Consider the following 56,513-nt stretch of genomic DNA (forward strand, 5'->3'; position numbering starts at 1 on the left):
AAAAATGAGAATGCGTCACGATAAGCTCCCTTCCGGGGAGCTTGAATCACATCGTGAGCCGCTGGGGAAGCCGGTTTATGGGTCCTGACCCTAGTGCAGCGTGAGAGCCCTCACTAAGGGGCTTCCTTCATCCCGTTGGACTGTCCGAAGTGCCAGGCTGGCCACATAAGTCGTGCATAAATTTCCTTGTTTTTGGTAAAAGGCCATGCGATAGTCTCTCCATACCGTAACTGGAGGTGCGGATGGCCGTTGCCGAGATGGGGGAAGTAAAGGGCGTATTAGCCGATTTCGAGCCCCGTATACGTTCAGTAGTTCACGCTTCGTGGGTCGAGTTCCTGGACCTTCAGAAGGCCCGCCGGTTCATGTATGCCCGCACTCGGGCAAACGCCTACTTCGATATCCTCGCGCAGAATGCGATACAGGAGTTCGAAGGGGATAGGCACATCCGCGTTTTGGCGAAGGGCTCGACCGTGCAGTTCCTGTTCAGGGAGCGGGTCCTGCTGCGATTCAAGAAGGCGAATGCCAATGGCGTCGGATCGAACATTGAAACTCAGGAAGTTCTGAATTTCATCGACCCGCAGCTAAACATACCGGGGCTTTTGCCCGACGTTCACCGCGTTGAGGTCTGCTACCAGCCCGATGCTCTCGGTATGCAGTTGCAAGAAGTTGCTGTTGTTGCGCGCAATCGTACTAAGCGGGTGTGGGCATATCCGCTAGAAGGTGGAGCGATCGCGGAAGTGATTCCGCTTCCCGCGCGTTCACCGGACGAGATGCCGCCTACCGTAATTCCGAAGAAACGGAAAAAAGAAAGCAAAGAGCAAGAGTAGTGGCTATGCGACCAAATGGAGATATGCTGCGCTTGGCGCGGCATTTGCGTGGAATGCAGCAGGTCGAGGCGTCCAAGCGCCTCGGCATAGACCAGTCAATGCTCTCTCGTATCGAGAACGGAATTGTCGATATAAGAGATGACATTGTTAGTCGCGCAGCAAGCTCTTATGAGTTGCCGCCATCTTTCTTTTATCTGACGGAGCCCGTTTATGGGGCGCCGGTCAGTGTTCATCCTATGTGGAGAAAGAAAGCAGACGTCGGCGTACGAGAACTCGATTGCGTCATAGCCGAACTAAATGTCAGGGTAATGCACATCCGTCGCCTTTTAGAAGGTGCCGACGTCGCATACAGTAATGAGTTACCGCGCCTGGACGTCGAGGATTACGGTGATCCGGCGAAAATTGCGTCGATTGTAAGGGGTCATTGGCGCATGCCAAGAGGCCCTATTCGCAATCTTACAGTATATGCCGAGAAAGCGGGTGTTTTGGTGGCGCATTCGGCACTCAATGGAGCGTCGATCAGCGGCGTGACCTTTGCAACACCCGGAGTTCCGCCGCTTATTGTTCTCAACAGTGAACAACCTGCTGATAGGATGCGGTTTACCCTAGCCCATGAGCTGGGGCACTTGATAATGCATAGGTTCCCTAACCCAAATATGGAGGAGGAGGCTAATGCATTTGCGTCGGCTCTTCTGCTTCCGAATGCAGATATTCGTCCATATTTCTTAGGTAGAAAGATTGATCTAGCGCTTCTCGCGTCTCTCAAGCCGGAGTGGCAAGTGTCGATGGGTGCCCTCTTAATGGCGGCGGCTAACCTTGGATGTCTCACTGCGAATCAGAAGCAGTATCTGTGGAGGCAAATGAGTGCGAGAGGTTATAGGTTGCGTGAGCCGCCAGAACTTGATTTTCCTCAAGAAAAGCCAACAGTAATTCCAAGCTTGCTGAAGGTGCACTTGGAGGGTTTGGGTTATTCGACCGGCGAGTTGGCGGGTATACTTCATGTAAATCCATCTGATTTGCAGTCGCTTTACCCTGTTGTTAACAATGTAACCTCTAAGGAGCGTCTCCGGCTAACTATCCTAAAATGAAATTTTTGGTTCTTTGCTAGGTTGCAAGGCGGGCGAGCGGCCAGAGGGCGGACTTTATGGGGGGAAATCTGCGGGGCCGCCGAACTAGCTACGTATCCAGCGCTCCCACCCGCGTTGCCTTCTCTTGCGCCCTACAAGCTAGAGGACAGCCCCCATGCCCCGCACCCCCGCCATCCTAACCGCCGCCGCCCTCTTCGCCGCCCCGGCCTTCGCCGTCGAGGAGAAGGTCACGACCCAGCACCCGCCGCGCACCGTCGGCGGGACGATCACCATCTCCGACACCTGGGTGGAGAAGGAGGTGGGGCCGCAGCGCATGGCCTCGGCCTATGCCGTCATCGAGAACACCGGGGACAGCGCCGACACCCTGCTCGGCGCCACCACCGATGCGGCGGGGGAGGTGGAGATGCACACCTATCTGAACCGCGGCCCGGTGCGGCAGATGCAGCGGATCGCGCGCATCCCCATCGGCCCCGGCGAGACGGCGCGCCTCGCGCCCGGCGACCGGCACCTCATGCTCGTCGACCTGCAGCACCCCCTCGACGAGGAGAACACCATCGACCTCACCCTCCGCTTCGAGGTGGCGGGCGAGGTGACGGTGAACTTCGACGTGCGCGAAACCCACGCCGGCCAGCCGCTGTCCGCCGAGGTGCCGGAGGAAGCGGACAGCCGCGAGCGGACGGACTGACCGCCCGCCCGCGCTACCGGTCCAGGCGCTCGGCAATGGTGTCGGCCAGGTCTTCGGCGTCGAAGTCCTCGCCGTTGGCGAGCACGATGACCGTCAGGCCGGTGTCGAGCGTGCGGCGGTAGGCGGTCGCCGTGCCGTACCACGATCCGCCGTGGGCGGCGACGCGGTGGCCGTTGTCGTCCTCGTACAGCGACCAGCCCCAGCCGTAGCCCGCGCCGTCGCCGTCGTCCAGCGGCGAGCCGTCGTCCAGGCGGCCGTTGCGGAACAGGGCGTCGCGCGTCCGGCCCGTAAACAGGCCGTCGCCGGCCAGCGCGGCCTCGTAGCGGGCGAGGTCGGCGATGCTGGTCCACACCGTGCCGTCGCCCTCGACGGCGGTGTCCCACTCGCTTTTCTCGAAGTCGCCGTCCGTGCCGGCGTAGCCGGTGGCCCGCCGCTTGCGGTCGACCGGCAGGCCGAGCGCGGTGGAGGTCATGCCGAGCGGTCGGAACAGGCGCGCCTGCAGCACCGCGTTCAGGCTGCGCGCGCCGTCGACCGCGGCGACCAGCGAGCCGAGCACCACGTAGCCGGTGTTGGAGTAGTCGAAGGCCTCGCCGGGCGCCAGCAGCAGCGGCGTGTCGGCGAGCCAGGCGAGAACCTCGGCGTTGGTGGTCGTCCCGTCGTAGTCGAGCCCGTCGTCGTCGAGGTAGTCGGCGAAGCCCGCCGTGTGGTGCAGGAGATCGTCGACGGTGATCGGTCGGTGGGCGCCGTCGTGGATCTCCGGCAGGACCGGCAGGTGCCGCGCCACCGGCGTGTCCACCGCCAGGCGTCCCTCGGCCACCTGCAAGGCGGCGGCGAGCGCCGTCATCTGCTTGGACACGGAGGCGAGGTCGAACAGGGTGTCGGGGTCGACCGGCCTCTTGCGCCCGATGTCGGCGAAGCCGTAGCCGGCGGCGTGCAGCGTCTCGCCCTTGCGGGTGACGAGCACGGCGAGGCCCGGCGTGTCGACGCCGACATGCGGCCGCACCAGGGCGTCGACCGTGCCCAGGCGCTCCGCCGCCGCGGGCGCGGCAGCGAGGCAGACGGCGAGCCCGGACAGGAGCCGGGCCGCCAGACGGTTCAGAGAGATCATTGCCGGACAGGTCCGTCGATGGCATGCGGGAGGTCAGTCTACCCGCACGCCGCCGGACGTGTCGATGTTCGTCGAAACGTCTCCGCCGCGCCGTGGATCACTCGCCGGCGGCGCGCAGGGCCTTGGGCTGGTTGCGGATGTGCACGAGGCTCGCGCCGGCGAAGCCGGGCACGGGCAGGATCTGCTCCGTCTCCAGGTCGCCGAGCACGTCGAGCGTGCTCCAGGCCATCTGCAGGTTGAAGCCGATGGCGTCGCCGAAGGGCTCGGCGGCGCGTTCCATCAGGGCGCGCAGCGGCTTGGTGGAGGAGAATCGGTTGACCACCAGGATGCTGCCGCCCGGCTTGCACAGGCGGCGCATTTCCGTCAGCAGGCGCTCGGGCTCGGGCGTCACCGACAGCACGTACATGGACACGACGGTGTCGAAGCTGGCGTCGGGGAAGGGGGTGGCGCGGGCGTCCATTTCCTCCAGCGCCTCGACGTGGCGCAGGCCGTGGCGGGCGACGCGGTCGCGGGCCTTGTCCAGCATCTCGCGGCTCAGGTCGATGCCGACGACGCGCGCCTGCGGGTCGTAGTGGGGCAGTGACAGGCCGGTGCCGACGCCCACCTCCAGCACGCGGCCGGGGGGTTGGCCGTTCATCAGGCGCACCGCTTCCTTGCGGCCACGATCGAGCACGCCGCCGAAGATCATGTCGTAGACCGGGGCATAGCGGCGGTAGCTGGCCTTCACGGCCGCCAGGCCGATTCCCATGCGCTTCGGCCGCCCGGGTCCGGACGCCGCGCGGGCGTCGCCGTCGTGGTCGCGGGTGGCCTGCTTGGTCTGCATCATGCTCTCCTCACGGTTGGTCCAACCCCTCATCTGGGGACGGGCTCGGCCTTTTTCACGCACGCCGGGCCCGGCTTCAACGCCTGTAACGCGGAAACGGCTCGCTCAGGGGCGCAGGCGGTGGCGGTACAGGCGGTCGTAATAGGGCAGGGCGGCCTCGGCGACGCGGGCATACTGCGCCGGCAGTTCCGGTGCCGGCGGCGGCGGCGGGCCGAAGCCGGTGGAGGCCTCGACGGCGGCGTACCAGTGCGGCGCCCAGACGCCGTCGCTGTCGCGCCGGCCGGCGGGCCAGGCCAGCATGGCGTCGCTGAAGGGCACGCCGAGGGCCTCGCACAGGCAACTCAGCAAGGCGCGCGGGTCGCCCAGCACGTCGCGGCCGTCGATCACCGGCGGGGCGGCGCCCAGGCGGTCGGCGACGCGGTCGAACAGCTCTGCCTGGCGCACCACGCCGATGTCGGCCAGCTCGCAGGCGGCGCGCTTCTGGGTGTAGGACGCCACCACCTCGCGCGGGTCGCGGATGAGGAAGGCGTGACGCAGGCCGTCCATCCAGTCCAGGCCGATGTCCGGCAGCATGTGGTGGGTCATGTGCTTCTGGTAGAACACCGTGGCGCCGGCCGGCAGCGGGTCCTGCGACACCTGGCGGGCGACGACGCGCCAGTCGGTCGGCTGGCTCGCCATCACCGCCTGGCGCACCGGGTGGTCGATGCCGGTGGCGGCGAGGTAGGCGGCGTAGAAGGGCTCGTCGGCGACCACCGTGTCGGGCCGGTTCTCCCAGGCGCGCATCATGGCGGTGGAAATGTTGCGCGGGCCGGACCACATGGCGATGCGGACGGCGCCGTCGGCGGCGGCGGCGGTCATGCGGCGGCTCCTTCCGACAGCATGAACTCCTCGTAGAGGCCGGAGAGGCGCCGGGTGAGCGGGCCGGGGCGGCCGTCGCCGATGACGCGGCCGTCGATGCGGGTGACGGGCGTGATGCCGCCCAGCGTGCCGGTGACGAAGGCCTCGTCGGCCGACCACGTCTCGGCCAGGGTGAAGTCCAGTTCGCGCGCCGGGATGCCGGTCTTGGCGGCCAGGGCCAGCACCTTGCGGCGGGTGATGCCCTTGAAGTTGTAGCGGCCGGTGGAGGTCCACAGCTCGCCGCCGCGGACGACGAAGAAGTTGGTGGAGTTGCAGCTGGCGACGAAGCCGTGCGGATCGAGCATCAGCGCCTCGTCGGCGCCGGCCTCGATGGCCTGCAGCAGCGCCTGGATGAGGTTGAGGCGGCTGTGGCTGTTGAGGCGCAGGTCGAACACGTCCGGCCCGCTGCAGCGGAAGGTGGAGGTGAACAGGCCGAGGCCCCGTTCCTTCACCTCGGGCCGCGGTGTCTTGTATTCCGCCAGGATGACGATGGTGGGGCCGGAGACGGTGAAGCGCGGGTCCTGGTTGATGGTGCTCTTGCGGCCGCGGGTGACCATCAGGCGCAGGTGGGCGCCGTCGGTCATGCCGTTGCGGTCGAGCGTCTCACGGATGAGGCCGGCCATGGCGGCACGGTCCATGCCGAGGTCGATGCGGATGGCCGCCGCACCCTCGAACAGGCGGTCGAGGTGGTCGTCGAGTGCGAGGATGCGGCCGCGCACCAGCCGCAACCCTTCCCACACGCCGTCGCCGAGGCCGTAGCCGGCGTCGAAGACGGACACGGTCGCCTCCGCCCGCGGCACGAAGCGCCCGTCGACGTAGACCACGACACTCTCGTTGCGCGGGTCTTCCAGGTAGCCCTGCGCGCTGTCCTTCGACATGGTGTCCCTCTGATAGCCGAGCCGGCAATGAGGGTATGCGGAAGGATGCAGCCTGCGCAAGGGGCGCCGCCGGGTTACTTCTCGGCGGTCAGGGGCACTTCCACCAGGGCCTTGCCGTCCTTGAACCAGCGCAGGGTCGGGCCGCTGCCGGTCACCTCGACGTAGGCGTTGTTCATGGAGCAACCGTTGTCGATGCCCTGGCCGTCGTCGTTGCGGCGGCGGGGCAGGAAGGCGTGCGTGCCCTCCACGGCGCCGGCGTATTCCACCCAGGCGTTGCAGTCCCAGTCGCTGACGCCGCGGAACGAGAGGGTGCCGGCGGTGCGGCCGATGCGCTGCGGCTGCACCTCCAGCACCACCGACACGATGCCCGCCTCGGTGCGGGTGGAGCCGCTGTAGCGCCCGGCGAGGCCGTCCGCCGCCTGGGCGGGCAGGGCGGCGCCGGCGGCGGCGAGGGCACAGGCGAGAAGACGAAGGCGCAAACGCATGGCGGGATAACCCCTGCAAAGGTTGTAGCCGCTTCCTTATGCCTCGCCCGCATCGCGCGTGCAACTGTAAGATGATCGCCCTGGCGTCTCTCCCGTTCTTCCCAGGCTCGCGCGGCGGCGCTATGGTGCGGCCATGTTCGGATTGCTGTCCCTGTTCGGCCGGTCGAAAGACATCCAGCGCCTCGACGACGCCCTGCGCGCCGCCGGGCTGCATCCGGCCGTGGTGCCGGAAGCGGTGAAGCTGACGGTCCTCAAGCTGCTCGGCGACTGCCGTCAGGACCCGTCGGCCCTGGGCGAGGCGGCGGCGCTGCTCGGCTACCTCATGCTCGGCCCCGACGACTATGCCGAGGCCACCGGCGCCCGCGCCGGCGCGGCGGCGGAAGCGCGGGTCGAGGCGGCGGTGGCGGCGGGCGATAGCCTGGATGCGCAACTGGTGCTGCTGACCCTGCAGGCGCGCGTCGCCCAGCCGGCGGTGGTGCAGCGCTTCGGCCTTGAAGCGGAGGATTGACGCCATGGCCGCAGACGACCTGGAAGCCCGCCTCGTCGACCTGGAAATGCGCCTCGCCCACCACGAGCGCATGGCCGAGGACCTGTCGGACGTCATCGCCGACCAGGGCCGCACCATCGACCGCCTGACCCTGCAGATTCGCCGCCTCATCGAGCGCCTGCTGGAGGTGGAGGCGGGCGGCCAGGGCTCGCCGCAAGACGACAAGCCGCCGCCCCACTATTGACGCTTTCTGCCGGTTGAATGACCCGCAGGCACCCCGCAACCGGCCGTCGGTGCCGGGTGTTGTCGCATCAGAGCATGCTCGCATCCGCCAGCAGAGAGGTCTGTCCATGTCCGCCTTCCGTGCCGTCCGCCGTTCCTCCCGCCGTGCCGCCGTCGGGGCCGTCGTCGCCCTGCCGCTGGCGCTCGGCGCCTGCGCCGGGGATTCGACCGGCCTCGGCATCAACCTGGTGTCCGAGCAGCAGGTGGCCGAACTGGGCGCGCAGAGCTGGCAGCAGATGAGGCAGGAGATGCCGGCGTCGCGCAACGCCACCTACCAGCGCGCCGCCCGCCAGATCTCCGACCGCCTGCTGCAAGCCGCCGGCCTGAACCCGTCCGAGTGGGAGGTGCAGGTGTTCCAGGGCAAGGAGGCCAACGCCTTCGCCCTGCCGGGCCGCAAGATCGGCGTCTACGAGGGCATGTTCGGCGTCGCCAAGAACGAGGCCCAATTGGCCGCCGTGATCGGTCACGAGATCGGCCACGTCCAGGCCAACCATTCGCAGGAGCGCCTGTCGAGCCAGATGGCGACGCAACTCGGCGTCGACCTCGCCGGGGCGGCGCTGGGGCAGGCGGGGCTCGGCCAGCCGCAGCAGGTGGCGGCGCTGCTCGGCGCCGGGGCGCAGTACGGCCTGCTGCTGCCCTATTCGCGCAACCAGGAACTGGACGCCGACCGCCTCGGCCTCATGCACATGGCGCGGGCCGGCTACGATCCGCGGGCGGCGGTGGAACTGTGGCAGAACATGAGCGCCCAGGGCGGCGGCCAGCCGCCGGTCTTCGCCTCCACCCATCCGGGCCACGAGCAGCGCATTCAGCGCCTGCAGCAGCTGATGCCCGAAGCGCTGGCGGTCTACCGCGACGCCGGCGGGCGGGTGTAACGCCACCACGCCCGTAAAGGAAACGCCCGCGGCGACCGGCCGCGGGCGTTTTTCGTGTCTATCGACTGGCAGCCGTCGCCGGCTCGGCCGGGCGGGGCCGCGGGCGGCGGGCGAGGGCGGGCACGCCGTCCTCGCCGCGCAGGCCGGCGAACCAGCCTTGCAGCGCCACGAAGAAGTTGCGCACCGCGCCGTGCCGCAGGTACTGCGCCGTCAGCACCAGGGTGGTCAGCAGGATCACCGGGTAGAGGCGCGGGAAGAAGCGGCGGCTGAACAGCAGCTTGTTGCGCTCGTCCAGGTATACCGACAGGGCGGAGCGCTGGCGGCGCTGGGTGTTGGAGCCGATGGTGCTGCCGTGGTCGTGCGCCACCACGGCGGCATGGGCGTATCCGAGCCGGTGGGCGCCGCGGCGGAAGCACCAGTCCACTTCCTCGTTGTAGAGGAAATAGCGCTCGTCCATCAGGCCGACGTCCTCGATGAAGGCGCGCGACACCAGCATGGAGGCACCGTTGACGTAGGTCGTCTCGGCCTCCACGGCGGCGATGTCGGGGGTGGCGTCGCCCGGCTGGTTGAGGCCGATGTTGAAGCCGCGCGCGATAAGCGGCCGCCAGCGGCCGCCATAAAGCTGCACCCGGCCGGTCTTGCGGAACACCAGTCGGCTGCCGACCATGCCGTAGGGGCCGCGCGCCAGATGGCGGTGCATCTCGGCGAGCGCGTCGGGGGCGGGTTCGGTGTCGGGGTTGAGCACCCACACGGCGTCCCACCGGCCGCCGGCCATGGCGTCGCGGATGGCGGTGTTGACGCCGCCGGCATAGCCCAGGTTCTCGCCGGGGCAGAGCACGCGCACAGTCTGGCCGCCGGGCTCCAGCCGGCCGTGCCAGACGAGCGGCCCGCCGGCGGGCTCCCCCTGGTCCGCCGGGGCGGCGGCGACGCGGCCGGCCAGCGCCTCCACCAGGGCGCGGGCGGCGGCATGGCCGCCGTTCTCGCAGATGTGGACCGTGAAGGCGCCGTCGGTGGACCGCGCCAGCGCCCCCAGGCACTGGCGCACGTCGTCCGGGTTGCGGTAGCCGACGATGGCGATGGCAGTGGTCATGCGGCAGGTACTCCGTCTGCTGGACCGGCGGGCGTCACGACCGGGCGGTGGAGGAGGCGGCGCCCTGCGGCTCGGCCTCCGCCTGCGGTTCGAGCGCGATGGCCCCGCCGAGGCCGGCGTGGCGGTAGGCGGCGAGCAGCTTCGGCACCTCGTTGGTCCACTGCAGGTGGCTCATCATGCGGTGGTAGCCGTAGACGGCCTTCTCGTGGCGCATGGTCTCGTCCACCAGCAGGCGGCGGGTCTGACGGGCGAAGTCGAGCAGGTCGCCGTTCTCGGCGTAGACGGCGGCATCAAGCGCCGAGCGGCGGCCTTCCACCAGGTCGAACTGCACCAGCGCCTTGCCCATGGCCATGTATTCCATGACCTTGTTCATGGTGCACTTGGACGTGTAGTCGTTGCATGGATCGGGGCACAGGCCGATGTCGATGGACGACAGGGCGCGGTTCAGCGCCTCGCCGCGCAGGTAGCCGGTGAAGGTGACGTAGGGGGCGATGCCGAGGTCCTCCGCCAGCGCCATCAGGCTCTCGCGCTCCGGCCCGTCGCCGATGAGCAGGAAGTGGGTGTCGGTGTGGCCGAGGTCCTGCACGTAGTGGCGCACGATGCGCAGCAGGTCGTCGACGCCGTCCTGGCTGCCCATGATGCCGACGTAGCCGGCGATGTAGGTGGCCTTGGCGCGGATCTCGGGCTCGGGCTCCGACGGCTTGAAGCGCGAGACGTCGGGGCCGCTGCGCACGATGAACACCGAGTCCGGGCTCTTGCCGCCGCGCTCGACGGCGATCTGCTTGTAGCTCTCGTTGGTGCTGATGACGGCGTCGGCCAGCTTCATGCTGAGCTTTTCCGTCAACTGCATCATGCGGTGGCCGACGTCGCGGCGGCCGAACTTCTCGTAATAGAGTTCCGGCGTCAGGTCGTGGTGGTCGAAGATGAACTTGCGGCCGAGCAGCTTGAAGGGCGCGGCCACCAGGAAGATGAGGTCGGGCGGATTGGCGGCGTGGATGACGTCGAACCCGCGGGTGAAGAACACCCGCCACGCCAGCAGCGTCTGGAACAGCAGGGCGGCGGCGTATTCCAGCACGAAGCCCAGAGCCCCGCGCGCTTCCGTCGGCAGCGGGTGGCGATAGATGGCGATGCCCTCGATCTCCTCGAAGCTTTCCGTGTACTGGCGGCCCTTGGGGCAGATGACGCTGACGGAATAGCCGGCGTCGCGCAGCGCGCGCGCCTCCTGCCAGACGCGGCGGTCGAAGGGCACCGGCAGGTTCTCGACGATCTTCAGGACGCGCCGGCCGCGCCCGCGGGTCGGCTGCTGGGAGTGGGCGGTCATGGTGTCCTCCGGAGTGGGATCACAGGGCGGCCGAGGCATCGCGGTCGCCGCAGGAATGCGTCGGGTGGTCGGCCAGATGCCCGCGCAGCGCGTCGTTCATGCGCGCGTAGGCGGCCGGGGTGAGGTGCAGGGTGTCGCGCCGGAAGGCGTCGGGAAGGTCGCCCGCCGGCGCCAGGCGCTCCGCCAGGTCGAGCACCGCCACGCCGGGCGGGTCGGCGAGGCGGCGCAGGGCGTCGTTGGCGGCGGCGACGTGGTCGGTCACCGCCGGGTTCCACACCGCCCGGCGCAACAGCGAGGGCTCCGCCGGCGGCACGATGGTGGTCAGCACGAGGCAGGTGCCGGTCTCGGCGGCGGCGTCGGCCATGAGGGCGAAGGCGCTGCGCAAGTCGGCCGCGGCGCTGCGCTGGTGGTCGGCGTCGCCGAGGGAGGCGGCGACGAGGTCGTTGATGCCCGCCTGCACCACCACGACGGCGGGGCGGGCCTCGCGCAGAGCGGCTTCGAAGCGGCCGGTGAGCTGGCGCGCCGTTTCGCCCGGCAGGCCGCGCTCGGCGACCGCCAGATCGGCCGGCAGGTGGTGGCGCCAGTCGGCGACGCGCGAGTCGCCGATCAGCAGCACCCTCGGCCCCGGGCGGTCGGGCCAGGCCGCGCCGAAGGTGCGCTGCACCGGCGCCTCGGGCGCGGCGGCGTCGGCCAGCTTGCCGGCGACATAGAGTTCGCGCGCCGCCAGGGCGCCGCCCACTGCCAGCACGGCGAGCGCGGCGGCGACGGCCGTCACGACGAAGGTCCGGCGCGGTATCACGCGGCCCCGCGTTCCGCCGCCGCGGCGGCGACGGCCTGCTCGTACTCGTCGAGCAGGATGCCGAAGGCGCGGGTGCGGATGCCGCTCTTCACCACCTTGGCCGGATTGCCGGCGACGATGCTGTGCGACGGCACGTCGGCAGTCACCACCGCGCCCGAGCCGACGATCACCTGATCGCCGATGGTGACGCCGGGCATGACGATGGCGTTGGCGCCGACGAAGCAGTTGCGGCCGATGCGGGTGTCGCAGTGGATCAGCCGCGACATGTCGTGCGACAGCACCACGGCGCCGAAGGCCAGGTAGGTGTCGGCGCCGATGTGGACGCCGCGCGGGTTGGTGAAGTCGAGCCGCGTCTTCAGCGAGAACCGCACGCTTGGGTGCAGGTCCATCCTGAGGATGCGGCGATACACCCAGCAGCGGCTCCACACGATGCCGTTGCGCAGGTGCATGACCAGCCGGCGCAGCGGTCCCTTGCGGTGCGGCCGGTGGCGCCGGGCGCGGGCGCCGCCGGCGGCCTTGCGCTCGGGCGCCTCGGCCAGGGGCGCGGCGGCGGGGGAGGTCGTGGTGGTGGACATGGGTCGCTCCCTTGCCGGTCTCAGTAGGCAGTCTTCTGGAACCAGATGCGCAGGCCCGTGAGCAGGATGATCTTGATGTCCAGCAGCACCGACCAGTTGTCGATGTACTGAAGGTCGTGCTCGACGCGCTGGCGCATCTTCTCGTCCGTGTCGGTTTCGCCGCGCAGGCCGTTGACCTGCGCCCACCCGGTAATGCCGGGGCGGACGTTGTGGCGGGCGAAGTACTGGTCGATGAGGCGGCCGTAGAGCTCGTTGTGGGGCACGGCGTGCGGCCGCGGGCCGACCAGCGACATGTCGCCCTTGATGACGTTCAAAAGCTGCGGCAGCTCGTCCAGGCTTGTGCGGCGGATGAAGCGGCCGATGCGGGTGATGCGCGGGTCGTCGCGCGTCGCCTGCCTGGTGCCGCTGTCCGGCACCGGCCCGGTGTACATGCTGCGGAACTTGAAGATGTCGAAGACCTGGTTGTTGAAGCCGTAGCGCTTCTGGCGGAACAGCGCCGGGCCGGGGCTCTCCAGCCGGATCGCGAGCGCGAGGCCGAGCATGATCGGCGACAGCGCCAGCAGCATGAGGCTGGCCAGGATCACGTCCTCGCAGCGCTTGACGAAGCCCATGGGCTCGTCGATGCGCGAGTTGGCGACGGTGAACACGGGCACGCCGGCGATACGCTCTATGTCGGGCACCTTGGCGCCCCAGATGAGGTCGTGCGGCACCAGGTCGATGCGCACCGGCGTCTGCGACATCTTGTTCAGCAACTGGCGGATGCGGTCGTCGGCCTGCCAGGGCAGGGTGACGATGACGCGGTCGATGGGCTGCTGACGCAGGTTGGCGAGCAGGTCCTCGGTGGTGCCGCGCACGCAGTGGCGGCCGAGCGCCGGCGGGCAGCGGCGCAGGCGGTCGTCGTAGAGGCCGATCACTTCGACGTCGCCGCCCGTGTTGTTGATGCGCTCGAGGATGCCGCGCGCCCGGTCGTTGACGCCGAGCAGCGCGATGCGCTCGCGCAGCAGGCCGCGGGCCCGCTGGCGGTGGACGACGGCGCCGGCGACGATGTGGTTGATCGCGACCAGCGCGACCGCCAGCCCGAAGGCCAGCGCGAGCCACAGGCGCGACGTCTCCTTCAGGTAGCCGACGGCGAAGGAGCAGGCCAGCACCGCCGCCGTCGCCGACAGCAGGCCGAGGAACAGGGCGTTGATGTGCTGGCTGGAATTCTTGAGGGTGTTGACCGCATAGGCGCCGTGCATCTGCAGCACGGCGAGCGTCATGAGCAGCGACGCGCCGACGAACATCAGGTCGCGCGAGGTCATCAGGACGGTTTCGAAGCGGATGGCGTAGGCTGCCACGGCGGCGACGAAGAGCGCCGCGGCATCGGCCACCATCAGGCCGTTCTGGATCATGCGCCAGGCGGCGCGGACGTATTGGTGGCGCGCCCCGGCGCCCGGCGCCGCCCCGAACCGGTCGGCCGGCGCCCTGGCGGTGGGCAGGGGAACCGCGGCGGCGGCGGCGCCGGCGCGGTCAGGGGCCATGGTGTCAAGCGTGTCGTCGGCGGCGAAGGCGGCGGCCGCGACCGGGCCGACCTCCTGCTTGTGCAACGCTTGGCTCATGTAACGTCTCCCATGCGAGTCTTTCCCGAAAGCTGCGGTACTGGGAAACCACACGGCCGCCCGACATGGCGGCGGCAGGGTCACCGGCAAGGCCGCCCGTGGCGAACGGCCGCAAGGATCCTTCGGCCGTTCGCCACGACGATGGGCGGGCGGCCTTGCCGGCTTTCTCTGTGAGAGCAACCGGCCGGGGTTACCGGCCGGTCGCGACGAGCGCGCCTCAGGCGGCGGCCGCCATGGTCTTGCCCGCGTTCTTCTTCTTGCGGAGGCGACCGGCGACGGCGAGGCCGGCGACGGCGGCGCCGAACAGGGGCAGCGCGGCGGGCAGCGGCACCGGCGCGACCGACAGGCTGCCGCCCAGCGCGAGGGTGGCGTTGCCCGGCACGGTGCCGGTGGTCTGCAGGTAGTAGCTCTCACCGGCGGTGAGCATGCCCTCGTACTGCAGGGCCTCGAACTGCGCGGTCACCGGACCGACGACCAGGTTCTCGTAGTCGGATTCCGCCAGCATGGTGCCCGAGCCCGGCGTGCCCTGGAACAGGGCGAGGGTCAGGTCCTGGATGGCGTTGGCCGCCGAGGCCATGGCGACGGTCAGGCTGGAGCTCAGCTTGAAGGCGCCTTCCGGCATCTCGAAGGTGTAGGAGTTGTCGAAGGAGCCGGTCACCGGGGCATAGAAGCCAGCGCTGTAGTTGCCCTGAGCACCCTCGTCCAGCGACAGGTTATAGGTCGCCGCGTCGGCGGTCCCGGCTGCACCCAGCGCGAGGAATCCGGTGATCGCGGCAATGGCTAGGGTTTTCATTCGCTTCTCCACGAGAAATTTGGGCATAGGGCGATTGGCAGTTCCGACGTTCAGTCAGAACCCCTGCCGCAACGCACCATGCGGAAAACCAGTTCTCGAAGAAAAGTCACGTACACATCGAGAAATAACGAAACAAGGGGGTGGCACGTCATAAGACTTAATGTGACAAATGTCCCATTTCGGAAATACCGGAACCGGCGAAGGTTCAACAGCCTTGCGCATGGCGGTCTCGAAGCAATGACAATGCTCGGCTATTCAAGAAAACTGGGCCTCTAGAAATGCCTTTATGTTTTTCGTAGGTAGGCGGCCACCACTCCTGAACGTAAACCGACCAGACGATCCTGCGGCCACGCCATACGCCTCGACGGACGCCCGGCGGGCGGGTCCGGTCCGCGCCCTGCCTCCTTTGAGGTAGGCGGAATTCTCCGGCCACGTTTCGCGAAGGAAAGGTGTTCTTGGCGGAGCGCATTCTGGACGGAAAGGACGATGATGGCGGTCTCGCTTCGACGCAGCGGCCTGTTGACGGCCGTGGCTCTCGTAATGACGCTCGCCGCCTGTGAAGATCCCGCGCAGCAGGCGGCGGATCACTTCGAGAAAGGCATCGAGTTTCAGGAACAGGGCAACCTCGACAAGGCCCTGGTCGAGCTGAAGAGCGCCCTGGAACTGGCCCCCGAGAACCCCGACACCAGCTGGCGCATCGGCCGCATTGAGGAAGAGCGGGGCGATGTCCGCACCGCCTTCCGCTATTACCTGCGGGCGGCCGACCCGGCGCTCGGCCACATGGACGCGCAGGTGCGCGTCATCGAACTGCTCATGGCCGCCGGCCGGCTCGACGACGCCGCGTCGCGCGCCGCCATGGCCATCGGCCTGGAGCCGAACAACGCCGATCTGCTGGCGCTGCGGGCGGCGGTCCTGCAGATGCGCGGCCAGCCCGAGGAAGCGGCCCGCGACGCCGCCACCGCCCTGCGCGCCGAGCCCGGCCACGGTGGGGCGACGGCGGTGCTCGCCACCGTGCACCTGAACGAGGGCGATTACGCCCGCGCCCGCGCCGTGCTGACGGAGGCCATCGACGAAACCGAGCCCGACGTGGCGCTGGTGCGCCTGCTCGGCCTCGCCTACGCCGCGGACGGCAAGGCCGAGCAGGCGGTGCAGGAGTTCCGTCGTCTGGTCGAGCTGCAGCCGGGCGATGCCGGTCACCGCCGCTCGCTCGCCGACCTGCTCGCCGCCACCGGCAAGGTGGAGGAAGGCGAGGCAGTGCTGCGGGCCGGCTTCGAGGCGCCCGAGGCCGACCGCGAGGCCATGGCGGTGGCCTATGTGGAATACCTCGCCCGCCACCGCAGCGTCGATGCCGCGGTCGGCGAGCTCGAGAAGCTGATCGCCGGCAACCCGAACACCAGCACCTACGACATCGCGCTGGCCAACCTGCGGGCGCAGTCGGGCGACGCCCATGCCGCCATCGAGGTGCTGACCGCCGCCTCCGAGCGTCTGGGCGAGACCGAGGCCGGCCTCCGGGCGCGCGGCATGCTGGCGCAGTACTGGATGACCGTCGGCGAGGGCCGCAAGGCGCTCGACCTGGCGCGCGGCGTGCTGGCCGCCACGCCCAACAATGTCGACGCCCTGCTGGTGCGCGCGGCGCTGAACAGCAACGGCGGCCGCAATGACGAGGCGATCCGCGACCTCAACGCCATCCTGGCCGTCGAGCCGGGCAACGCCGTGGCGCTGCGCATGCTCGCCGAACAGCATCGCCGCAGCGGCAACCCGGCGGAAGCCGCCTCGGTCCTGCAGCAGCTGGTCGACCTGGCACCGCAGGCCGGGCAGGCCCGCCTGCAACTGGCGGCCATGCTGCAGCAGTCGGGCGATGCCGGTCAGGCGCAGGCCATCGTCGAGGAGCAGGTGCGGCGCAATCCGGCCTCGGTCGAGGCGTGGCGCGAACTCGCCCACCTCGCCATGGAGCGCGACGACTGGCCGGCGGCCGAGAACGCCGCCCGCCGCCTCGGCGAGATCCCCGGTGCCGAGCGCGAGCGCCTGCGCCTGCTGGCCGAGATGGCCGCCGCCCGGTCCGATTATCCGCAGGCGGCGGAAGGCTTCCGCAAGGTGCTGGAGACGACGGCCGACCAGGGCCTCGACCGCGCCGCCCTGCGCGCCTTCGTCGATGCCAGCCTGAAGGGCGGCATGGCCGCCAGCGCCGAAGAGGTGCTGACCGGCATTACCGAGCGCGCGGACGGTGCCGACGCGCATCTGGCGTGGATGCTGCTGGCGCAGGTGCATGGAGCGGCCGGACAGGACGGCCGGGTCGTGCAGGATCTGCTGTCGGCCATCGACGCTCAGCCGACGGCGTCGGAGCCCTATGTGGAGGTGGCGCGCATCCGCGCCCTCGGCGGCGATGCGCCGGGCGCCATGGAGATCCTGGACAGGGGCCTGGAGGCGGGCGCCGACCGCGTGCCGCTGCTGGTCACCCGCGGTATGGTGCAGGAGCTGACCGGCGACATCGACGCCGCCATCGCCAGCTACCGCGAGGCGTTGCGGGTCAATCCGTCGTCGGTGGTGGCGGCCAACAACTACGGGTCTCTGGTCGCCGATCGCCACGCCGACGATCCTGAAGCGTTGAAGGAGGCGCTGGCGCTGGTGGAGTCCTTCGCCGGCAGCGGCGATGCGCTGCTCATCGACACGGTGGCGTGGCTGAACTACCGCCTGGGCAACCTCGACGTCGCCCGCACCCTGCTGGAGCGGGCCGGCGCCGAGACGCACCAGAACCCGCAGCTGCGCTACCACTACGGGGCGGTGCTGCTGGCTTCGGGCGACGAAGAGAAGGCGCAGGGCGTTCTGTCCTCCACGGTCGGGCACGAGTTCCCCGGCAGCGAGGAGGTCGCCCGCCTTCTCGTGTCCAACTGACGATTACAAGGCAGGAGTCGAACACGTGGTGGAGAACGGATCCGCCGCCGCGCGTCCGGCGGCGAGGCTTCAGGTGCCCGCCGCCGTGAGGCAGGTGGCCCGCAAGCTCGTCGGGCCGCTGCGGCGCAACCGCGAGGCGGTGAGCACGCTCCTTTGGCAGTGGCGCGAGACGCGCCGCTATCTGCGCTGGCAGCACTCGCCGCACCGGACGCGCTCGCGCGGCCAGTTGCGGGCGGCCATCATCAAGGGCTACCACAGCTTCGAGAAGGGCATGAGCCTGAAGGAGCCGCGGCCGGCCTTCGGCCAGCCGTCGCTGCGCTACCTCATGACCATGGTGGACGAATACCTCGCCCGCTTCGGCAAGGATGCCTTCATCCAGGATCCCATCCGCGTCATCCGCAGCTATGCCGCCTTCAACACCCGCCTGCAGGCCGAGGTGCCGGGGCTGATGGAGAAGCTGGCGGCGTGGGATCAGGCCGGGGCGCAGGTCGACGCCGGGCCGGGCGGCACGACGCTGGTCACCCGCGAGTCCATCCAGCAGCCGGCGGCGGTGGATTTCCTGAGCTTCGTGCAGGCCCGCCACAGCATCCGCAACTTCACCGACGAGCCGGTCGACGTCGACCTGGTGCGCCGGGCCGTGCGCATGGCGCAGGAAAGCCCGTCGGCCTGCAACCGCCAGCCGGGGCGGGTCTACAGCTTCTTCGGCCGCGGCCCGGCGCAGGAGGCGCTGGCCTTCCAGCCGGGCAACCGCGGCTTCGGGCATCTGGCCGGCTGCACGCTCGCCGTCGCCGCCGACGTGCAGAGCTACGTCGGTCCCGGCGAGCGCCATCAGGCCTTCATCGACGGCGGCCTGTTCGCCATGTCGCTGGTCTATGCCCTGCATTCGCTCGGGCTCGGCACCTGCATGCTGGCGTGGTGCGTCGATCCGGCCAAGGACGCCGAGTTCCGCCGCTTCGCCGGCGTGCCCGACAACGAAGAGATCATCATGTTCATCGCCGTCGGCACTCTGCCGGAGACGCTGCACGTGGCGGACTCGCCGCGGCTCGATCTGGCCGACGTGCTGCACGTCTGCCGCACGGCGGACACGCCCGCCGAGGCGGCGTCCGGAGTGGCGGCGCAATGAGGGTGACCGGCCGCTTCCTGCCGCGCTTCCTGCTCGTGTCCGGGCAGATGAGCGAGGTGGTGCTCGCGCTCGTGCGCAACATCATCCTGGCGCGACTGCTGCTGCCGGACCAGTTCGGCATCGCCATCTCGCTGTCGGTGGTCTTCGCCACCGCCGAGCTGGCGGCCGACACCGGCTTCGACCGCTCGGCGGTGCGCGGCGGCGCGGGCGACCCGGAGCTGCGGCGCGGCACCCTGCATACCCTGTCGCTGCTGCGCGGACTGGTGATCGGCGCCATCGTGGCGGCCTGCGGGCCGCTGCTGGCACACACCTTCGGTGCGCCGGAAGTGGGCTGGGCCTTCGCCCTGCTGGGGGTGGGCAGCGTCTTCCGCGGCTTCCTCAACCTCGGCATCAAGGAGGTGGCGCGGCAGTACGAGTTCTGGGTCGACGCCGTGGCGACCGGCATCCTGCAGCTGTCGTGGACGCTCATGGTGGTGGCGTTCTGGCTGGTGTTCGACGACTTCCGCGCCATGCTCTACGGCCTGCTGGCCGGGCAGTTCCTCTACGTCGCAGCCTCGCATCTGCTGTCGCCCTACCGCTGGCGCCTGCGCTTCGACCGCACCATCGCCGCCGAGGTGCTGAAGTACGGCGCGCCGCTGGTGCCCAACGGTATCACCCTGGCGGCCAAGAACCTGGGCGACCGGCTGGTGGTCGGCGCCTACTTCGGCCTGTCGGTGGTCGGCCTCTACAACGTGGTCATGATGACCGCCCTGCTGCCGCGCGGCATCATCCAGCGCCTGCTCAACAGCGTGTTCATGTCCTACTTCGTGAACCAGGGCGTGGACGGGGCCCGCGAGGCGCGGCTCTACGAGGCATACGCATACGTATTGTCCTTCATCACCATGGGCTATGTGGTCGGCTTCTCGCTGTTCGGGCAGCCGGTCATCGGGCTGGTGTTCGGCGCCGAGTACGTGCCCGACCGCCTGCTGGTGGACCTTGTGGCCGCCGCCATGGTGCTGAAGATGATGATGTCCTTCTGCATCCCGCCGGCGCTTGCGTTCGGGCAGACGCGGCTGGTGCTGGCGACCTCGGTCGGCGGCATCCTGTCGCTGGCCTTCGCCGCCCTCGGGGCGGAACTGCTCGGCACGCTGCCGGCGCTGCTGGTGGGTATCGCCGCCGGCGAGGCGGTGATCGTGCCCGCCATCATCGTCCTGACCGCCCGCCGCTTCGGCCTGCGCAAGAGCCCCTATGTGCTCGCCTTCCTGCTGCCGGCGGTGGCGACGGCGGCGGCCGGGGCGGCGGCGCGCTGGGTGCAGACGACGCCCTACGGCCTGCCCGCCGACATCGCCGCCTATCTGGCGCTGGTGGTGGTCATGGCGCTGCTCTACGTCGCCGCCCTGCGCCATGCCCGCCTGACGGTGGGCGACGTGCGCCGCCTGGTGTTCCGCGCCCGCCGCCCGACGGCGGTGGCGCAGGAGGCCGAGGCCGGGCAGGTGCCCGCGCCCGAGGCGGCGCGATGATCCAGAAATCCGGAACACGCTCATGAACAGCCGCATCACATCGCTGTCCCCCATGGCCCAGGTGGTCGAGCGCGAGGCCCTGTGGTTCGGGCTGGCCGGCTTCGTCCTGCTGACGGCGGCCTTCCACAACGGGCTCGCGCACATGGTGTCCATGTGGGACACCGAGGAATACAGCCACGCCTGGATCATTCCGCCGCTCGCCCTGCTCATCGGCCTGAGCCGGCTGGAGGGCTTCACGCCGCGAGCCGGCGACGGCCGCTCCGTCGGGCTCGTGCTGCTCGGCGCCGCCTTCGGCCTGCTGGCGGTCGGCGAGGTGTCGGGCATCTACAGCATCATGAACTACGGCTACCTCATCGGCCTGACCGGGCTGACGTGGGCGGCGCTCGGCACCAGCGGGGTGTGGCGCCTGCGCGGGCCGCTGTTCTATCTGGTTTTCATGCTGCCGCTGCCGAAGATGTTCTATGTGGCGCTGTCGGCCAAGATGCAGCTGTGGTCGTCGGAACTGGGCGTCGGGCTGGTGCGCGCCGCCGGCGTCAGCGTGTTCCTCGACGGCAACATCATCGACCTCGGTTCCTACCAGCTGGAGGTGGCGGAGGCCTGCAACGGCCTGCGCTACCTGTTCCCGCTCATGAGCTTCGGCTTCCTCGCCGCCATGCTGCTCGACGACGCCCTGTGGAAGCGCATCGTGCTGGTGCTGTCGACCCTGCCCATCACGCTCGTGATGAACAGCGCCCGCATCGCCATGATCGGCGTGCTGGTCGACAACTACGGCATCGGCATGGCCGAGGGCGCCCAGCATGTGGTCGAGGGCTTCGTGGTGTTCGGCCTGTGCGTCGGCGTGCTGCTGCTGGAGGTGTGGCTGCTGCTGCACCTGCCGCCGCGCGGCGGCCGCTTCACCGCGCTGGCGGTGGTGATGCCCAAGCTGGATCGCCTGGGCAGCCTCGGCCGCCAGCGGGCGGGGACGGTGCTGCGCAGCTCGGTGGTGCTGATCGGCCTCGGCGCGGCGGCTTCCATCCCGCTGTCGCAGCACCAGGAGGCCATCCCCGACCGCATGCCGTTCTCCTACTTCCCCTTGCAGGTCGGCACCTGGAACGGCCGTGCGGACACGCTGTCGGACCTCTACCTCGACGTGCTGAAGCTGACCGACTACGCCATGATCGACTACCGCCGCGCCGGCGACCGGGCGGGCGTGAACTTCTACGCCGCCTATTACGACAGCCAGCGCTACGGCGTCGCCGCCCACAGCCCGCAGGAATGCATCCCCGGCGGCGGCTGGAGCATCGAAGAGTTCAGCCCCGTCACCCTGCCGGCCGACAAGGTGGGCGGCACGGCCATGGACGTGAACCGCGCCGTCATCTCCCGCCAGGGCGTGCGGCAGGTGGTCTACTACTGGTTCGACCAGCGCGGCCGCCACATCACCAACGAATACATGGTCAAGGGTTGGATCCTGAACGACGCCCTCATGCGCGGGCGCACCGACGGCGCCATGATCCGCCTCGTCAGCCCGATCAACCCGGGCGAGACCGAGGCCGACGCCGACGCCCGCCTGCAGGACTTCGTCCGCGCCGTGCGCCCGCACCTCGACGATTACGTCCCGGCCTGACCGACGACCGCAACCGCCTGACGGAGACGCTGCCCATGTCCCTCGCCTCGCGCCTCGTGGAACGCATCCGCCTGCGCCTGCTCCTGCGCGACGAGTACGAAAGCGAGACCCTGCGCCGGTACTTCCGCGACCGCTGGAACATCGACGTCGGCCTCTATTCCTACGGCTGCTTCGACCGCTGGCGCATCCCGGTGAACACCACCATCGGGCGCTACTGTTCCTTCGCCCGCACCGCCCGCATCGTCGACGCCAACCATCCGTCCGATGCCCTGACGACGCACCCGTTCCTCTACGAGCGGCAGTTCGGGCTGGTGCCGCAGGACACCATGAACCCGCCGCCGGTGACGGTGGAGGACGACGTGTGGATGGGCGCCAACGTCGTCGTCACGCCCGGCTGCAAGCACATCGGCCGCGGCGCCATCATCGGCGCCGGGGCGGTGGTGACGCGCGACGTGCCGGCCTATGCCATCGTCGTCGGCAATCCCGCCCGCGTGCTGCGCTACCGCTTCGAGCCGGACATGATCGCCGCCATCGAGGACAGCCGCTGGTGGGAGATGTCCAAGCGCGAGCTGGGCGAGCTGATCCGCACCAACCCCGACGTGGTGTTCCGACCGACCCTCGAGCGCCTCGCCAGCCGTCCGCGCCAGCGGGCGGCCTGAGCCCGACGGAGACCCGCTGCCATGCTCGACACCACCCGACCCGAGCCCCGCGCCGCCGCGACGACGCCCGCCACCCTGGCGGTGTCGGTCGTCATCCCGCACTACAACGACTTGCAGAACCTCGACGCCTGCCTCGCCCTGCTCATGGAGCAGAGCCTGCCGCGCGAGGCCTTCGAGGTGATCGTCGCCGACAACATGTCGCCCTGCGGCCTCGCCGCCGTGGAGGCGGTGGCCGGTGACCGCGCCCGCGTGGTGCCGGCACCGGAGAAGGGCGCAGGTCCCGCGCGCAATGCCGGCGCGGCGGCCGCCTCGGCGCCGGTGCTGGCGTTCCTCGACAGCGACTGCCGGCCGGCGCGCGACTGGCTGGAGCGCGCCGTGGAGGCCTCGGCGCGGGCCACCGTGGTCGGCGGCCGGGTCGACGTCTTCGCCGAGGACCCGCAGCGCCTGACCGGACCGGAAGCCTTCGAGGCGGTGTTCGGCTTCGACAACCGCACCTACGTGGAGCAGAAGGGCTTCTCCGTCTCGGCCAACCTCATCGTGCGGCGCGAGGTGTTCGACGCCGTCGGGCCGTTCCGTCCGGCGGTGTCGGAAGACCTGGAGTGGTGCCTGCGCGCCGGCCGCGCCGGCCATCCGCCGGTCTATGCCGACGACGTGGTGGTCGGCCATCCCGCCCGCCGCACCTGGAGCGAACTGGCCCGCAAGTGGGACCGCCTGAGCCGCGAGGGCTACCTCCTGATGATCGAGCAGCCGGGCGGGCGCCTGAAGTGGGCGGCGCGGTCGCTGGTGGTGCTGGCCTCGCCGCTGCCGCACAGCCTCAAGGTCGCGCGCTCGCCGGCCCTGTCCACCGCCGCCGACCGCCTGAGCGCCGTGGCGGTGCTGGTGCGCCTGCGCCTGCGCCGTTTCGTCATGGCGTGGCGCCTGCTGCTGGCCGGGGCCTGAGCCATGGGCAGCCTCGCGAGATCGTCGGGCGGCGTCCACTTCTGGCGCCGGGAACACCCGCTGGTGGCGCTGCTGCGCCGCCTGGTGCAGACGGGCGCCGGGGCGGGCGGCATCGCCCTGTTCGGGGCCGTCATCGGCCTGATGGTGGCGGTGCTGCCGCTGCGGTTCCTTTACGTGCCCATCGTGGTGCTGGTGCTCATGGCGGCGCTGGTGCTGTGGGCCATGCCGGACCTGCGCCGGGTGCCGTCGCGCCTGACGCGGTGGGCGTTCTTCGTCTTCCTGCCGGTGCTGGCCTGCGTGCCGCCCTACATGGCCATCGACCCGCCGGCGCTGCCGTGGATCAGCCTGACGCGCGTCGCGCTGTTCTCGCTGATCCTGCTGTTCCTCATGGTGCTGGCCGGATCGTCCGACGCCCGCGGCGCCCTGCGCGCGACCTTGCGCGGCGGCGGCGTCGCCAGCGTCGCTTTCTATGCGGTCGCCTTCACCTTCTTCCTGTCGATCTTTCTGTCCAACAGCGCCGCCACCTCCCTGAAGGCCTATGCGGATGCGGCCATCTACTGGTTCATCCCCTTCCTGGCGACGCTGCTGGTGGTGCGGTCGCACCGCGACGTGCAGATCGTCTATCGCCTGCTGGCGGCGAGCGCCATCTTCCTGCTCGCCATCGCGGCGGTGGAGTTCGTGTGGCAGCAGCGGGTGTTCCTGCGCATCCTGCCCGGCAGCCTGATCGCCAGCGACCCGGTGATGTACGAGGTGCTCTCGCGCGCCAACTTCCGCAACGGCATCTACCGCGTGTCGGCGAGCTTCCTGGTGCCGCTGTCCTACGCCGAGTTCCTGGCGCTCATCTCGCCGGTGTTCCTCTACATGGTGCTCTACGGCGAGAAGCTGGTGTGGCGGTCGCTCGGCGTCCTCGCCTTCCTGTCGGCTTCGGCGGGCATCGTGCTGAGCGGCTCGCGCGGCGGCCTCATCAGTTACATCGCGGGGTGTGCGCTGTTCGTGTTCCTCTATGCGGTGCGCGCAGCCATGCGCAAGAAGGGCAGCTTGATCGGCCCGTTCCTGCTGTCGCTCTATGCCGTCGGGTCGGTGATGTTCGTCGGGCTGGTGTTCACCTGGCGGCGCCTCTACGTCATGATCTTCGGCGGCGGCGAGGCGGCGGGCAGCACCGAGGCCCGCATCATCCAGTGGGACATGGCGACGCCGCACATCATGGCGAACCCGGTCACCGGCCACGGCCTCGGCCTGGGGGCGGCGACGGTCGGCTTCACCACGCCCGCCGGCACGCTGACGCTCGACAGCTACGCCATCACCCTGCTGGTGGAGACGGGCATTCTCGGCTTCGCGGCCTTCTTCCTGCTGGTGCTGGGGACGGCGGCGGCGGGGGCGCGGGCCTACCTGAAGCATCCCGAGGAGCGCGCCGCGCCGGTGCTGCCGCTGGCCTGTGGCCTCGCCGGTTTCGCCATCTACCGCATGGCGCTGTCGCAGACCGAGAACCACACCATCCTGTTCGTCTTCGTCGGCATCGTCGCCGCCATCGTCGCCCGCCTGAAGCACGAGGCGGCGGAGCGTGCGGCGGTGGAGGCGGCGCGCAAGGCGGCGGAACACCGCGCCCGCATCGACCGCCTGACGGCCCGCCGGCTGGCCTCGGCGGAAACCCTGTTCGGGCATCTGCCGAAGCCGTAGAGTGGATGAAGACGGAGGGGACTTACTTCCCCGCCAGTTCTTCCAGCTCCGCCACCGGCATGACCCGGTCGGCGAGGCGCAGGGAGTCGATGCGGCCGTCGAGGAAGCGGCCGTGGATGCCGCCGATGGTCAGCGCCCGGTTCTCGACGGCAGCGAGGCGGCTGTCGAGGCCGGCGGCCTGCGCCACCTCCTGGCCGTCCACACTCAGAACAGCCGTGCCGCGGCTGCCGTCGAAGGTCAGCACGACGCGATGCCACTCGGCTTCCGGACGCAGGGCGCCCTGGGCGACCATACGGGCGCGGTGGCCGTCGGCGCCGAACAGATGGACCACCAGCCCGCCGCGCACCAGCTCAACCCCGAAGGCCTGGTGCAACCAGACGAGGCGGGCGTCGCCGCTGCCTTCCAGCTTCACGTCGAAGGACAGCGTCAGGGCGTCGAGGCCGGAGAAGGCGGCGCCCGGCTCCACCACCACGGCGGTCTCGGCCCCGCCGGCGCCGAAGCGGGCGGCCTGGCCGTCGCGGCCGTCGGCGTAGGCCGGTTCGCCTTGCCAGCGGGCGGTGTTGCCGAGGCCCGAGGCGTCGGCGGTGTCGCCGTCGAAGGGCAGGGCGAGCAGCAGCGGCGTCATGGCTTCCACCGTCCGCCGCACCGGCGGCGCACCCTCGCGCATGAGGGTGACGACGTAGCGGCCGGGGCGGTCGTAGGTGTGGTCCACGGCGCGGCCCACCTTCTCCGTCCCGTCGCCGAGCGACCAGCGGAAGGCGGCGTCCTCGCCGCAGCTCTCGCAGTCGGCCCGCAGGGTGCGGCGCAGGGGCGCGGTGGCGGAGGTCTCCTCGCGGATGCCGACGTCGCCCAGGTCGAGCGCCTCGAACCGGCGGTGGGCGCCGGTTTCGGTGGCGAGGCCGCCGGGCAGGGGGCGCAGGTCGGAGATGTCGTGCACGGCGAAGGCATTGGCGAAGACCTCGCCATAGGGCACGGCCTCGTAGCCGCCGCCGGCGCGCCAGTGGATCAGCCGGGTGCCGTCCTCCAGCACGCGCACGGAGTCCTTCACCGTCAGGCGCGGCGTCAGGTTGCCTTCGAGCTGCACGGTGACGCTGTCGAGCACGTTGAGGCCCGCGACCGTGCGGTCGGGCTTGCCGATCACGGTGTTGTTGCGCACCACCGCGTTACGCACGCCGCCGACAGTCAGGCCGTGGTAGGACGACGAATAGACGATGTTGTCCTCGATGAGGAAGTTCTCGTTCAGGACGCCGGTCTCGCTGCGGATGAAGATGCCCTGGGTGCGGGTGCCCACCTCGATCAGCGTGTTGCCGCGGATCACCACGTTGCGGTTGGAGCCGGTGGTGCCGTTGGTCCAGAACTGGATGAAATCCTTGTGGTCGCCGCCCTTGCGCGGGTCGCCGTGCTGGATGGGGAAGGCGCCGAGGTCGTTGTTCTCGATCAGCGCGTCGGAGACGGCGGCGAAGTTCAAACCGTCGGAGCGGATGAAGCGCGCCGTGTTCTCGCGCACCACCAGCCCCTGGACGGTGTGGAAGACGGCGCAGCGCATGAGGTCGTGGCAGCGGTTGCCGGCGAAGACGATGGTGGCGCTGTCGCGCACGGCGGCGCCGATGCCGTCGTTGGTCAGATCACCGTCGACGCTGCCCGTCAGCGTCAGGCCGCGCACCTCGGCATACTGCACGTTGCGCAAAAGGAAGCCGGTGATGGCGTCGCTGTGGCTCGGGCCGCCGGGCTCCAGGGTGTGGCGCACGGTGAAGTCGGCGAAGGCGAGGTTGCGGCTGTCCTTGACGTGCACCGAGGAAAACACCGCCGGCCGCGCCGGATCGGCGGAGACGATGCGCGTCGGCGCGGTCGTGCTGCGGCCGTCGATGCGCAGGTCGCCGTAGTCGCCGGGCGCCAATGCGATGGTGCCGCCGTCCTCCAGCCGGTCGAGGGCGGCGCGCAGGCCGGCCGCGTCGGACACCTCGACGCGCGGCCCGGCCTCCTGCGCCGCGGCGGGTCCGGCGACGGCCGCCGCCGCCGCCAGGACGAGAAGCAGCCGCCGCCCCGCCATCACGCGGGCACCGGCTGCGGCGCGCCGGCCGGAACGGGGAAGCGCGCCAGCCGCTCCGCCAGATAGTCCTCGTAGACGTCGAGGCGCCGCTGGGCGATGCCGTTGGAGCGCACGGCCGCCTCGCGCAACTCCTCGCGCCGGTCGACGGCGGCGCGGCACAGGTCGAGCAACTCGCGCTCGCTCTGGCTGGTGACGTCGCCGATGAGTGGGTATTCGACGGAATTGAACACGCCGCGGAACTTGCGGCTGTAGGCCAGCGGGATCACCGCGACCCCCGACGACACGGCGGCGATGGTGGCGTGCATGCGCGACCCCGCCAGGATGTCGAGGCCGGAGATGTAGGACTTGGCCTCCGACGGCGAACGGAAGCGCGGCGCCACCTCGACGCCGGGGAACTTCTGCGCCAGGCGCTGCGAGGCGGCGTAGTCGTCCTCCACCGGCATGTGCTCGGGCACCACGTGGGGCACCAGCACCACCTTCACCTGCGGGATCTGCTGCAGCATGCCGATGAGGGCGTCGACGAACTGCGGATAGTCGCAGGCCAGGCCGAACTGGTTGCGGCCGGTGTAGCCGCCGCTCAGCATGAGGCCGGACACGTTGAGGCCGAAGCGGATGGTGCCGTCGTTGACCGGCTGCGGGCGCTCGAACGGCAGGCGGAAGGCGACGTCCACCGTCTGCGGCGCGCCGGGGCGGCCGAGCTGCGCCAGGGCGTCGACGGACTCGGCGTCGCGGGCGAAGACTTCCTCCGACCGCTTCACCAGCCGCTTCGCCTCGCGGATGGCGTAGCCCTGGCGGAAGGGGCCGATGGTCTGCGGGCTGAGCACCAGCGGCGTGCGGGTCGCCAGCGCCACCTCCTTGCTCAGCGCGAGGCGCCAGAAGCGGCGCCAGCCGTAAAGGTCGGTGAAGCTGTCGCCGGCGCCGTTGTCGAACACGATGTCGCACGACGCGATGCTCCGCCACAGCGGTGAGCCGGGCAGGAAGTCGCGCCAGCCGCCGACCAGGCTTTCCTCCACCGGCACGTCGGCAGGCGGGTAGTGCAGGCGGCCGTCGGGGCCGATGACGTGGAAGCGGACGCTGCGCCCCGCCCGCGCCGCGGCCTTCCGCAGCATGGCGATCTGGGCGATCGTCAGGGCGCCGACGCCCAGGTTCTCGTTGCGCAGGGAATGCCACAGCAGCCCGATGCGCAGCGCGCGCGGTTCGTCGATCACGATCCTCGTCCCTCCGATGTGCTGGTGATGTGCCGGCCAGCCGCAAGGCTGGCCGCACGTCAACGCATCGCGGAAGGGAAAGGTGTCACGGCTCCCGCAGGCTTTCGTCGAACACCCGCAGCACGGGGTAGAGGAAGTAGCTGAGGATGGTGCGCTTGCCGGCGTTCAGCTCGGCCACCGCCTTCATGCCGGGCAGCAGGCGGAAGTCCGGCCCCACCTTCTCCAGCGTCGCGTCGGTGATGTCGATGACCATGCGGTAGCCGACGCGGCGGTCCTGCTCCGGCAGGTCGTCGGTGCCCGGCGTGCGGTCGGTGACGATGTTGGGGCTGACCACCCGCAGGCGGCCTTCCAGGGTGCCGTGCTTCTGGAAGGGCAGGGCGTCGAGCTTGATGCGCACCGTCTGGCCCTCGTGCACGTTGGCGACGTCCTCGGGCTTCAGCAGGGCTTCCACCTGCAGGGTGTCGTCCAGCGGCGTCAGGGTGACCAGCGGCGTGCCCTGGTTCACCACCGCACCCGGCACCTGCTCGGCCACCGACAGCACGACGGCGTCGGTCGGGGATTGCAGCGACACCAGGCTCGCCAGGCGCTGCGCCTTGGCGATTTCCTCGGTCACCGCCGCCAGCTCGTCGCGGGCCAGGGCGAGCTGGCGGGCGGCTTCCTCGTTGCGCTCGCTCAGGTAGACGGCGTTCTCCGATCGGATGGTCTCCATCTGACGCTGCAACTGGTCCACCGAGCGCGCCAGCCGCACCGCGTCGCGTTCCAGGGCCGCCCGGTTGCCGCGCGCCTCCAGCAGTTGCAGGCGCGAGCCCACGTTGTCGCGGTAGAGGCTGGAGCGCATCTTCTCCACGTCCTCGTAGATGGCGATCTGCGCCCGCACCGCCTGCAGTTCCTCGCGCGTGGTGGCGAGCTGGGCCTGCACCTCGGCCACCCGTGCCGCCGAGGTCTCGCGGCGGGCGGCGATGGCCTGGCGGCGGGTCTCGAACAGGGTGCGGTTGAGGCTGTCGAGGTCCGGATCGTCGGAGAACCGTGCCGGGGCGGTGCCGGCGATCTCGGCTTCCAGGCGGGCGATGCGGGCCTGCAGGTTGGCGCGTTCCTGCGTCGCCTTGTTGAGGTTGGCGTGGGCGAAGGTGGGGTCGAGGGTCGCCAGTTCCTGGCCCTTCTTCACCACGTCGCCGGTGCGCACGTGCATGGCGAGCAGAGTGCCGGTCTCCAGCGGCGCCACCACCGCCTGGCCCGACTGCGGCAGGACGCGGCCTTCGGCGATGACCACCATGTCGAGCTGGCCGTAGGCCGACCAGCCGACCAGCCCGGCGACGATGGCGATGAGCAGCACCAGCAGCGCCGGCGCCTGCCACGGCGTCGGGCGGTTCTCCAGCACCTCGATGTCGTCGAGCAGCAGCGCCCGCCGCGGCGGGGCGAGCCGGCGGCGGGCCTGCCAGTAGAGGCGGGTCGGCAGCCATTCCTTGCCGCGCGGCGCCCGGCGGCGGTCGTGGCTGCCGACGAAGGCGGCGGCGAGGTCCTGGCGGCGGGCGCTGTCGGCCTCTATGTCGACCTCCTCGGGCGACACCGTCGGCATGTGGGCGGCGGCGGCGATGTGCTCGTCGAAGTACTCCGGCCCCACCACCTGCACCAGCGAGCCGCGGGCGGCATAGGCGCTGCACCCCATGGGCTGGCCGCGGGCGCTGTCGACGTGGCCAGCCAGATCGCCCGGCCGGCAGATGCCGACCACGGTCAGGCGGCCGCCGGGGGCGATGCGGAACAGCATGATCTCGCCCGACAGCACCAGGAAGGCGGCGCCCGGCGCCTCTCCCTGGCGGAACAGCACCTCGCCCTCGGCGAGGGAGCGGACGAGACGGTCGCGGACCGGATCGGTCTGGATGAGGGTCGCGGTCATGTTATTCCGCCGCCTCCAGGTGCTGGTTCTGCCGGTTCCACAGGCTGAGATAGAGGGCTGAGTCGCGCAGAAGGTCGCGGTGCGGCCCGACGGCCTGCACCTCGCCGCGGTCGAGCACGCAGATGGCGTCGCAATGCACCAGGCTCGACAGGCGGTGCGACACGACGATCAGCGTGCGGCCCTCGGCGATGCGCGACAGGTTGGCCTGCACGATGGCCTCGCTTTCCGGGTCGAGCGCGCTGGTCGCCTCGTCGAAGATGAGGATGGGCGGCTGCACCAGCAGGGCGCGGGCGATGGCGAGGCGCTGGCGCTGCCCGCCCGACAGGTTGTGGGCGTTCTCTTCCAGCATGGTGTCGTAGCCCTGCGGCAGGCGCTCGATGAACTCCGACGCCCCGGCCAGCTCCGCCGCCTCGTGCACTTCGAGCAGCGAGGCCGAGGGCTTGCCGACGGCGATGTTCTCGCGCACCGAGCCGCGGAACAGGAAGCTGTCCTGCAGCACCACGCCGACGTTGCGGCGCAGGTGGCCGAGGTCGAACTCGCGGATGTCGACGCCGTCGATGCGGATGGTGCCGGCACTCGGGGCATAAAGGCCCTGGATCAGGCGGGTGATGGTCGACTTGCCGGACCCGCTGCGGCCGACCAGGCCGAGGGTGGTGCCCGGCGGCACGTCGAAGGACACGCCGTCGAGCGCCTTGGCCTCGCTGGTCGGGTAGGCGAAGGTCACGTCCTCGAACCGCAGGCCGCCCTTGACCTTCGGCCGGGCGCCGCCGGTGGAGGCGCCGGCGGTTTCGGGGCGGCGGTTCATGATCTCGCCCAGCATGCGGATGGACAGCGAGGTCTGCTGGAACTCGTTGACCAGCGCGACCAGCTGGCTCACCGGCTGGCTGACGCGGCCCGCCAGCATGTTGATGGCGACCAGCCCGCCGACGGTCAGGTCGCCGGCGAACACCAGGCTCGCGCCGACCCAGATGATGGCGACCACCATCAGCTTCTCGATCAGGCCGACCAGGGCACGGGCGGAGATGGAGACCTTGGCGACGTCGTAGTGGCTCTGGATCGCCTCGGCGCTGCGGGCGCCCCAGACGCGCTGGAGCATGGGCTCGAGCGTCAGGGACTTGACCGTGCGCATGCCGTGGATGGCCTCCACCAGCAGGCTCTGGCGCTGGCCCTCGGCGTCGTAGAGGCGCATGAGGGCGCGGCGGAAGATGGGCAGCAGCACGAAGATCACCGCCGCCGAGGCCAGCGAGAAGGCGACGATGAGCGACGCCATGCGCACGTCGTACCAGAACAGCACCGGCACGAAGACGAACAGCGCCAGCATGTCGATGAGCGCGTTGATGAGCTTGTTCGACATGAACTCGCGGATCACTTCCGGCTGCTGCATGTGCTTGACCAGCACGCCCGACGCGCTCGTCTCGAAGAAGGGCAGGGGCAGCGACACCAGGTGGCCGAAGGTGCGCCGCGCCACCGTCGCGTCGATGCGGGTGGTGGCGTGCAGCAAAAGGGTGCCGCGCAGGTAGGTCATCATCGCCTCGAAGGCGACCACGCCGATGATGCCGAGGCCGAGCACGGCGAGTGTATCGCGCGCCTCGTGCAGCAGCACCTTGTCGATGACGATCTGGAAGAAGATGGGAATGCCGAGGCCGAGCAGCACCAGCGCCACCGAGGCCACCAGCACCTGCGTCATGGTGCGGCGCTCGCGGTGGAACAGCGGCAGGAACCAGCCGAGGCCGAAGCGGCGATCTTCCGACAGGGCGCCGGTGCGGCGGCGGACCAGGATCACCTGGCCGCCCCACACCCGTTCGAACTCTTCCCGCGTCAGGAACGTAAATGCACCGGGGTTGGCCACGATGTCGACGATGGCGATTTCCTCGACCCCGTCGCCCGGCCGCTTGCGCACGCCCGACAGCACGACGCGGCGGCCGCGGCCGACCGTCGCGATGAAGGGAAACTCGTCGCCGAGGCGCATGAGTTCGCGCCACGTCAGCGTCGCCGCCTTGGCCTTGAAGCCGGCCTCGGTCAGCAGGCGCAGCAGCAGCTTGTCGCTCGGTTCCTGCTGCTGCAGACCGTACTGGCGGGCCAGCCCGTCGGCGGAGAGCGAAACACCGTGGTGCGCGGCAACTGCTGCGAGCACGTGCAGCCCCGACGGGGCCTGAGCCGGGACGGGTTCAAGCGCGGTCGGTGCGGGTTCCATGGCGGGACCTGTCTATATGAAGCGATGTGTGAAAGGTGCGCGCCGGGCTGCCGCGGCGGCATCTGCCGCAGCAGCCGGACGTGCGTGACGCTAGTCGGCCGAAACTCAGGCCACCAGCGACGAAGCTGTGAACATTTCTGACGTGGACGTCAGGCTGTCGTCCACGGACAGCATGCTCGTGGTGCTGTCGGTGACGCCGGAGTAGTCGGCCAGCGCCAGCGACCGCAGGGTGGTGGAGGTGCAGCCGACGAGCGGCGTGGTGCTGCCCGCGGGCGCGGCGGCCTGCATCACTTCCATGTTGCGGATCTCGCCGACGAAGTTCTTCCCCCAGCCGTCGGACCCGACCGTCACGTCCCACGACGCCGGATCGCCGATGTCGATGTCGAGGCCGGAGCGGCTGCCCCGCTGCTCGCCGTCGATCCACACGGTGGCGACGCCGGTGTCACGCGAGTATTCGAAGGTCACGTTCTGCCAGGTGCCGTGCTTGACGGCGTCCTTCACCACCACGTCGGAACGGACGCCGCCGACGTCGGTGAGGGCGACCCGCATTTCCGTGCCGCGGAAGGTGACGCCGTAGCGCATGTGGTTCCACAGCAGCGTCTGGTAGGCGGTGGCGGACTGCTGGTCGGCCTTGAAGTCGAACGAGACCGAGACGTTGTCGGCGGTGAAGAACCGCTCGTCGCGGCCGAGCTTCACCCAGCTGGCGCCGTCGAAGGCGGCGGCGGTGCCGGCCTCGCCGACGCCGAACTTCACGTCGCCCTTGGCCTCCAAAGTCAGGCCGGAGGTGCTGTCGTAGCCGGCGCTGCGGAAATCCAGCAGCACGCCCGGCTGCGGTGCCGGCGCCTGGCCCTGCAGCAGCGAGCCGTCGTCGATCACCGCGTCCTCGACCAGGTCCGGTTCCGTCTGGATGGTGCGCGGGCCGGAGGCGAGGACCTCCGACATGGCCGTCTCGCCGGCCGGGGCCAGCGCCACGTCGTAGATGCGGAAGTTGTCGATATTGCCGTTCAGGTACGACCCGTAGGCGCCGCCGACGAAGAGGTCGCGGCCACCGGTCTTGGCGAGCGGCTCGGTGACGCCCGACACGGTCGCCGCCTTGGTGCCGTCCATGTAGAGGCTGGCTTCGCCCTGGGTGGAGTCGAAGGAGACGGCGACGCGGTGCCAGCCGCCGTCGGCCAGGTGCGAGGCATCGGCCAGCAGCTTCTTGCTGGTGCCGTCGGCGCTCCAGAAGGTGACCTCCAGGTTCGACCCGCGGAACTGCGCCAGATAGGCGCCCGGCAGGTAGAACAGGCGGCCGCCGCCGGCGAAGGAATTGACCTGCACGTCCATGCTGACGGTCATCTCGGCCAGGCCCGACAGGTGGTCGGCGCGGTCGACGGTGACGGCGCGCGCCGCACTGCTGCCCTCGAACCGGCCGGCGCGGCCGTCGACACCCGAGATGTAGGAGGCGCCGCCCAGCCACTCGATGACGTTGGCGTAGTCGGAGGCGTCGCCGTCGCTCTCGAAGGTCAGGTTGAACAGCAGCGGGCTGGTCACCTGCTCGTGTCGACTGACGACAGTGGTGGAGCCGCCGACGGTGACGGACAGGCTGACGTCGAACCGGCCGGAATGGCCGTACTGATGCACCACTTCGAGGCCGCGGGCGGTGCTGCCGTCGCCGAAGGTCCAGTGATAGGTGGCGCCGCTCGGCAGGACGTCGGCGAAGGCGCGGGCGGAGAAGGTCTTCACCAGGCCGTTGGCATTGTCGGCTGTCGACGATATGCGATATGGCGCGACGGCGGGACGCTGGGCTCCGACGCCCGAGGCTCCCACCACGGCGAGGTCGTCGGCGCTGGCCGGGTTGAAGGGATTGTTCAGGATGTTCGCGTAATAGTTGGGGCCGTCCGCGTTGGTGCCCTGCACCAGCAGGTTGCCCGACAGCGCGGCCGAGGACGCGGCGTCCTGGCGCAGGTTGGTCATCACGTTGTCGGCGACGATCACCTGGCTGCCGATGCCCGACTGGGTGCCGGCGTCGATGTTGATGGCGGCCAGCCCGTCGGGCGTCGAGATCACCGTGTTGTTGCGGATGGTGGTGTTCACCGCCGGCCGCACGGAAATCCCGTGGAACGAACTGCTGTAGACGATGTTCCCTTCGATGAGGAAGTTCCGGTAGACGAGGTCGTTCTCGCTGCTGATGAAGATGCCCTGGGTGGTGGTGCCCTTCTCGATCAGCACGTTGTCGCGGATGACGACGTCGCGGGAGGCGTAGGTGACGCCATTGGTCCAGAACTGGATGAAGTCCTTGTGGTCGCCGCCCTGGGTGGTGTCGCCGATCTGGACCGGGAAGTTGGTCATGTAGTTGTTTTCGACCACCACGTTGCGCACGGCGGCGAAGTCGAAGCCGTCGGAGCGCACCTCGGTGACCGTGTTGTTGGACACGTTCAGCCCCTCGACGTAGCGGTAGAGACCGCCGCGGAAGAGGTGGTGGAAGGTGCTGTCGGTGACCTCGACCGCCTTGCTGGCGTCGACCCGGATGCCGATGCCGTCGTTCAGCCAGTTGTCGTCCACGGCACCGCGGAACTCGGAGCCGCGCACGGTGATGCCGCTGCTCTTGTTGACGTAGAGGCCGGCCTTGTAGTTGTCGCCGTTGGTGCAGACGCTCTCGAACGTCATGTTGCGGAACGTGATGCCCGAGGAGTTGGTGACCGACATGCCGGCGACCACCGTTCCGGGCTCGCCCTCGATGGTCACGCTGGTCGGGAAGGTATTGTACTTTAGGCTTAGGTTCGTATAGCGGCCGGCGGCCAGGCGAATGGTTTCCCCGCCCTGCGCAATTGCCAGTGCGGCGCCGAGTTCTTCGGCGCTGCGCACGATAATGGCTTCCCCCGTCTGCATTTTCGTACCCTTTTCGTCTGACGAAACCGCTTCCCGCGCCGTCTGACGTCCACGGCCGGCGGATCGGCCATGGGCTCCAAGGCCCCGGGATCCCGTCAGCATGGTACGACTAAAGGATTAATGGCTGTTGAAGATGGTTCCGGCGACATTGCACCCCACCGTTTCCAGGCGTTCGACGATTTCGGTGGTGTCGCGGGTCCGCGAGCGGTTGCGTCGCGCCACGACGATGGCGGATCCGACCACGGCGCCGACGACGCGCGCATCGGCGAATTCCTTGGCCGGTGCGGTGTCGTATATCACGACCCGGTAGCGCGATTCCAGCCATTGGGTCAATTGGGCGAACTCGGGCGAACACAAGAGTTCCTGCGGGTTCGGGGGTTCCGCGCCGCACAGTAATACCGAAAGGTTAGGTACCACTTCGGTTATGACGGCCGAAGGGTCGCCGTCGTGGTGGCGCAGCACCTCCGACAGGCCCCGGCTGCGGCGCGGCATGTTCCACATCTCGGCGATGCGCGGGCTGCGCAGGTTGGACTCCACCAGGATGGTCGGCAGCGTCATCTGCGCCATGGACAGCGCCAGGTTGGAGGCGAAGTAGGTCGCCCCCGCCCCCTCGTGGACGCCCACCACCGCCAGCGACCGCAGGCCCTCGCTCACGTGGCTGTGCAGCAGCGAGGTGCGGATGGCGCGGAATTCCTCCGCCGCCGCCCCGAAGGGCTCGTGGCCGACCACCAGCTCGCGCGACATGCCGTCGCGCCGCTCCATGCCCTGCAGGGTGGGGTACTGGTACTGCCGGGCCAGCGCTTCCATGATGTCGCGCTGGGTGACCAGCCGCAGGGCCACGGCCGCTTCACCGAAGGAGCAATTGTCCTCCATCTGCTTCTGCAGCACGCGGTCGACGTCGCGCGACGACATGCGGCCCATCTGCACCAGCAGGCGGCCCAGGCTCTTCTTGGTGTCGGACGGCGCGACCTCGGCGGGTTCGGCGGTGCGGTCGTCGGACAGGTCCTTGACGTCGGACATGGGGTCAGCTCCCGGGTTCGGCGGCGGGCAGCATGCGGGTACCGCCGCGGCCGATGAACTTTTCGCCGGACCGGCGCATCTGCCGGCGCGAGACCTTGGCCGAGGCCAGCGCGCCGAGCGGCTTCACGCCCACCGCGTCCTGCAGGTCGGAGAAGGTGCGCACGCGGCGGTCCAGCATCTCGATGAACAGCGACAGGATGACGCCGAGGGCGAGGCCGAAGCCGGTCGCCATGACCAGGATCAGCAGCGTGTTGGGGAACGCAGGCCGGGACGGCGGCGCCGCCTCGTCCAGCGAGACCACGTTGATGAAGGACTGCTGCCCCTGCATGCGCAGCGAGGCCGCGCGGGCTTCCGCTTCGTCCAGGCGCTGGCGGCGCACCTCCAGCTCGCGCGTCAGGGCGGCGAGCTGCTCGCGGCCGTCCTGCATGTCGAGCATCTTGGCCTGCTGCTCCTCGACGGCGGTCTCCAGTTCGCTCACGTGGCGGCGCAGGGCCTCGACGAAGCCGGCCTGATCCTCGAGGGAGCGGGCCTCTTCCTCCTCGATGCGGGACAGGATGGAGGCACGGCTGGCGCGCAGGGCGGCCAGCTTGGGATTGTTGGGGCCGAGCTGGCTCGACAGCTGCCCGATCTCGGCCTCCACCGAGGCGAGCGACGACTGCAGGGCGATCATGGTCGGCGACGGCGCGGCGCCGCGGTTGACCGGGCCCACTTCCGCCGGCATCTCGCCGGTGACGGCGGTGCCGCCGTCCTCGGCCGTTTCCGCCGGCACGGCCGGCCCGCCCTGGGTGGCGGCCAGCTGGGCGCGGGCGTCGAGCAGGCGCTCGGTCAGGGCGAGCAGCTTGGCGCTCTCGATGCCGCCGCCCTCGCTTTCCTGCACCAGCAGCTTGTTCTGCTGCTGGAAGTCGAGCAGGCGCTGGCGCGCTTCCTCGGTCTCGCGGCGCAGGCCGTCGATCTGGGCGGTGTACCACTGGGCATTGCGGCGCGCCGGCTCGACCTTCAGGTCCAGGTTGGCGGCCAGGTAGGTCGACTTGAAGGTGTTCGCCATCACCGCCGCGATCTGCGGCGACTGCGCCGTATAGGCGATGCTCATGACGTTGGAGCCGTCGACGAAGCCGGCGTTCAGGTTTTCCTTCAGCCGCTCGGCGATCCAGCGGGTGATCTCGCCGCGCCCTTCCGTCGCCTCCATGTAGGCGGCGCGGTACTGCGGGTCTTCGGCGAGGCGCAGGCGGTCCACCACCTCGCGCGCCACCCGGTCGCTCTTGAGCAGGGCGAGCTGGGTGCGCTGGTGGTTGAGCAGCATGGGCGAGGGCAGCGTCTGCCCGGTGATGGGGTCGGGCTCGGTCGTGTCCATCATGACCGAGGTGGTCGCCGTGTACTGCGGCGGCAGGATGAACACGGCCGCGACGGCGGCCGTGATGGCGGACAGCAGGGCGAGGAGCGTGATCCACTTCCGCGCCCACAGGATCGTAAGAACCTGATGAAGGCTCATTCAGGGGTCCCCGCTGAATTAGAAGATGCGTTCGGGTACCTGGATCGTGTCGAAGGGCTGGATCGGGTCGTCCAGTTCGGCCCGATACTCTTCGACGACGCCGGCGGCGTTTTCGCGGCGGATCCGGATGCGGCTCTCGGAGCCGATCTCGGTGATGCCGCCGCCCACGGCCAGGGCCTGCTGAACCGTCAGCGGGCGCCTGATGGGGTACGCGCCAGGAGCGTTCACGTTGCCGTAAAGATAGAACACGGGGGCGTCGGGGATGTAGACCTCGTCGTTGTTGCGCACCAGCAGGTTCTGGTCGGTCGTCGGGGCGTCGAGCAGCGTGCGCAGGTCGAAGGTCTGGACGCGCACCGTCCCGTCCTCTTCGGTGCGGCGCAGGGTGATGGTGTTGCCGGCCACCGGCGAGACCCCGCCGGCGCGGGCGAGAATCTGCGTCAGCCGGGTCGGCCGGTCGAGCGTATAGACACCGGGGGAGTTGACGGCGCCGAGCACCGAGGCGGTGGAGCCGAAGCCCACCATGGAGGCGACGACCTCCGGCCGGTTGATGATGCCGGCCTCACGCAGGCGGCGGCCGATGAGGTCGGCGGCTTCCTGGGTGGTCAGGCCGGAGACCTCGACGAGGCCGACGTAGGGGAAGGCCACGCGGCCCGAGGGATCGACCCGCACCTCGGTATCGAGGTCGGGCTGGTTGAGAACCCGGAAGACGACCACGTCGGAAGGCACCAGGACGTGGGGGGTTTCCGCTTCGGAAGTACCGGGTTCGGCGGCCTGCGTCCCGACGAGGGGCAGGGCCAGGGCGACCAGGGTCGCAAGCACGAAAAGAATGCGCATCGGCATGGGAATCGCCGCTCCGCTCTAACAGGTTGGTCCGTGACGGGCCTGTTAGAACGAAATGGCGAGGCCGGTGGTTACACGATGCGCGTCGAATTGTGCTCGTTCTATGTTGGAGTCCTGGGTCTTGTACCCGTATTCCGCGAACAGGCGGATGTTGTCGTAGGCTTCCCAGCCGGCGCCCAACTCCAGTTCCAGCGCCTGATCCGTGCGGTCGCCCACCACCGGCGAGTAGTTCTCGTACGTCCGATCGAAGTAGGCGATCTCGCCCGTCAGGTCGACCTTGGGGGAAAGGGTGTAGGTGAGGTCGATGATGCCGAAATGATCGACGCGCAGGTCGGAAACCACCACGTCGGAGCCGCTGACGGCGCGGCCGACGTTGGCCGTCATCGCCAGGATGGGCGTGATGTCCCACGTCAGCTGGGCGTTGTAGATGACGTAGGGGCCGGCATCGATGGCGCCGCCCAGCTGCGAGGCGCCGACGCCGAATTCGGCCTCCGCCTTGCCGGTCAGGCGACGGCGGAGCAGCAGCTTGGTGTCGATCTGCGTCACGTCGTCGGTGAAGCTCGGGTCGACGCGCGCGCGGTTGGGGTATTCGCGCTGGGTGTAGGTCACTTCCACGCCGGCCGCCGAGAATTCGGGACGCACGTAGAGGAAGCGGCCCGTGATGCCGCGTTCCTCGACGTCGGCCAGGGCGCGGCTTTCCAGCTCGTTCTCGGTCTTGCGGGCGAAGACCGCCACTTCGGGACGATAGTAGGCGGCGATGCGGCAGCCGGCCTCGGCCCGGAAGGAGGTGGTGGTCTGGGTGTTGCTGACGATTTCCAGCAGTTCCGACAGGTCGGTCTGGCGCTCGGAGTAGCCGGCCTTCACGACGCCGTTGCAGGCGGTGGTGACGCTCCACTCCAGGCCGCCTTCGACGGAACTGTTGGTGCGGTCGAGCAGGTCGTTCTCGACGTACATGGTGCGCTCGACGGAGCCGTCGACGAACAGGCGCTGCAGGCCGAAGTTGGCGGCGCCGTTCACGTCCAGCCCGTAGGTATGGCTGAAGTCCGACTTGCTGCGGTCGCCGCCCGGCTCGACGCCGTCGGGCAGGCGCAGGACGTTGTCCTGGGCCTCCAGCTTGGTGCTGGCGGTGGCGTCCAGCTCGAACACCTGCGCGCCGGCGGGCGCGGCGGCCAGCAGCACGGCGAGCCCGGCGGTGCCTGCGGCGAGGCGGCGGCGGGAGCGGGAATCCGGCTGGTGGGGGGCGGAGGAGGGGGGCAGGCAATGCCGCGCGACCGGTGGGCCGAAGCGCATCGAAATGTCCTTCTGCGGTTCCCGCTCACGATACGGGCGCGCCGTGGCGTTGTAAAGCATCGGCGCGTCCGCGCGCGGCGGTGAAAAAGGAAGGCGTCGTAAGGCCTTCGACCGTGGTGTTGCGGCTATTCCGCCGCTTCGCCGATGCCGGAAACACGGCGGCGACGGCGGCGCAGAATCCAGGCGGCGGCGACGCCGAGGGCGATGCCGGCGAGGTTGGCGGCGACGTCGCCGAACGACGTCTCGCGCTCGGGCCGCAGCGACTGCAGGATCTCCAACGCGCCGGCCAGCAGCAGCGGCACGCCGAGCGCGAGCCAGCCGAGCGGCAGGCGGCGCGGCGTGACGGCCAGCGCCCAGGCGGCGGCGATGGTGGCGAAGCCGGCGACGTGCGCCACCTTGTCGAGACCGAGCCCCGCCGCCTCGCCCTCGGGCGGCGGCGGGCCGAGCACATAGAGGGCGGACACGGCGATCACCACCGCCGTCCCCGTCCATCGGGGCAAGTTTACGGGCACGGAACGGGCATCCTCCGCCGGGTCAGGCCGGAACCAGGTCGTCGGCCACGCCCAACTTGGCGTCGGCGGCACGGCGCAGCAAGTACTCCCCATAGCCGTTCTTGGCCAGCGGCGCGGCCAGGGCGGCCAGCGCGTCGGCGTCGATCCAGCCGTTGTAGAAGGCGATTTCCTCGGGCACGGCGATGCGCTGGCCCTGGCGCTTCTCGATGGTCTGCACGAAGGCCGCGCTTTCCACCAGGCTGTCGTGGGTGCCGGTGTCGAACCAGGCGAAGCCGCGGCCCAACTGCTCGACCGCCAGGGCGCCGCGTTCGAGGTAGCGGTTGTTGACGTCGGTTATCTCCAGCTCGCCGCGGGCGCTCGGCCGGATGTCGGCGGCGATGTCGACCACGGCGTTGTCGTAGAAATAGAGGCCGGTGACGGCCCACGACGACTTGGGCTCCTTCGGTTTCTCCTCGATGGAGGTGGCGCGGCCGTCGCGGTCGAAGGCGACGACGCCGTAGCGCTCCGGGTCGGTGACGCGGTAGCCGAACACCGTGGCGCCCTCGGCGCGGGCGGCGGCGGTGCGCAGCTTCTCGGTCAGGCCGTGGCCGTAGAAGATGTTGTCGCCGAGCACCAGCGCGCAGCGGTCGCCGCCGATGAAATCCTTGCCGATGACGAAGGCCTGGGCGAGGCCGTCGGGGCTCGGCTGCGCGGCGTAGGACAGCGAGATGCCCCACCGGCTGCCGTCGCCCAGCAGGTGCCGGAAGGCGGCCTGGTCGTGCGGCGTGGTGATGACCAGGATGTCGCGGATGCCCGCCAGCATGAGCGTCGACAGCGGGTAATAGATCATCGGCTTGTCGTAGACCGGCAGCAGCTGTTTGGACGTCGCCTGGGTGATGGGGTAGAGGCGCGTGCCGGAACCGCCGGCGAGGATGATCCCCTTCATGTGCTCTCTCTTCTTCCGTCTGTGCGTGATCGGCCGCCGCGAAACGGCCCGAGCAGGAACACCCGGCGCCGCCGGATCGTTCGTCGGCACCCCCTGTTGCACTGCAGCGAAGAAGGCGTAGGGCGGCCTCCACCGATCAGTGCAGTTCGCGCCAGACGTCGGCGTAGGGGGCGGCGGCCGGCAGGTGGGCGATGGTGTCCTCGCACAGCCCGAACCGCGCCAGCAGCCGCATGGGGCCGGGCACGCTGTGGACCCACAGTTCGATGCGGCACAGGTAGTCGTAGCCGCGCTGGCTCAGCACCCAGCGCTCGATCGGCGCGCCGTCGTCGTGCATGGGCCAGATCAGGCCGTTGCGCTGCAGATAGTCGAAGGCGACGTAGGCGTAAGGGGCGCCGGGCAGGTGCGTCTGGAACGACAGCTCGCCGGCCCGCACGAGCTCGCACCCGCGCCGCAGGGAATCGAGACAGTCGTAGACGACGAGTTCGAACATGGCGATCACCATCCGCTCCGTCGGACATGGAGGGCCGGCTCCCACGGAGTCAACGCCCGTACCGGATGCGGGTCGTCGGGCTATTTCTCCGGAAAGAAGACGTAGTGCAGGTGCGAGACGCTCGCGGCTTCCATTGCTGCCTGCGCAATCGTCCATCGCACAACCCGAAGACGGTTCTCGTAATCGTCATATCTTCTTGGTGGCGGCAAAGAATCGGCCTGGGCAATTGCTACGATGCGCGTTCGGGTTTACTTTCGGAGTAAGCCGCTCGACTCGGCCGGGCGGGTGGGCGCGATTGGGGAAGGGAATGGTCGCGATGAAAACCCTCAGCATCGGAAACAAGATCCTGCTCGCCTGTACCGTCGTCGTGGTGACGGCGGTCGGTGCCTTCGCGGTCTACTTCGATCAGCGACAAGCCGACGAGATCACGCGGTCTCTGCAATCGACGGTCCGCCAGAGCGGTGCCCTCGCCACCGATGCGCTGGCCAACTGGCTGAACCAGCGTCTGGCGCTGGTCGAGAACCTGGCCGACGACGTGGCCCGCGACCCCGCGCCGGAGGCGGTGCGCCAGCTCATCGACCGGCCGACCATGGCATCGCGCTTCATGTTCAGCTATTTCGGCAGCCGCGACGGCGGCATGTACATGTATCCGCCTGAGGAACTGCCGGCCGACTACGACCCGCGCAGCCGGCCGTGGTACCAGGACGCCCAGCGCACCGGCTCCAGCACCATCACCGAGCCCTACGTCGACGCCTCCACCGGCAAGCTGATCGTCACCGCCACCGCGCCGGTCGGCAAGGGCGCCGACGCCGCCGGCGTGGTGGGCGGCGACATCGGCCTCGACGCCATCGTCGACCTGGTGCGCGGCATCGACCTCGGCGGCATCGGCCACGGCTTCCTGGTCAACGGCGAGGGCACGGTGCTCATCCACCCCGACCAGGGCCTGACCATGAAGCCGCTGGCGGAGGCCTTCCCCGGCGCCGGCCTGTCGCCCACCGCCGGCGACGTGCTTCGCGAGGCCGGGCCGGACCGGCTGGTCGCCTTCGTGCCGGTGACCGGGCTGCCGGGCGTGACGTGGTTCCTCGGCCTGTCCATCGACCGCGACGCCGCCTTCGCACCGCTGGCCGGCTTCCGCACCACCATGGTGGTGACGACGCTGCTGCTGCTGACGGCGATCATCGGGCTGGTCGGCTACATGATCCACCGCCTGGTCGCCAGGCCGGTGATGGCCATGACCGGCGTCATGGGCCAACTCGCCGACGGCAACCTGGAGGTCGCCGTGCCCTATGCCGAGCGCCGCGACGAGATCGGTCGTATGGCCAGTTCCGTCAGCCACTTCAAGGAACAGCTGATCCGCGTCCGCCAGATGGAGAAGGAGAAGGTGGAGGAGGTCGTGCGCGCCGAGACGCACCGCAAGGCCGCCCTCAGCAAGCTGGTCGGCAGCCTGGAGGCGACGGTCGGCGAGGTGGCCCACGAACTCACCGGCGCCGCCGGCGCCATGCACCAGTCCGCCAACGACATGGCGGCGGTCGCCCAGCGCACCAGCGCCCAGGCCACCACCGTGAGCGCGGCGGCGGAGGAAGCTTCGGTCAACGTGCAGACGGTGGCCTCGGCGGCCGACGAGCTGTCCGCCTCCAGCGCCGACATCGGCCGTCAGGTCGCGGTGTCGCGCGAGATCGCCGCCCAGGCCGACCGCGAGGCCAAGGCGACGTCGCAGGCCGTGGAAGCCCTGTCCGACGACGTGGCGAAGATCGGCGACGTCATCAACCTCATCAACGACATCGCCAGCCAGACCAACCTGCTGGCCCTGAACGCGACCATCGAGGCGGCGCGCGCCGGCGAGGCGGGCAAGGGCTTCGCGGTCGTCGCCAACGAGGTCAAGAGCCTCGCCAACCAGACCGCACGCGCCACCGAACAGATCTCCGGCAGCATCGAGTCCGTGCAGGCCGGCACGCGCCGCGCGGTGGAGGCCATCCAGTCCATCAACAAGGTCATCGACCGCATGTCGGAAATCTCGGTCGCCGTCTCGGCGGCGGTGGAGGAGCAGAACGCCGCGACGGCGGAAATCGCCCGCAGCGTCGACCAGACCTCGCAGGGCACCAAGGAGGTGTCGCGCAGCATCGTGCAGGTGGAAACGGCCGCCGCCGAAACCGGCACCGCCGCCGGCCGCATCGCCGATTCCTCCAGCGATCTGTCGCGTCAGGCCGGCCGCCTGAAGGACGAGGTGACCCGCTTCATCGCCCAGGTCCGCGCCGACAAGGCCGACATCAAGCTGCTGGAGTGGACCGACGACATGATCATCGGGGTGCACGCCATCGACGAGCACCACCGCGCCATCATCCAGGAACTGAACCGCTTCGCCGGCGAGATGCTGCACGGCGACGGCCGCGCCGCCGCCAGGACCATGTTCGCCAAGATGAAGGCGGAAATGGCCAAGCACTTCAGCGAGGAAGAGGCCGAGATGACGGCCAAGGGCTATGCCGGCCTCGCCGAACACCGGCGCCAGCACCAGGACCTGCTCGAGCGCATGGCGCGGTTCGACGGCGACCTCGAGGGCGACGACCCGGCGGCGGTCAACGCCTTCTTCGAGTACACGGCCGACTGGCTGAAGTTCCACATCCAGAAGTCCGACCGTCCCTTCGTGGAGTTCGCCCGCGGCGGCAAGGGCCTGCGCCGCGTCGCCTGACGGCGGCGGTTACCACAAACGGCACCGCAGGCCGCACCCGAACGCCGGGTGCGGCCTGTGCGTTTGTGAGCATCCTCGCCACAGCCGCAACGGGAGCCGCGCCATGACCGAAGCCGCCGAGGCCGCCGTCGATCTGGACCGCGACGGGTTCGTCCGCCAGCTGGTCAGCCAGCTCGCGGCGACCCTGGAGGACGTCGTCGGGCTGGAGGGGGCGGCCGGCTACATCAGCGTCGTCGGCGCCGCCATGGGCCGCGACATCGACGCCCGGTACAAGCTCGCGCTCGGCACCGACCGCCTGGACCGCCGCCAGGTGGCGGACGTGCTGGTGGACCTGAAGCGGCGCATCCACGGCGACTTCTACGTGGTGGAGGAGGACGAAATCAGGATCGTCTTCGGCAACCGCGCCTGTCCTTTCGGCGACCGCGTGGTCGGCCGCCCGTCGCTGTGCATGATGACGTCCAACGTGTTCGGCTACATCGCCGCCGAGAACCAGGGCTACGCCCGCATCGAGCTGACGGAGACCATCGCCCGCGGCCATGCCGGGTGCCGAGTGGTCGTCCACCTGGTCCCGGAGGACGATCCCGACCCCGACGCCCGCGAGTATTTCGGGCCACCCGCCGATGAGCGATGACGTCCGCCTGCTGGACGCCCTGGACGAACCCGCCCTGCTGCTGACCGCCGCGGGGCTCGTTCATCACGCCAACGCCGCCGCCCGCCGCTTCTTCCGTGACAGCGGCGTGGCGCCGCCGGAGGGCAGGCCGCTCGCCTCCCTGGTGCTGACGCCGCCGGACCGGCTGCAGCCCATGCTCGACGGTTTCGCGCGCTCAGGCCGGCCGCTGGTGGGCAGCGTCGAGTTCCGCGGCCCGCAGGACGCCCCGCTCACCTGCCCGGTGCGGGGCTGCCGCGTGACCCTCCGCGCCACGCCGTGGCTGCTGCTGCGCCTGCAGGTGGCGGAGGCGATGCGCTTCCGGGCGCTGACCGAGACCACCGTGCGCCTCAACGCCGAACTGGCCGAGAACAAGCGCATCCGCCGCCGCCTGGAGGCCGCCTTGGCCGAGAAGGAGGTGCTGCTGCGCGAGCTGAACCACCGGGTGAAGAACAACCTGCAGATCCTGCAAGGCATCCTCGGCCTGTCGGAGCGGTCGGCGACCGACGACCGGGTGCGGCTGTCGCTGGCGGCGGTGCGTCAGCGGGTGGAAGCCATGGGCGTGGTGCAGCGCCTGCTCTACCACCGCGGCGACGTGACGCGGCTCGACGGGCCGGAGTTCCTCGAAAACCTGGTCGGCGGTGCCGTCAACGCCTTCGGCCGCCCCCACATCACCATCGACACCGCCTCCGAGCCGGTGGAGATCAGCGCCCAGGCGGCCTTTCTCATCGGCCTGGTGGTCAACGAACTGCTGGTCAACGCCCTGAAGTACGCCTTCCCCGATCGCACCACCGGGCGCATCGCCGTGCGCCTCGCCCTGCTGGCCGACGGCCGCGGCCTGTTGCGCCTGCAGGTGGAAGACGACGGCATCGGCTTGAAATCGTCGCCGGCCACCGGAACCGGGCTCGTTCTCGTGCGTCGTCTGGTGGGAGCGGCCGGTGGAACGTTCGAGATGCACGTCGATGGGGGTACGCGGTGTACCGTCGTCTTCCGCGATCCGTCGGCCGTCGCGAAATGAGGAGGTGGTTCGGGATGCAGAGCGCGGGCGTGGAGAACGGTGACGTCGTCGGCAGCGCGGGACGGATGCCCTCCGTCGGGCCGGTCTTCGCCGGCCCCGATCGGGCCCGCGGCCGCTACGCCGGCGAGGCGGCGCCGCGGGTGCTGGTGTGCGAGGACGACTGGCTGATCGCCATGACCATCGAGGACGTGCTCTCCGACGCCGGCGTGGGCGTGGTGGGCATCGCGCCCGATGCCGAGACGGCCCTGGCCCTGCTGGAAGACGAGCAGCCGGACTTCGTGCTCATGGACATCCGGCTGCAGGGCGGCGACGACGGCATCGCGCTCGCCGCCCGCCTGTGGCGCGACCACGGCCTGCGCAGCCTGTTCGTGTCCGGCAACATCGACGACGGCGCCCGCCGCGCCGCCGGCCCGGCCCGGCCGCTCGGGTTCCTGAGCAAGCCCTTCTCGCCGGAGGAACTCCTGGCTGCCGTCAAGGGGGCCGATCCGCAAAGCGGCGGGCAGCCCTCGTGACGGCCGGTCAGCCCTCCCACAGGCGGGCCAGCTTGTCCGGGTTGCGGACGATGTAGACCGCCGTCACCCGCCCGTCGACCACTTCCACCGCCGTCGCCTGGCGGGTGCCGTCGGCTTCCACCGTCAGGCGCGCCGGCAGGCCGTTGAGGCGGCAGGCGCGTTCCTCGCGCGGCGGGGCGCTGGTCGGCTTGCGGGCGAGGCCGGCGAAGAAGCGCAGCACCTTGGCGCCCCCGCGGATGATGTTGAGCGCCGCCACCTTGCGGCCGCCGCCGTCGGTGTGCAGCGTCGCCTCCGCCGCCAGCAGGCGGGCGAGGGCGGCCGTGTCGCCGCTGCGGGCGGCCGAGAGGAAGGCCTCCGCCACCGCTTCGCCGGTGGCGTCGGGCACGGCGTAGCGCGGCCGCTCCGCCGCCACGTGGGCACGGGCGCGGCGGGCGAGCTGGCGGCAGGTGTCCTCGCTGCGGCCGAGGGTGCGGGCAACCTCGTCGAACGGCACGTCGAACACGTCGTGCAGGATGAAGGCGGCGCGCTCCAGCGGCGACAGCCGCTCCAGCGCCAGCATGAGGGCGAAGGTGACCTCGCCCGCCAGCTTTTCCGCCGGCAGGGTGTGCAGCGCCGGGTCCTCCAGCACGGGTTCCGGCAGCCAGGGGCCGACGTAGACCTCCCGCCGCCGCCGCGCCTGCTTCAGCCGGTCGAGGCAGAGCCGGGTGACGATGCTGGACAGGTAGGCGCGCGGCGTCTCCACCACGGTGGCGGCTGCGGTGGCGTTGCGCCACCGCAGCCAGGCGTCCTGCACCACGTCCTCGGCATCCATGAGCGAGCCGAGCAGGCGATAGGCGAGGCCCTTCAGCCGGCCGCGTTCGGCCTCGAAGTCGAAGCCGTCGAGGGTCGTGGGGGCGACGCCCGTGTCCGCCTCAGGCGGCATCGCTCGCCGTCTCCACCGGGTGGATGCTGCGGAAGCCGACAGAGAGGCGGTTCCACCCGTTGATGGTGACGATCATCATGGTGAGCTTCACGATCTCCTCCTCGGTGAAGTGACGGCCGAGTTCGTCGTACACATCATCGGGCGCGTGGGTCTGGCTGACCAGGGTCAATGCCTCGGTCCAGGCCAGGGCCGCCCGCTCGCGCGGGGAGAACAGCGGCGATTCCGGCCACGCCGCCAGCAGGTGCATGCGGTCGTCGGTCTCGCCGTGGGCGCGGGCCTCGTTGGTGTGCATATGGATGCAGAAGGCGCAGCCGTTGATCTGCGAGGCGCGGATCTTCACCAGCTCGTAGAGGCTGTGGTCGAGCCCGCTGGCGCGGCAGGCCTTCTCCATCTCGAGCATGGGCTGCAGGGCCTTGGGCGCGACGCCGAAGTAGTTCATGCGGGGCTGCATTGGGGTGTGTCTCCCGTGTGTGCTGTGGGGTTGCAGCAGGAAGACGAGGCGGCGTGCCCCCGCGTGACACGCCGCCGAACTTTTTTCATCCCCAGGCCGCCATCACCTCCAGCAGCCGCCGCAGATGCGGGCGCAGGCGGTCGGCGCGGTCGGGCAGGTAGGCGAAGGGCGGGCCGCTTTCGTCCATGTAGCGGTCCTGCGCCAGCTCCATCTGCACGGCATAGACGCCTTCGGCCGGGCGGCCGTAGTGGCGGGTGATGTGGCCGCCGACGAAACGGCCGTCGACCACGCCGGTGAAGCCGTCGTCCTCGGCCTCGGCGATCACCGCCGCCAGTTTCAACCGCAGCGGCTCGGGGCAGGAAGTGCCGCGGGCGGTGCCGAGGTTGAGGTCGGCCAGCCGCCCCTCGAACAGCCGCGGCACCTGCGAGCGGATGGAATGGGCGTCGTAGAGCAGCGCCCGGCCGTGGCGTGCCTTCACCCGGGCGATCTCCGCCGCCAGGGTGTCGTGGTAGGGCCGCCAGTAGCGATCTACCCGCGCCGCCACCTCGTCGGCGTCCGGTTCGGCGCCGTCGCGGTAGAGGGGGCTGCCGTCGAACAGGGTGGTCGGGCAGAGGCCCGTGGTGGCCTGGCCGGGATAGAGGCTCTCGCCGGTGGACGGCCGGTTGAGGTCGACCACGTAGCGCGAGTAGCGCGCGGCGACGATGGTGGCGCCCAGCTCGACGGCGAAGTCGTAGAGCCGCGGCACGTGCCAGTCGGTGTCACGCAGGGTCAGGGCTTCGTCGGTCAGGCGGTCGGCAAGGCCGGGCGCCAGCTCCGTCCCGCAATGGGGGATGCTGAGCACCAGCGGCCCGTCGCCGCGCACCAGGGTGTAGACGTCGCCGTCGGTCATGGCGTCTCCTCCAGGGTGAGGGGCACGAAGGCTCTCAGCCCGCCGCCGCGCACCAGGGCGCCGACGGCTTGCAGATCGGGCGCGAAGTAGCGGTCGACCTCGTAGCGCGGCACGCGGGCGCGGACGACCGCCAGCGCGTCCTCCAGCCGCGCGGACGTGCGCAGCGGCCGGTGGAACTCCAGCCCCTGCGCCGCCGCCAGCAGCTCGATGCCGACGATGTCGGCCACGTTGCCGGCGATGTCGGCGAGGCGGCGGGCCGCGAAGGTGGCCATGCTGACGTGGTCCTCCTGGTTGGCGCTGGTCGGCAGGCTGTCGACGCTGGCCGGGTGGGCGAGGGTCTTGTTCTCGCTCGCCAGCGCCGCCGCCGTGACATGGGCGATCATGAACCCGGAATTCAACCCCGGCTCCGCCACCAGGAAGGGCGGCAGGCCGCTGATGGAGGCGTCGATGAGCATGGCGATGCGCCGTTCCGCCAGCGCCCCGATCTCCGACGCCGCGATGGCAAGCTGGTCGGCGGCCATGGCGACCGGCTCGGCGTGGAAGTTGCCGCCCGAGATGACCTCGCCGGTGTCGGTCAGCACCAGCGGGTTGTCGGTCACGCCGTTGGCCTCGATGCACAGCGTGCGGGCGGCCATGCGCATCTGGTCGAGGATGGCGCCCATGACCTGCGGCTGGCAGCGCAGGGAATAGGGGTCCTGCACGCGGTCGCAGGCGTCGCCCTGGTGGCTGGCATTGAGCGGGCTGCCGGCCAGCATGGCGCGGAAGGCGCCGGCGACGGCGATCTGCCCCGGCTGGCCGCGCAGGGCGGAGATGCGGGCGTCGAAGGGCTTGTGGCTGCCCTTCACCGCTTCCACCGACAGCGCGCCGGAGACCATGGCGGCGGCGAAGCAGCGCTCGATCTCGAACAGCCCGGCGAGCGCCAGCGCCGTCGAGACCTGGGTGCCGTTGATGAGCGCGAGCCCTTCCTTTGCCTTCAGGTCGAAGGGGTCGAGGCCGGCGGCGGCGAGGCCCTCGGCGGCGGGCACGATGGCGCCGTTCAGCCGCACCTCGCCGATGCCGAGCAGCACGCCGGTCATGTGGGCGAGCGGCGCCAGATCGCCCGAGGCGCCGACCGAGCCCTTGGCCGGGATCACCGGCAGGGCACCGGCGGAGTAGAGCCGCAGCAGGGCTTCCACCAGCTCCGGCCGCACGCCGGAGGCGCCGACGCAGAGGCTCGCCACCTTCGACGCCAGGATGAGGCGCACGACGCCGTCCGCCATGGGCGCGCCGACGCCCGTCGCGTGCGACAGGATCAGGTTGCGCTGCAGGCGGTCGAGGTCTTCCGGGGCGATGCGGCTCTGCGCCAGCTTGCCGAAGCCGGTGTTGATGCCATAGACGGCGGTGTCGCTGGCGGCGATGCGCTCCACCAGGGCGCGCGAGGCGGCCATGCGATCGTGGGCGTCGGGTGGCAGTGTCAGCGGCACCGCGTCGAAGTAGATGCGGCGCAGGACGTCGAGGGTGAGACCGCCGGGGACGAGGGTGATGCTGTCGGTCACGCGAAGAGCCTTTCGAGAACGGACGTGAACCGGCGGGCCGCCTGCTCTTCGAGCGGATGGCGGCCGTCGCGCACGACGGTGCGGCCGGCGATGCAGACATGGCGGACGAGCGCGGCGTTGCCGGCGAAGATCCAGCCGTCGAGCAGGGCGTCGCCCGAGCGGGCGGCGAGGAGCGGGTGGGCGTCGTCGAGCACCACCACGTCGGCGCGGCGGCCGACGGCGAGGCTGCCGGCCTCCAGGCCGCAGGCCTGCGCCCCGCCGGTGGCAGCGGCCTCCAGGAGCATGCGGCCGGTGGCGCGCTCGGGCCCGCCGGCCAGCACGGTGCGGCGGCGGGTGGTCAGGCGGGCGCCGTACTCCAGCCAGCGCAGGTCCTCGACCGGACTGACGGAGATGTGGCTGTCCGACCCGATGCCGAAGCGCCCGCCGGCACGCTGGAAGTCCTCCGCCGGGAAGAAGCCGTCGCCCAGGTTGGCCTCGGTGGTCGGGCACAGGCCGACGACGCAGCCGCGCGCCGCCATGCCGGCCACTTCCGGCGGCGTGACGTGGGTGGCGTGGATCAGGCACCAGCGCTCGTCCACCGGCAGGTTCTCCAGCAGCCAGGCGACGGGGCGGTGGCCGGTGTGGTCGAGGCAGTCGTCCACCTCGCGCGTCTGTTCGGCGATGTGGATGTGGATGGGGCCTTCGGGGGTGGCCGCCACCAGCGCCTGAAGCTCGCGGGCGGGCACGGCGCGCAGGGAGTGGGGCGCGATGCCGACCACCACGTCGTCGGCATCGGCATAGGTCGCGCGCAGGTCCGCGGTCAGGGCCTGGAAGCCGTCCAGGTCGTGGACGAAGCGGCACTGCCCGGCGGTGGGCGGCGTGCCGCCGAAGCCCGAGGCTGCATAGAACACCGGCAGCAGCGTCATGGGCAGGCCCGCCGCCCGCGCCGCCGCCACCGCCCGGTGCGCCATCTCCGCCCGGTCGGCGTAGGGGGTGCCGTCCTGGTCGTGGTGCAGGTAGTGGAATTCGCCGACGGCGGTGAAGCCGGCCTTCAGCATCTCGATGTAAAGCTGCGTCGCCACCGCCTCGAAGGCGTCGGGGTCCATGCCGGCGACCGCCGTGTACATGGCCTCGCGCCAGCTCCAGAAGCTGTCCGACCCGGCGCCCGAGCGCTCGCCGCGCCCGGCGATGGCGCGCTGGTGGGCGTGGCTGTGCAGGTTGGGGATGCCCGGCACGGCGACGCCGTCCAGCCGCTCGGCCTCCGGCGATGGTTGAGCACCGGACTCGATCTTGGCGATGCGGCCGTCGTCGCCGACCGTCATCTCGACCGCCTCGGCCCAGCCGTCCGCCAGCAGGGCCCGCGGGAAAAACAGTTTGCGCATGGGCGCCCTCCCGATATTATAGGCAAGCCTATACAAGTTCAGACAACGATGGCAAGGCCGATCCCGGTGCTCAGTCTTGAGGCGGATCGGCCGCGACAGGAGGTGAGCCGCCATGACCGCCGCGCCCCGCTGGGACAGCCTGTGGATCGACGTCAACGCCGCCACCATGACGGCGGGCGGCGCGCCCTACGGCGCCATCGCGGACGCCGCCGTGGCGGTGAAGGACGGCCGCATCGCCTTCGTCGGCCGTCGCGCCGACCTGGAGGCTGCGCCCGAGTCGCTCGCCACCACCGTCCACGAAGGGCAGAGCGGGTGGCTGACGCCGGGGCTGGTCGACTGCCACACTCATCTGGTCTACGCCGGCAACCGCGCCCGCGAGTTCGAACTGCGACTCGAAGGCGCCACCTACGAGGAGATCGCCCGGGCCGGCGGCGGCATCGTCTCCACCGTGCGCGCCACCCGCGCCGCCGACGAGGACGCGCTGGTCGCCGGCGCCCTGCCGCGCCTCGACGCCCTGCTGGCGGAAGGCGTGACGACTGTCGAGATCAAGTCCGGCTACGGCCTGGAAACGGACACCGAGCTGCGCATGCTGCGCGCCGCCCGTCGGCTTTCCGCCCTGCGGCCGGTGGCGGTGCGCACCACCTTCCTCGGCGCCCATGCGGTGCCGCCCGAGTTCAAGGACGACCCCGACGGCTACGTCGATCTGGTGTGCCGTGAGATGCTGCCCGCCGCCGCCGAGGCCGGGGTCGCCGATGCGGTGGATGCCTTCTGCGAGGGCATCGGCTTCTCCGCCGCCCAGACCCGCCGGGTGTTCGATACCGCCAAGGGCCTCGGCCTGCCGGTGAAACTGCACGCCGAGCAACTGTCCAACTTGGGCGGCGCGGCGCTGGTGGCGGAATACGGCGGCCTGTCGGCCGACCACATCGAGCACCTGGACGAGGCCGGCGTGAAGGCCATGGCAGAGGCGGGCGTCGTCGCCGTGCTGCTGCCGGGGGCCTTCTACGTGCTGCGCGAGACCAAGCTGCCGCCCATGGATCTGCTGCGCCGCCACGGCGTCCCCATGGCCGTCGCCACCGACTGCAATCCCGGCACGGCGCCCGTCACGTCTCTGCTGCTCATGGTCAACATGGCCTGCACCCTGTTCCGCCTGACGCCGGAAGAGGCGCTCGCCGGCGTCACCCGCCATGCCGCCCGCGCCCTCGGCCTATCCGACCGCGGCGAGCTGCGCGAGGGCCTGCGCGCCGACATGGCGCTGTGGCGCATCGGGTCGCCGGCGGAACTCGCCTACATGGTCGGCTTCAACCCCTGCGCCGCGGTGGTCAACGGCGGCGCCGTGCGGGAGCCGCGGACGTCATGACCCAGGCGCTCTACCGCCGCATCAAGGACTCCATCCGCAGCCGCATCCTCTCCGGCGAGTGGCCCGAGGGTTATCAGGTGCCGTCGGAACACCGGTTGCTGGAGGAGTTCAAGGTCAGCCGCATGACCGTCCACCGGGCCCTGCGCGAGTTGCAGGAGGAAGGGCTGCTCAGCCGCGTGCAGGGCGTCGGCACCTTCGTCGCCGAGCGGCGGCCGAGCGTCTCCATCGTCGAGCTGAAGTCCATCGCCGACGACATCGCCGAGCGCGGCAACCGCCACTCGGCGCGGGTGGAGCGGCTGACGGCGGTGCCGGCCGACGCGCCGCTGGCGCGCCAGTTCAACCTGCCGGAGGGGGCGCGGCTGTTCCATTCCGTCGTCATCCACTGCGAAAACGACGTGCCCATCCAGTACGAGGAACGCTGGGTCAACCCCGAGATGGCGCCGCGCTACCTCGACCAGGATTTCGCCCGCATCACCACCACCGCCTACCTCACCGGCCTCTACGGCGCGCCCGACGTGGAACACGTCATCGAGGCGGCGCTGCCGGGGGCGGGCGCGGCCAAGCTGCTCGGCATCACCACCACCGAGCCCTGCCTGCGGCTGACCCGCCGCACCTGGGTGCAGGGCAAGGTAGTGACGCTGGTGGTGATGGTCCATCCCGGCACCCGCTTCCGCCTCGGCACCTGGTTCCGCGCCCAGCCCGGCGCGGTGCCGCTGATGCAGGCCCTTTGACAGACACCACGAACACCACGAAGAACGCGATCAGGGAGACCCCCGTCCATGACCGACACGTCCCGCCTCGACAACGCCCGCGTCATCCGCAGCCCCAAGGGCACGGACCTGACGTGCAAGAGCTGGCTCACCGAGGCGCCGCTGCGCATGCTGATGAACAACCTCGACCCCGACGTGGCCGAGCGGCCGCAGGAACTGGTGGTCTATGGCGGCATCGGGCGGGCGGCGCGCAACTGGGACTGCTTCGACCGCATCGTCGACGCCCTGCGCCGGCTGGAGGACGACCAGACCCTGCTGGTGCAGTCCGGCAAGCCGGTCGGCGTGTTCCGCACCCACGTCGATGCGCCGCGCGTGCTCATCGCCAATTCCAATCTGGTGCCGCACTGGGCGACCTGGGATCATTTCCACGAACTCGACCGCAAGGGCCTGATGATGTACGGCCAGATGACGGCCGGCTCGTGGATCTACATCGGCAGCCAGGGCATCGTGCAGGGCACCTATGAGACCTTCGTGGAAATGGGCCGCCAGCACTACGGCGGCGACCTGACCGGGCGGTGGATCCTCACCGGCGGCCTCGGCGGCATGGGCGGCGCGCAGCCGCTGGCCGCCACCATGGCCGGTGCCAGCATGCTGGCCGTCGAGTGCCAGCCGAGCCGCATCGACATGCGCCTGCGCACCGGCTACCTCGACCGCAGCACCGCGAGCCTCGACGAGGCCCTGGCGTGGCTCGAAGAAGCCAAGGCGACCGGCAAGGCCGTGTCCATCGGCCTGCTCGGCAATGCCGCCGAGGTCTTCCCCGACCTGGTGAAGCGCGGCGTCCGCCCCGACGGCGTCACCGACCAGACCAGCGCCCACGACCCGGTCAACGGCTACCTGCCCGCCGGCTGGACGCTGGAGCAGTGGGAAGCGGCGCGCGAGAGCGACCCGAAGAGCGTCGCCAAGGCCGCCAAGCAGTCCATGAAGGTCCACGTCCAGGCCATGCTGGACTTCCACGCCATGGGCGTGCCCACCTTCGACTACGGCAACAACATCCGCCAGATGGCGCAGGACGAAGGGCTGGAGAACGCCTTCGACTTTCCCGGCTTCGTGCCCGCCTACATCCGGCCGCTGTTCTGCAAGGGCATTGGTCCGTTCCGCTGGGCGGCGCTGTCGGGCGACCCGGAGGACATCTACAAGACCGACCAGAAGGTGAAGGAGCTGATCCCCGACGATCCGCACCTGCACACCTGGCTCGACATGGCGCGCGAGCGCATCCACTTCCAGGGCCTGCCGGCGCGCATCTGCTGGGTCGGCCTCGGCCAGCGCCACCGCCTCGGCCTCGCCTTCAACGAAATGGTGAAGAGCGGCGAGCTGAAGGCGCCCGTCGTCATCGGCCGCGACCACCTGGACTCGGGCTCCGTCGCCAGCCCCAACCGCGAGACGGAAGCCATGCTCGACGGCTCCGACGCCGTATCCGACTGGCCGCTGCTCAACGCCCTGCTCAACACCGCCGGCGGCGCCACCTGGGTCAGCCTGCACCACGGCGGCGGCGTCGGCATGGGCTATTCGCAGCACTCGGGCGTCGTCATCGTCTGCGACGGCACCGACGCGGCGGCCAAGCGCATCGAGCGCGTGCTGTGGAACGACCCGGCGACCGGCGTCATGCGCCACGCCGACGCCGGCTACGACATCGCCCGCGACTGTGCCCGCGAGCACGGTCTCGACCTGCCGTTCCTCGATTGAGGCCGCGGCATCTTTCAATCATAAAATAATCCTCCACCGAACAGGGAGTTTTGGCACATGGATCGCAGGACGTTTCTGAAGAGCGCCGGAACCGGCATGGCCGGCGCGGCCGCCGTCGCCGGTCTGGCCGCCCCGGCCATCGCCCAGGGCCGCGAGCAGTGGACCATGGTCACCAGTTGGCCGCGCAACCTGCCGGGGCCGGGCGTCGCCGCCAACATGCTGGCGGAGCGCATCACGGCGCTGTCGGGCGGCCGGCTCGAGGTGAAGGTGTCGTCGGCGGGCGAGCTGGTCCCGGGCCGCGGCGTGTTCGACGCCGTGTCCGAGGGCACGGCGCAGCTGTATCACTCGGTGCCGGCCTATTGGGGCTCCAAGTCCATCGGCTTCCTGCTGTTCGGCTCGCAGCCCTTCGGCCTGACGGCCATCGAGCAGTCGGGCTGGATGAACCACGGCGGCGGCCAGGCGCTCTATGACGAGATGTACGCCCGCTTCAACATCAAGCCGTTCCTGTGCGGCAACTCGGGCGCCCAGTTCTTCGGCTGGTTCCGCAACGAGATCACGTCGGTGGACGACCTGCGCGGCCTGCGCTTCCGCACCACCGGCCTCAACAGCGAGGTGCTGTCGCGTCTCGGCATGGCGGTGCAGGCCATGGGCGGGGCGGAGATGTTCCAGGCCCTGCAGTCGGGCACGCTCGACGCCGGCGAGTTCATCGGCCCGTGGACCGACAGCGCGCTCGGCTTCTACCAGGTCGCCAAGAACTACTACACCCCCTGCATCGGCGAGCCCTCGTCGGCGGAAGAGTGCGGCGTCAACATGGACGCCTTCAACGCCCTGCCCGACGACCTGAAGCAGGCGGTGAAGCTGGCCTGCCAGTCGCTCTACGACCAGGTGCTGACCGAGTAC

49 protein-coding genes (1 of these 49 running past the window's edge) are annotated in these 56,513 nt (G+C 70.1%); 21 read left to right on the forward strand and 28 right to left on the reverse strand.

The annotated features are described in order from the left end of the window. Nucleotides 1-242: 242 nt before the first annotated feature. The 3 genes from CRP50_RS25320 (at nucleotide 243) to CRP50_RS21905 (ending at nucleotide 2,600) form a co-directional block, all read left to right on the forward strand. Entirely contained in the window at nucleotides 243-827 is a 585-nt protein-coding gene (locus CRP50_RS25320; RefSeq protein WP_141415228.1) for a hypothetical protein, read from the forward strand. Between the two features lie 23 nt (nucleotides 828-850). Next, the gene (locus CRP50_RS21900; RefSeq protein WP_281257963.1) at nucleotides 851-1,915 is read left to right on the forward strand and encodes an ImmA/IrrE family metallo-endopeptidase; all 1,065 of its coding nucleotides are present in this window, start codon (nucleotides 851-853) and stop codon (nucleotides 1,913-1,915) included. A gap of 154 nt (nucleotides 1,916-2,069) precedes the next feature. Then, nucleotides 2,070-2,600, forward strand: coding sequence for a copper chaperone PCu(A)C (locus tag CRP50_RS21905; protein WP_097281337.1), 531 nt, complete (start codon nucleotides 2,070-2,072; stop codon nucleotides 2,598-2,600). Between the two features lie 13 nt (nucleotides 2,601-2,613). Here the strand turns inward: CRP50_RS21905 and CRP50_RS21910 are convergent, their stop codons facing one another. The 5 genes from CRP50_RS21910 to CRP50_RS21930 form a co-directional block, all read right to left on the reverse strand. Beyond that, on the reverse strand, nucleotides 2,614-3,708 hold the full coding sequence (locus CRP50_RS21910) for a serine hydrolase domain-containing protein (RefSeq protein ID WP_097281338.1): 1,095 nt from the start codon (nucleotides 3,706-3,708) through the stop codon (nucleotides 2,614-2,616). Between the two features lie 97 nt (nucleotides 3,709-3,805). Beyond that, nucleotides 3,806-4,534, reverse strand: coding sequence for a class I SAM-dependent methyltransferase (locus CRP50_RS21915; protein ID WP_176525301.1), 729 nt, complete (start codon nucleotides 4,532-4,534; stop codon nucleotides 3,806-3,808). A gap of 102 nt (nucleotides 4,535-4,636) precedes the next feature. Beyond that, a complete protein-coding gene (locus CRP50_RS21920) occupies nucleotides 4,637-5,389 on the reverse strand; it encodes a hypothetical protein (protein ID WP_217992106.1) in 753 nt (250 codons plus the stop codon). Continuing rightward, nucleotides 5,386-6,306, reverse strand: a complete 921-nt coding sequence (locus tag CRP50_RS21925) for an aminotransferase class IV (RefSeq protein ID WP_097281340.1) — start codon at nucleotides 6,304-6,306, stop codon at nucleotides 5,386-5,388. Before CRP50_RS21925 ends, CRP50_RS21920 begins: the two co-directional genes overlap by 4 nt. Before the next feature lie 74 nt (nucleotides 6,307-6,380). Beyond that, nucleotides 6,381-6,791, reverse strand: coding sequence for a hypothetical protein (locus CRP50_RS21930; RefSeq protein ID WP_097281341.1), 411 nt, complete (start codon nucleotides 6,789-6,791; stop codon nucleotides 6,381-6,383). Between the two features lie 133 nt (nucleotides 6,792-6,924). Here CRP50_RS21930 and CRP50_RS21935 point away from each other — a divergent pair, with 133 nt between their 5' ends. From CRP50_RS21935 to CRP50_RS21945, 3 genes are all read left to right on the forward strand, one after another. After that, on the forward strand, nucleotides 6,925-7,299 hold the full coding sequence (locus CRP50_RS21935; RefSeq protein ID WP_097281342.1) for a hypothetical protein: 375 nt from the start codon (nucleotides 6,925-6,927) through the stop codon (nucleotides 7,297-7,299). Nucleotides 7,300-7,303: 4 nt separating this feature from the next. Next, the gene (locus CRP50_RS21940; protein ID WP_097281343.1) at nucleotides 7,304-7,522 is read left to right on the forward strand and encodes a SlyX family protein; all 219 of its coding nucleotides are present in this window, start codon (nucleotides 7,304-7,306) and stop codon (nucleotides 7,520-7,522) included. A gap of 106 nt (nucleotides 7,523-7,628) precedes the next feature. Beyond that, nucleotides 7,629-8,432: a M48 family metallopeptidase gene (locus CRP50_RS21945; RefSeq protein ID WP_097281344.1), complete on the forward strand. Its 804-nt coding sequence runs from the start codon at nucleotides 7,629-7,631 to the stop codon at nucleotides 8,430-8,432. 58 nt (nucleotides 8,433-8,490) lie between these two features. On the opposite strand, the gene CRP50_RS21950 is transcribed toward CRP50_RS21945, so the two are convergent. The 6 genes from CRP50_RS21950 to CRP50_RS21975 all read right to left on the reverse strand — a co-directional run bounded on the left by CRP50_RS21950 (nucleotide 8,491) and on the right by CRP50_RS21975 (nucleotide 14,608). Then, complete coding sequence (locus tag CRP50_RS21950; RefSeq protein ID WP_097281345.1) at nucleotides 8,491-9,522, reverse strand: glycosyltransferase family 2 protein; 1,032 nt, start codon at nucleotides 9,520-9,522, stop codon at nucleotides 8,491-8,493. A 34-nt stretch (nucleotides 9,523-9,556) separates the two neighbouring features. Continuing rightward, on the reverse strand, nucleotides 9,557-10,843 hold the full coding sequence (locus CRP50_RS21955; protein ID WP_097281346.1) for a glycosyltransferase family 4 protein: 1,287 nt from the start codon (nucleotides 10,841-10,843) through the stop codon (nucleotides 9,557-9,559). 19 nt (nucleotides 10,844-10,862) lie between these two features. Then, nucleotides 10,863-11,642 carry an SGNH/GDSL hydrolase family protein gene (locus CRP50_RS21960; RefSeq protein ID WP_097281347.1) on the reverse strand — a complete coding sequence of 260 codons (780 nt, stop codon included), beginning with the start codon at nucleotides 11,640-11,642 and terminating at the stop codon, nucleotides 10,863-10,865. After that, nucleotides 11,639-12,217, reverse strand: a complete 579-nt coding sequence (locus tag CRP50_RS21965; RefSeq protein WP_217992107.1) for an acyltransferase — start codon at nucleotides 12,215-12,217, stop codon at nucleotides 11,639-11,641. Before CRP50_RS21965 ends, CRP50_RS21960 begins: the two co-directional genes overlap by 4 nt. A gap of 20 nt (nucleotides 12,218-12,237) precedes the next feature. Next, complete coding sequence (locus CRP50_RS21970; protein ID WP_097281348.1) at nucleotides 12,238-13,815, reverse strand: undecaprenyl-phosphate glucose phosphotransferase; 1,578 nt, start codon at nucleotides 13,813-13,815, stop codon at nucleotides 12,238-12,240. 217 nt (nucleotides 13,816-14,032) lie between these two features. Further along, entirely contained in the window at nucleotides 14,033-14,608 is a 576-nt protein-coding gene (locus CRP50_RS21975; RefSeq protein WP_097281349.1) for a hypothetical protein, read from the reverse strand. Nucleotides 14,609-15,094: 486 nt separating this feature from the next. Between CRP50_RS21975 and CRP50_RS21980 the strand changes: the two genes are divergently transcribed. The 7 genes from CRP50_RS21980 to CRP50_RS22010 are packed head-to-tail and all read left to right on the forward strand — an operon-like array spanning nucleotide 15,095 to nucleotide 25,000. Further along, nucleotides 15,095-17,500 (forward strand): tetratricopeptide repeat protein, encoded by a 2,406-nt coding sequence (locus CRP50_RS21980; protein WP_097281350.1) that lies wholly within the window; start codon nucleotides 15,095-15,097, stop codon nucleotides 17,498-17,500. Between the two features lie 28 nt (nucleotides 17,501-17,528). Further along, on the forward strand, nucleotides 17,529-18,623 hold the full coding sequence (locus CRP50_RS21985) for a nitroreductase family protein (protein WP_141415229.1): 1,095 nt from the start codon (nucleotides 17,529-17,531) through the stop codon (nucleotides 18,621-18,623). Next, the gene (locus tag CRP50_RS21990; protein WP_097281352.1) at nucleotides 18,620-20,122 is read left to right on the forward strand and encodes an oligosaccharide flippase family protein; all 1,503 of its coding nucleotides are present in this window, start codon (nucleotides 18,620-18,622) and stop codon (nucleotides 20,120-20,122) included. Before CRP50_RS21985 ends, CRP50_RS21990 begins: the two co-directional genes overlap by 4 nt. A 22-nt stretch (nucleotides 20,123-20,144) precedes the next feature. Next, nucleotides 20,145-21,725, forward strand: a complete 1,581-nt coding sequence (gene xrtD / locus CRP50_RS21995) for a VPLPA-CTERM-specific exosortase XrtD (protein ID WP_097281353.1) — start codon at nucleotides 20,145-20,147, stop codon at nucleotides 21,723-21,725. Between the two features lie 35 nt (nucleotides 21,726-21,760). Then, complete coding sequence (locus CRP50_RS22000) at nucleotides 21,761-22,384, forward strand: CatB-related O-acetyltransferase (RefSeq protein ID WP_097281354.1); 624 nt, start codon at nucleotides 21,761-21,763, stop codon at nucleotides 22,382-22,384. A gap of 21 nt (nucleotides 22,385-22,405) precedes the next feature. After that, on the forward strand, nucleotides 22,406-23,323 hold the full coding sequence (locus tag CRP50_RS22005; RefSeq protein ID WP_097281355.1) for a glycosyltransferase family 2 protein: 918 nt from the start codon (nucleotides 22,406-22,408) through the stop codon (nucleotides 23,321-23,323). A gap of 3 nt (nucleotides 23,324-23,326) precedes the next feature. After that, the gene (locus CRP50_RS22010) at nucleotides 23,327-25,000 is read left to right on the forward strand and encodes an O-antigen ligase family protein (RefSeq protein WP_097281356.1); all 1,674 of its coding nucleotides are present in this window, start codon (nucleotides 23,327-23,329) and stop codon (nucleotides 24,998-25,000) included. A 22-nt stretch (nucleotides 25,001-25,022) separates the two neighbouring features. Here the strand turns inward: CRP50_RS22010 and CRP50_RS22015 are convergent, their stop codons facing one another. From CRP50_RS22015 to CRP50_RS22065, 12 genes are all read right to left on the reverse strand, one after another. Continuing rightward, complete coding sequence (locus CRP50_RS22015; RefSeq protein ID WP_097281357.1) at nucleotides 25,023-27,050, reverse strand: LamG-like jellyroll fold domain-containing protein; 2,028 nt, start codon at nucleotides 27,048-27,050, stop codon at nucleotides 25,023-25,025. Beyond that, nucleotides 27,050-28,258, reverse strand: a complete 1,209-nt coding sequence (locus tag CRP50_RS22020) for a polysaccharide pyruvyl transferase family protein (RefSeq protein WP_097281358.1) — start codon at nucleotides 28,256-28,258, stop codon at nucleotides 27,050-27,052. The genes CRP50_RS22015 and CRP50_RS22020 overlap by 1 nt, the downstream gene beginning before the upstream one ends. Before the next feature lie 85 nt (nucleotides 28,259-28,343). After that, the gene (locus CRP50_RS22025) at nucleotides 28,344-30,152 is read right to left on the reverse strand and encodes an HlyD family type I secretion periplasmic adaptor subunit (protein WP_097281359.1); all 1,809 of its coding nucleotides are present in this window, start codon (nucleotides 30,150-30,152) and stop codon (nucleotides 28,344-28,346) included. Nucleotide 30,153: 1 nt separating this feature from the next. Beyond that, nucleotides 30,154-32,286, reverse strand: a complete 2,133-nt coding sequence (locus tag CRP50_RS22030) for a peptidase domain-containing ABC transporter (RefSeq protein ID WP_217992108.1) — start codon at nucleotides 32,284-32,286, stop codon at nucleotides 30,154-30,156. Nucleotides 32,287-32,451: 165 nt separating this feature from the next. Beyond that, nucleotides 32,452-35,193: a LamG-like jellyroll fold domain-containing protein gene (locus CRP50_RS22035; RefSeq protein ID WP_176525302.1), complete on the reverse strand. Its 2,742-nt coding sequence runs from the start codon at nucleotides 35,191-35,193 to the stop codon at nucleotides 32,452-32,454. Between the two features lie 141 nt (nucleotides 35,194-35,334). After that, the gene (locus CRP50_RS22040) at nucleotides 35,335-36,237 is read right to left on the reverse strand and encodes a polysaccharide biosynthesis tyrosine autokinase (RefSeq protein ID WP_097281362.1); all 903 of its coding nucleotides are present in this window, start codon (nucleotides 36,235-36,237) and stop codon (nucleotides 35,335-35,337) included. 4 nt (nucleotides 36,238-36,241) lie between these two features. Then, entirely contained in the window at nucleotides 36,242-37,726 is a 1,485-nt protein-coding gene (locus CRP50_RS22045) for a Wzz/FepE/Etk N-terminal domain-containing protein (protein ID WP_097281363.1), read from the reverse strand. 18 nt (nucleotides 37,727-37,744) lie between these two features. Then, entirely contained in the window at nucleotides 37,745-38,566 is an 822-nt protein-coding gene (locus tag CRP50_RS22050; protein ID WP_097281364.1) for an SLBB domain-containing protein, read from the reverse strand. A gap of 45 nt (nucleotides 38,567-38,611) precedes the next feature. Further along, nucleotides 38,612-39,856 carry an outer membrane beta-barrel protein gene (locus CRP50_RS22055; RefSeq protein ID WP_176525303.1) on the reverse strand — a complete coding sequence of 415 codons (1,245 nt, stop codon included), beginning with the start codon at nucleotides 39,854-39,856 and terminating at the stop codon, nucleotides 38,612-38,614. Nucleotides 39,857-39,981: 125 nt separating this feature from the next. Then, nucleotides 39,982-40,329 (reverse strand): VanZ family protein, encoded by a 348-nt coding sequence (locus CRP50_RS25700; protein WP_176525304.1) that lies wholly within the window; start codon nucleotides 40,327-40,329, stop codon nucleotides 39,982-39,984. Between the two features lie 61 nt (nucleotides 40,330-40,390). Further along, nucleotides 40,391-41,293, reverse strand: coding sequence for a glucose-1-phosphate thymidylyltransferase RfbA (gene rfbA / locus CRP50_RS22060; RefSeq protein ID WP_097281366.1), 903 nt, complete (start codon nucleotides 41,291-41,293; stop codon nucleotides 40,391-40,393). Nucleotides 41,294-41,429: 136 nt separating this feature from the next. Then, nucleotides 41,430-41,783, reverse strand: a complete 354-nt coding sequence (locus CRP50_RS22065) for a hypothetical protein (RefSeq protein WP_097281367.1) — start codon at nucleotides 41,781-41,783, stop codon at nucleotides 41,430-41,432. Nucleotides 41,784-42,099: 316 nt separating this feature from the next. Here CRP50_RS22065 and CRP50_RS22070 point away from each other — a divergent pair, with 316 nt between their 5' ends. The 4 genes from CRP50_RS22070 to CRP50_RS22085 all read left to right on the forward strand — a co-directional run bounded on the left by CRP50_RS22070 (nucleotide 42,100) and on the right by CRP50_RS22085 (nucleotide 46,645). Beyond that, on the forward strand, nucleotides 42,100-44,469 hold the full coding sequence (locus tag CRP50_RS22070) for a bacteriohemerythrin (protein WP_176525305.1): 2,370 nt from the start codon (nucleotides 42,100-42,102) through the stop codon (nucleotides 44,467-44,469). 103 nt (nucleotides 44,470-44,572) lie between these two features. Continuing rightward, complete coding sequence (locus CRP50_RS22075) at nucleotides 44,573-45,100, forward strand: methanogen output domain 1-containing protein (RefSeq protein WP_097281369.1); 528 nt, start codon at nucleotides 44,573-44,575, stop codon at nucleotides 45,098-45,100. Then, a complete protein-coding gene (locus tag CRP50_RS22080) occupies nucleotides 45,090-46,133 on the forward strand; it encodes a sensor histidine kinase (protein WP_176525306.1) in 1,044 nt (347 codons plus the stop codon). Before CRP50_RS22075 ends, CRP50_RS22080 begins: the two co-directional genes overlap by 11 nt. Before the next feature lie 14 nt (nucleotides 46,134-46,147). After that, nucleotides 46,148-46,645, forward strand: a complete 498-nt coding sequence (locus tag CRP50_RS22085) for a response regulator (protein WP_176525307.1) — start codon at nucleotides 46,148-46,150, stop codon at nucleotides 46,643-46,645. Nucleotides 46,646-46,652: 7 nt separating this feature from the next. Here the strand turns inward: CRP50_RS22085 and sigJ are convergent, their stop codons facing one another. From sigJ to CRP50_RS22110, 5 genes are all read right to left on the reverse strand, one after another. Further along, entirely contained in the window at nucleotides 46,653-47,567 is a 915-nt protein-coding gene (gene sigJ, locus CRP50_RS22090) for an RNA polymerase sigma factor SigJ (protein WP_097281372.1), read from the reverse strand. After that, entirely contained in the window at nucleotides 47,557-48,018 is a 462-nt protein-coding gene (locus CRP50_RS22095; RefSeq protein WP_097281373.1) for a carboxymuconolactone decarboxylase family protein, read from the reverse strand. Before CRP50_RS22095 ends, sigJ begins: the two co-directional genes overlap by 11 nt. 85 nt (nucleotides 48,019-48,103) lie before the next feature. Further along, nucleotides 48,104-48,907, reverse strand: coding sequence for an N-formylglutamate deformylase (gene hutG, locus CRP50_RS22100; RefSeq protein WP_097281374.1), 804 nt, complete (start codon nucleotides 48,905-48,907; stop codon nucleotides 48,104-48,106). Then, nucleotides 48,904-50,442 carry a histidine ammonia-lyase gene (hutH, locus tag CRP50_RS22105; protein ID WP_097281375.1) on the reverse strand — a complete coding sequence of 513 codons (1,539 nt, stop codon included), beginning with the start codon at nucleotides 50,440-50,442 and terminating at the stop codon, nucleotides 48,904-48,906. Before hutH ends, hutG begins: the two co-directional genes overlap by 4 nt. After that, nucleotides 50,439-51,803 carry a formimidoylglutamate deiminase gene (locus CRP50_RS22110; RefSeq protein WP_097281376.1) on the reverse strand — a complete coding sequence of 455 codons (1,365 nt, stop codon included), beginning with the start codon at nucleotides 51,801-51,803 and terminating at the stop codon, nucleotides 50,439-50,441. Before CRP50_RS22110 ends, hutH begins: the two co-directional genes overlap by 4 nt. Nucleotides 51,804-51,915: 112 nt before the next feature. Here CRP50_RS22110 and hutI point away from each other — a divergent pair, with 112 nt between their 5' ends. The 4 genes in view from hutI to CRP50_RS22130 are tightly spaced (at most 57 nt apart) and all read left to right on the forward strand, a layout consistent with a single transcriptional unit that may run on beyond the window. Beyond that, nucleotides 51,916-53,160, forward strand: a complete 1,245-nt coding sequence (gene hutI / locus CRP50_RS22115) for an imidazolonepropionase (protein ID WP_097281377.1) — start codon at nucleotides 51,916-51,918, stop codon at nucleotides 53,158-53,160. Then, a complete protein-coding gene (gene hutC, locus CRP50_RS22120; RefSeq protein WP_097281378.1) occupies nucleotides 53,157-53,891 on the forward strand; it encodes a histidine utilization repressor in 735 nt (244 codons plus the stop codon). The genes hutI and hutC overlap by 4 nt, the downstream gene beginning before the upstream one ends. A 48-nt stretch (nucleotides 53,892-53,939) precedes the next feature. After that, entirely contained in the window at nucleotides 53,940-55,613 is a 1,674-nt protein-coding gene (gene hutU, locus CRP50_RS22125) for a urocanate hydratase (protein WP_097281379.1), read from the forward strand. 57 nt (nucleotides 55,614-55,670) lie between these two features. Beyond that, a protein-coding gene (locus CRP50_RS22130; protein ID WP_097281380.1) for a TRAP transporter substrate-binding protein crosses the window boundary here: on the forward strand, nucleotides 55,671-56,513 show its 5' portion. It continues 264 nt past the right edge of the window; 843 of the gene's 1,107 nt are visible here — the first part of the coding sequence; its start codon is at nucleotides 55,671-55,673; its stop codon lies beyond the right edge, outside the window.

Source organism: Caenispirillum bisanense (assembly GCF_900230255.1).
GTDB classification, from domain to species: Bacteria; Pseudomonadota; Alphaproteobacteria; order Rhodospirillales; family Rhodospirillaceae; genus Caenispirillum; species Caenispirillum bisanense_A.

Excerpts from the sequence above, each read along its gene's own strand:
- CRP50_RS25320 (WP_141415228.1), top strand. The coding sequence starts at position 243 with ATGGCCGTTGCCGAGATGGGGGAAGTAAAGGGCGTATTAGCCGATTTC.
- CRP50_RS21900 (WP_281257963.1), top strand. The coding sequence starts at position 851 with ATGCTGCGCTTGGCGCGGCATTTGCGTGGAATGCAGCAGGTCGAGGCG.
- CRP50_RS21905 (WP_097281337.1), top strand. The coding sequence starts at position 2,070 with ATGCCCCGCACCCCCGCCATCCTAACCGCCGCCGCCCTCTTCGCCGCC.
- CRP50_RS21910 (WP_097281338.1), bottom strand. The coding sequence starts at position 3,708 with ATGATCTCTCTGAACCGTCTGGCGGCCCGGCTCCTGTCCGGGCTCGCC.
- CRP50_RS21915 (WP_176525301.1), bottom strand. The coding sequence starts at position 4,534 with ATGATGCAGACCAAGCAGGCCACCCGCGACCACGACGGCGACGCCCGC.
- CRP50_RS21920 (WP_217992106.1), bottom strand. The coding sequence starts at position 5,389 with ATGACCGCCGCCGCCGCCGACGGCGCCGTCCGCATCGCCATGTGGTCC.
- CRP50_RS21925 (WP_097281340.1), bottom strand. The coding sequence starts at position 6,306 with ATGTCGAAGGACAGCGCGCAGGGCTACCTGGAAGACCCGCGCAACGAG.
- CRP50_RS21930 (WP_097281341.1), bottom strand. The coding sequence starts at position 6,791 with ATGCGTTTGCGCCTTCGTCTTCTCGCCTGTGCCCTCGCCGCCGCCGGC.
- CRP50_RS21935 (WP_097281342.1), top strand. The coding sequence starts at position 6,925 with ATGTTCGGATTGCTGTCCCTGTTCGGCCGGTCGAAAGACATCCAGCGC.
- CRP50_RS21940 (WP_097281343.1), top strand. The coding sequence starts at position 7,304 with ATGGCCGCAGACGACCTGGAAGCCCGCCTCGTCGACCTGGAAATGCGC.
- CRP50_RS21945 (WP_097281344.1), top strand. The coding sequence starts at position 7,629 with ATGTCCGCCTTCCGTGCCGTCCGCCGTTCCTCCCGCCGTGCCGCCGTC.
- CRP50_RS21950 (WP_097281345.1), bottom strand. The coding sequence starts at position 9,522 with ATGACCACTGCCATCGCCATCGTCGGCTACCGCAACCCGGACGACGTG.
- CRP50_RS21955 (WP_097281346.1), bottom strand. The coding sequence starts at position 10,843 with ATGACCGCCCACTCCCAGCAGCCGACCCGCGGGCGCGGCCGGCGCGTC.
- CRP50_RS21965 (WP_217992107.1), bottom strand. The coding sequence starts at position 12,217 with ATGTCCACCACCACGACCTCCCCCGCCGCCGCGCCCCTGGCCGAGGCG.
- CRP50_RS21970 (WP_097281348.1), bottom strand. The coding sequence starts at position 13,815 with ATGAGCCAAGCGTTGCACAAGCAGGAGGTCGGCCCGGTCGCGGCCGCC.
- CRP50_RS21975 (WP_097281349.1), bottom strand. The coding sequence starts at position 14,608 with ATGAAAACCCTAGCCATTGCCGCGATCACCGGATTCCTCGCGCTGGGT.
- CRP50_RS21980 (WP_097281350.1), top strand. The coding sequence starts at position 15,095 with ATGATGGCGGTCTCGCTTCGACGCAGCGGCCTGTTGACGGCCGTGGCT.
- CRP50_RS21990 (WP_097281352.1), top strand. The coding sequence starts at position 18,620 with ATGAGGGTGACCGGCCGCTTCCTGCCGCGCTTCCTGCTCGTGTCCGGG.
- xrtD (WP_097281353.1), top strand. The coding sequence starts at position 20,145 with ATGAACAGCCGCATCACATCGCTGTCCCCCATGGCCCAGGTGGTCGAG.
- CRP50_RS22000 (WP_097281354.1), top strand. The coding sequence starts at position 21,761 with ATGTCCCTCGCCTCGCGCCTCGTGGAACGCATCCGCCTGCGCCTGCTC.
- CRP50_RS22005 (WP_097281355.1), top strand. The coding sequence starts at position 22,406 with ATGCTCGACACCACCCGACCCGAGCCCCGCGCCGCCGCGACGACGCCC.
- CRP50_RS22010 (WP_097281356.1), top strand. The coding sequence starts at position 23,327 with ATGGGCAGCCTCGCGAGATCGTCGGGCGGCGTCCACTTCTGGCGCCGG.
- CRP50_RS22015 (WP_097281357.1), bottom strand. The coding sequence starts at position 27,050 with ATGGCGGGGCGGCGGCTGCTTCTCGTCCTGGCGGCGGCGGCGGCCGTC.
- CRP50_RS22025 (WP_097281359.1), bottom strand. The coding sequence starts at position 30,152 with ATGACCGCGACCCTCATCCAGACCGATCCGGTCCGCGACCGTCTCGTC.
- CRP50_RS22040 (WP_097281362.1), bottom strand. The coding sequence starts at position 36,237 with ATGTCCGACGTCAAGGACCTGTCCGACGACCGCACCGCCGAACCCGCC.
- CRP50_RS22045 (WP_097281363.1), bottom strand. The coding sequence starts at position 37,726 with ATGAGCCTTCATCAGGTTCTTACGATCCTGTGGGCGCGGAAGTGGATC.
- CRP50_RS22050 (WP_097281364.1), bottom strand. The coding sequence starts at position 38,566 with ATGCCGATGCGCATTCTTTTCGTGCTTGCGACCCTGGTCGCCCTGGCC.
- CRP50_RS22055 (WP_176525303.1), bottom strand. The coding sequence starts at position 39,856 with ATGCGCTTCGGCCCACCGGTCGCGCGGCATTGCCTGCCCCCCTCCTCC.
- rfbA (WP_097281366.1), bottom strand. The coding sequence starts at position 41,293 with ATGAAGGGGATCATCCTCGCCGGCGGTTCCGGCACGCGCCTCTACCCC.
- CRP50_RS22065 (WP_097281367.1), bottom strand. The coding sequence starts at position 41,783 with ATGTTCGAACTCGTCGTCTACGACTGTCTCGATTCCCTGCGGCGCGGG.
- CRP50_RS22070 (WP_176525305.1), top strand. The coding sequence starts at position 42,100 with ATGAAAACCCTCAGCATCGGAAACAAGATCCTGCTCGCCTGTACCGTC.
- CRP50_RS22075 (WP_097281369.1), top strand. The coding sequence starts at position 44,573 with ATGACCGAAGCCGCCGAGGCCGCCGTCGATCTGGACCGCGACGGGTTC.
- CRP50_RS22080 (WP_176525306.1), top strand. The coding sequence starts at position 45,090 with ATGAGCGATGACGTCCGCCTGCTGGACGCCCTGGACGAACCCGCCCTG.
- CRP50_RS22085 (WP_176525307.1), top strand. The coding sequence starts at position 46,148 with ATGCAGAGCGCGGGCGTGGAGAACGGTGACGTCGTCGGCAGCGCGGGA.
- sigJ (WP_097281372.1), bottom strand. The coding sequence starts at position 47,567 with ATGCCGCCTGAGGCGGACACGGGCGTCGCCCCCACGACCCTCGACGGC.
- CRP50_RS22095 (WP_097281373.1), bottom strand. The coding sequence starts at position 48,018 with ATGCAGCCCCGCATGAACTACTTCGGCGTCGCGCCCAAGGCCCTGCAG.
- hutG (WP_097281374.1), bottom strand. The coding sequence starts at position 48,907 with ATGACCGACGGCGACGTCTACACCCTGGTGCGCGGCGACGGGCCGCTG.
- CRP50_RS22110 (WP_097281376.1), bottom strand. The coding sequence starts at position 51,803 with ATGCGCAAACTGTTTTTCCCGCGGGCCCTGCTGGCGGACGGCTGGGCC.
- hutI (WP_097281377.1), top strand. The coding sequence starts at position 51,916 with ATGACCGCCGCGCCCCGCTGGGACAGCCTGTGGATCGACGTCAACGCC.
- hutC (WP_097281378.1), top strand. The coding sequence starts at position 53,157 with ATGACCCAGGCGCTCTACCGCCGCATCAAGGACTCCATCCGCAGCCGC.
- hutU (WP_097281379.1), top strand. The coding sequence starts at position 53,940 with ATGACCGACACGTCCCGCCTCGACAACGCCCGCGTCATCCGCAGCCCC.